The sequence below is a fragment of the Oceanobacillus sojae genome (genome assembly GCF_007991515.1).
GTDB classification, from domain to species: domain Bacteria; phylum Bacillota; class Bacilli; order Bacillales; family Amphibacillaceae; genus Oceanobacillus; species Oceanobacillus sojae.
Genome location: NZ_BJYM01000027.1, coordinates 1 through 45,562, shown reverse-complemented (window position 1 = coordinate 45,562; position 45,562 = coordinate 1). Strand labels below are relative to the sequence as shown.

41 protein-coding genes and 1 other annotated feature are annotated in these 45,562 nt (G+C 37.1%); of the genes, 16 read left to right on the top strand and 25 right to left on the bottom strand.

Annotated elements, in window-relative coordinates; translation table 11 throughout:
• The first annotated feature begins 482 nt into the window (after nt 1–482).
• The 3 genes from OSO01_RS21990 (at nt 483) to OSO01_RS21980 (ending at nt 2,908) form a co-directional block, all read left to right on the top strand.
• Nucleotides 483–980, top strand: coding sequence for a hypothetical protein (locus OSO01_RS21990; RefSeq protein ID WP_147212606.1), 498 nt, complete (start codon nt 483–485; stop codon nt 978–980).
• Between the two features lie 82 nt (nt 981–1,062).
• Nucleotides 1,063–2,433: a CitMHS family transporter gene (locus OSO01_RS21985; RefSeq protein WP_147212605.1), complete on the top strand. Its 1,371-nt coding sequence runs from the start codon at nt 1,063–1,065 to the stop codon at nt 2,431–2,433.
• A gap of 280 nt (nt 2,434–2,713) precedes the next feature.
• On the top strand, nt 2,714–2,908 hold the full coding sequence (locus tag OSO01_RS21980; protein ID WP_147212604.1) for a BshB3 potential contributor to bacillithiol synthesis: 195 nt from the start codon (nt 2,714–2,716) through the stop codon (nt 2,906–2,908).
• A gap of 209 nt (nt 2,909–3,117) precedes the next feature.
• Here the strand turns inward: OSO01_RS21980 and rpsR are convergent, their stop codons facing one another.
• The 7 genes from rpsR to OSO01_RS21945 all read right to left on the bottom strand — a co-directional run bounded on the left by rpsR (nt 3,118) and on the right by OSO01_RS21945 (nt 8,193).
• A complete protein-coding gene (rpsR, locus tag OSO01_RS21975) occupies nt 3,118–3,348 on the bottom strand; it encodes a 30S ribosomal protein S18 (RefSeq protein ID WP_077602766.1) in 231 nt (76 codons plus the stop codon).
• Between the two features lie 41 nt (nt 3,349–3,389).
• Nucleotides 3,390–3,902, bottom strand: a complete 513-nt coding sequence (gene ssb, locus OSO01_RS21970; protein WP_147212603.1) for a single-stranded DNA-binding protein — start codon at nt 3,900–3,902, stop codon at nt 3,390–3,392.
• A gap of 15 nt (nt 3,903–3,917) precedes the next feature.
• Entirely contained in the window at nt 3,918–4,205 is a 288-nt protein-coding gene (gene rpsF / locus OSO01_RS21965; RefSeq protein WP_077602768.1) for a 30S ribosomal protein S6, read from the bottom strand.
• Nucleotides 4,206–4,439: 234 nt separating this feature from the next.
• Nucleotides 4,440–5,540, bottom strand: a complete 1,101-nt coding sequence (gene ychF / locus OSO01_RS21960) for a redox-regulated ATPase YchF (RefSeq protein WP_147212602.1) — start codon at nt 5,538–5,540, stop codon at nt 4,440–4,442.
• Between the two features lie 193 nt (nt 5,541–5,733).
• Nucleotides 5,734–5,928, bottom strand: coding sequence for a DUF951 domain-containing protein (locus OSO01_RS21955; RefSeq protein ID WP_147212601.1), 195 nt, complete (start codon nt 5,926–5,928; stop codon nt 5,734–5,736).
• A 102-nt stretch (nt 5,929–6,030) separates the two neighbouring features.
• On the bottom strand, nt 6,031–6,936 hold the full coding sequence (locus OSO01_RS21950; RefSeq protein WP_186813739.1) for a mechanosensitive ion channel family protein: 906 nt from the start codon (nt 6,934–6,936) through the stop codon (nt 6,031–6,033).
• A 237-nt stretch (nt 6,937–7,173) separates the two neighbouring features.
• A complete protein-coding gene (locus OSO01_RS21945) occupies nt 7,174–8,193 on the bottom strand; it encodes a YkvI family membrane protein (protein ID WP_147212600.1) in 1,020 nt (339 codons plus the stop codon).
• A gap of 78 nt (nt 8,194–8,271) precedes the next feature.
• Between OSO01_RS21945 and yyaC the strand changes: the two genes are divergently transcribed.
• Nucleotides 8,272–8,871 carry a spore protease YyaC gene (gene yyaC / locus OSO01_RS21940; protein WP_147212599.1) on the top strand — a complete coding sequence of 200 codons (600 nt, stop codon included), beginning with the start codon at nt 8,272–8,274 and terminating at the stop codon, nt 8,869–8,871.
• 43 nt (nt 8,872–8,914) lie between these two features.
• On the opposite strand, the gene OSO01_RS21935 is transcribed toward yyaC, so the two are convergent.
• Nucleotides 8,915–9,619, bottom strand: coding sequence for a DUF554 domain-containing protein (locus OSO01_RS21935; protein ID WP_147212598.1), 705 nt, complete (start codon nt 9,617–9,619; stop codon nt 8,915–8,917).
• Between the two features lie 530 nt (nt 9,620–10,149).
• On the opposite strand from OSO01_RS21935, the gene OSO01_RS21930 reads away from it, so the two are divergent.
• Both OSO01_RS21930 and OSO01_RS21925 read left to right on the top strand, forming a co-directional pair.
• Entirely contained in the window at nt 10,150–11,082 is a 933-nt protein-coding gene (locus OSO01_RS21930; RefSeq protein WP_147212597.1) for an ABC transporter ATP-binding protein, read from the top strand.
• A complete protein-coding gene (locus OSO01_RS21925) occupies nt 11,075–11,851 on the top strand; it encodes an ABC-2 transporter permease family protein (protein ID WP_147212596.1) in 777 nt (258 codons plus the stop codon). Before OSO01_RS21930 ends, OSO01_RS21925 begins: the two co-directional genes overlap by 8 nt.
• Before the next feature lie 97 nt (nt 11,852–11,948).
• Here the strand turns inward: OSO01_RS21925 and OSO01_RS21920 are convergent, their stop codons facing one another.
• The 16 genes from OSO01_RS21920 to rpmH all read right to left on the bottom strand — a co-directional run bounded on the left by OSO01_RS21920 (nt 11,949) and on the right by rpmH (nt 28,136).
• Entirely contained in the window at nt 11,949–12,833 is an 885-nt protein-coding gene (locus OSO01_RS21920) for a sensor histidine kinase (protein ID WP_147212595.1), read from the bottom strand.
• Complete coding sequence (locus OSO01_RS21915; RefSeq protein WP_147212594.1) at nt 12,830–13,513, bottom strand: response regulator transcription factor; 684 nt, start codon at nt 13,511–13,513, stop codon at nt 12,830–12,832. Before OSO01_RS21915 ends, OSO01_RS21920 begins: the two co-directional genes overlap by 4 nt.
• Before the next feature lie 106 nt (nt 13,514–13,619).
• On the bottom strand, nt 13,620–14,507 hold the full coding sequence (locus OSO01_RS21910; RefSeq protein WP_147212593.1) for a metal ABC transporter permease: 888 nt from the start codon (nt 14,505–14,507) through the stop codon (nt 13,620–13,622).
• A complete protein-coding gene (locus OSO01_RS21905) occupies nt 14,504–15,430 on the bottom strand; it encodes a metal ABC transporter permease (protein WP_147212592.1) in 927 nt (308 codons plus the stop codon). Before OSO01_RS21905 ends, OSO01_RS21910 begins: the two co-directional genes overlap by 4 nt.
• The gene (locus tag OSO01_RS21900) at nt 15,405–16,178 is read right to left on the bottom strand and encodes a metal ABC transporter ATP-binding protein (RefSeq protein ID WP_147212591.1); all 774 of its coding nucleotides are present in this window, start codon (nt 16,176–16,178) and stop codon (nt 15,405–15,407) included. The genes OSO01_RS21905 and OSO01_RS21900 overlap by 26 nt, the downstream gene beginning before the upstream one ends.
• Nucleotides 16,171–17,121 (bottom strand): metal ABC transporter solute-binding protein, Zn/Mn family, encoded by a 951-nt coding sequence (locus tag OSO01_RS21895; protein WP_147212590.1) that lies wholly within the window; start codon nt 17,119–17,121, stop codon nt 16,171–16,173. Before OSO01_RS21895 ends, OSO01_RS21900 begins: the two co-directional genes overlap by 8 nt.
• A 505-nt stretch (nt 17,122–17,626) precedes the next feature.
• Nucleotides 17,627–18,463 (bottom strand): ParB/RepB/Spo0J family partition protein, encoded by an 837-nt coding sequence (locus OSO01_RS21890; RefSeq protein ID WP_147212589.1) that lies wholly within the window; start codon nt 18,461–18,463, stop codon nt 17,627–17,629.
• Entirely contained in the window at nt 18,444–19,217 is a 774-nt protein-coding gene (locus tag OSO01_RS21885; protein ID WP_077602784.1) for a ParA family protein, read from the bottom strand. Before OSO01_RS21885 ends, OSO01_RS21890 begins: the two co-directional genes overlap by 20 nt.
• A gap of 478 nt (nt 19,218–19,695) precedes the next feature.
• Entirely contained in the window at nt 19,696–20,553 is an 858-nt protein-coding gene (noc, locus tag OSO01_RS21880; protein WP_147212588.1) for a nucleoid occlusion protein, read from the bottom strand.
• 587 nt (nt 20,554–21,140) lie between these two features.
• Nucleotides 21,141–21,857, bottom strand: a complete 717-nt coding sequence (gene rsmG, locus OSO01_RS21875) for a 16S rRNA (guanine(527)-N(7))-methyltransferase RsmG (protein ID WP_147212587.1) — start codon at nt 21,855–21,857, stop codon at nt 21,141–21,143.
• Nucleotides 21,858–22,045: 188 nt separating this feature from the next.
• Nucleotides 22,046–23,932, bottom strand: a complete 1,887-nt coding sequence (gene mnmG / locus OSO01_RS21870) for a tRNA uridine-5-carboxymethylaminomethyl(34) synthesis enzyme MnmG (RefSeq protein WP_147212586.1) — start codon at nt 23,930–23,932, stop codon at nt 22,046–22,048.
• A gap of 33 nt (nt 23,933–23,965) precedes the next feature.
• The gene (gene mnmE / locus OSO01_RS21865; protein ID WP_147212585.1) at nt 23,966–25,342 is read right to left on the bottom strand and encodes a tRNA uridine-5-carboxymethylaminomethyl(34) synthesis GTPase MnmE; all 1,377 of its coding nucleotides are present in this window, start codon (nt 25,340–25,342) and stop codon (nt 23,966–23,968) included.
• 494 nt (nt 25,343–25,836) lie between these two features.
• Complete coding sequence (jag, locus tag OSO01_RS21860; protein ID WP_147212584.1) at nt 25,837–26,448, bottom strand: RNA-binding cell elongation regulator Jag/EloR; 612 nt, start codon at nt 26,446–26,448, stop codon at nt 25,837–25,839.
• 205 nt (nt 26,449–26,653) lie between these two features.
• Entirely contained in the window at nt 26,654–27,412 is a 759-nt protein-coding gene (yidC, locus tag OSO01_RS21855; RefSeq protein ID WP_147212583.1) for a membrane protein insertase YidC, read from the bottom strand.
• An 82-nt stretch (nt 27,413–27,494) separates the two neighbouring features.
• Entirely contained in the window at nt 27,495–27,842 is a 348-nt protein-coding gene (gene rnpA, locus OSO01_RS21850; protein WP_147212582.1) for a ribonuclease P protein component, read from the bottom strand.
• Between the two features lie 159 nt (nt 27,843–28,001).
• Nucleotides 28,002–28,136, bottom strand: coding sequence for a 50S ribosomal protein L34 (rpmH, locus tag OSO01_RS21845; protein ID WP_080871878.1), 135 nt, complete (start codon nt 28,134–28,136; stop codon nt 28,002–28,004).
• Between the two features lie 1,139 nt (nt 28,137–29,275).
• Here rpmH and dnaA point away from each other — a divergent pair.
• The 7 genes from dnaA (at nt 29,276) to gyrA (ending at nt 39,435) form a co-directional block, all read left to right on the top strand.
• Nucleotides 29,276–30,619: a chromosomal replication initiator protein DnaA gene (gene dnaA, locus OSO01_RS21840; protein WP_147212581.1), complete on the top strand. Its 1,344-nt coding sequence runs from the start codon at nt 29,276–29,278 to the stop codon at nt 30,617–30,619.
• 245 nt (nt 30,620–30,864) lie between these two features.
• Nucleotides 30,865–32,001: a DNA polymerase III subunit beta gene (gene dnaN, locus OSO01_RS21835; protein ID WP_147212580.1), complete on the top strand. Its 1,137-nt coding sequence runs from the start codon at nt 30,865–30,867 to the stop codon at nt 31,999–32,001.
• A gap of 581 nt (nt 32,002–32,582) precedes the next feature.
• Nucleotides 32,583–32,804: a S4 domain-containing protein YaaA gene (yaaA, locus tag OSO01_RS21830; RefSeq protein WP_147212579.1), complete on the top strand. Its 222-nt coding sequence runs from the start codon at nt 32,583–32,585 to the stop codon at nt 32,802–32,804.
• 3 nt (nt 32,805–32,807) lie between these two features.
• A complete protein-coding gene (gene recF / locus OSO01_RS21825; protein ID WP_147212578.1) occupies nt 32,808–33,932 on the top strand; it encodes a DNA replication/repair protein RecF in 1,125 nt (374 codons plus the stop codon).
• Between the two features lie 79 nt (nt 33,933–34,011).
• Nucleotides 34,012–34,284 carry an extracellular matrix regulator RemB gene (remB, locus tag OSO01_RS21820; RefSeq protein ID WP_147212577.1) on the top strand — a complete coding sequence of 91 codons (273 nt, stop codon included), beginning with the start codon at nt 34,012–34,014 and terminating at the stop codon, nt 34,282–34,284.
• A 263-nt stretch (nt 34,285–34,547) separates the two neighbouring features.
• On the top strand, nt 34,548–36,473 hold the full coding sequence (gene gyrB, locus OSO01_RS21815; protein ID WP_147212608.1) for a DNA topoisomerase (ATP-hydrolyzing) subunit B: 1,926 nt from the start codon (nt 34,548–34,550) through the stop codon (nt 36,471–36,473).
• Nucleotides 36,474–36,918: 445 nt separating this feature from the next.
• Nucleotides 36,919–39,435, top strand: a complete 2,517-nt coding sequence (gyrA, locus tag OSO01_RS21810; RefSeq protein WP_147212576.1) for a DNA gyrase subunit A — start codon at nt 36,919–36,921, stop codon at nt 39,433–39,435.
• Between the two features lie 94 nt (nt 39,436–39,529).
• Here gyrA and OSO01_RS21805 read toward each other — a convergent pair whose 3' ends face one another.
• Nucleotides 39,530–40,483 carry a YaaC family protein gene (locus tag OSO01_RS21805; protein ID WP_147212575.1) on the bottom strand — a complete coding sequence of 318 codons (954 nt, stop codon included), beginning with the start codon at nt 40,481–40,483 and terminating at the stop codon, nt 39,530–39,532.
• A gap of 252 nt (nt 40,484–40,735) precedes the next feature.
• Between OSO01_RS21805 and guaB the strand changes: the two genes are divergently transcribed.
• From guaB to serS, 3 genes are all read left to right on the top strand, one after another.
• A complete protein-coding gene (gene guaB / locus OSO01_RS21800) occupies nt 40,736–42,208 on the top strand; it encodes an IMP dehydrogenase (RefSeq protein ID WP_147212574.1) in 1,473 nt (490 codons plus the stop codon).
• Nucleotides 42,209–42,479: 271 nt separating this feature from the next.
• Complete coding sequence (locus OSO01_RS21795; RefSeq protein ID WP_147212573.1) at nt 42,480–43,817, top strand: serine hydrolase; 1,338 nt, start codon at nt 42,480–42,482, stop codon at nt 43,815–43,817.
• Between the two features lie 67 nt (nt 43,818–43,884).
• Nucleotides 43,885–44,115: a binding site (T-box leader), on the top strand.
• A gap of 66 nt (nt 44,116–44,181) precedes the next feature.
• Nucleotides 44,182–45,459 carry a serine--tRNA ligase gene (serS, locus tag OSO01_RS21790; protein WP_147212607.1) on the top strand — a complete coding sequence of 426 codons (1,278 nt, stop codon included), beginning with the start codon at nt 44,182–44,184 and terminating at the stop codon, nt 45,457–45,459.
• Nucleotides 45,460–45,562 lie beyond the last annotated feature (103 nt).

Below are 45,562 nucleotides of genomic sequence, written 5' to 3'. Positions count from 1 at the left end.
AATTAGGCTTCTACAGCGAATGAAAGAAATCATATCCTAATGAAGTTGAGCGAAATAATCGCTTTTTGCTTGATGAAAAAATCATTTTAGTGTTTCATATGGTTGATTTGGCAATTTAAATGATGACACAACATGGGATAGTAAAATAGCTTTCATGAACAGAAAATAATCATGACGGGACATTTTTATATACACCACGAAAAATAATTCTTTGCTGGTCGAATTTCTATTTGCTCAGTTGTATTAAACAGTATAGAACATCCTGCTAGCGGTGACCTTACGCGTTATCTTCTTTCTAGATAGAGTTTATGCTTTGTCAAGAGATAGATGGAAGGAGCGATCAAAACCTATCACTACAATAAGTAAATTATTTTTTAAGGTGCGAAATTTGAGTTATTTATTAAAAGTTGGTAGAAATAATATTTCAAATGTTTAAAACTAGAGAAATGAAAGAAGCACAATTGAATTAAAGGATGAGAAAAATGCAGTTTACAAAAATATTAAAAGAAAGCCTCTTACTGCCACAAAAAAAAGCTATGTTTCAAATCAACCGAATTGGAATGGATAGTATTATGATCTATCTTTTCATTTTATTTATAGTCGCATCCTTACCTGAACTATTGTCACGGTTAACAGACTGGACTGGATCGGGTGGAGAAATGAATATTATTTTTCAGCTTATCTATTTCTTTATGTTCTATTATTTAATTTTATCTGTTTTATTACTGGGTGTTATTTCATTCATTGCTTATTTGGGCAGAGGGGTTGTCTATCTTGCAAACCGGAAACTCTACTACGGAACACTATGGAAATTAACTGCTTGCTCCATAACTATTCCCATCCTGGTATTTACTTTTATTTCGTTTATATGGCCGATTCCAGATTGGTTTTTATTTATCTTTTTTATTTACCCTTTTTTATTACTGATACGAATGGTTTTCTTGTATCCGCAAAAAAGAATTCGTAAAAGAAACTATTGAAATTCATCTGTAAACGTTTTATAGTGTTAATATGTATTTTTTAACAAGCATGTAAAGCGTTTACAGATGAAAGGAGTTTAGTATGGAAGAAATTTCTGTTTGGCTGACAATTGTCGGTCTTTTAATTATTTTTTCAATTGTTGGTCTGCTTATCTCGAATAAGATTAGCCCTATTGTTGGGATGACAATCATTCCTATTATCGGGGCTTTTATAGCAGGATTTAATTTTGAGGAACTATCTGGATTTTTAGCAGCTGGTTCTGAGCAAGTTATGGGCGTAGTGATTATGTTCATCTTTGCCATTGTTTATTTTGGAATTATGCAGGACAGTGGCTTATTTAATCCATTTATACGTTTTATGATTTTAGTAACTAAAGGAAATGTTATTATCGTTGCTATGGCAACGGCGGTTATTGGAATGATTGCACAGCTGGATGGTGCCGGAGCGTCTACTTTCCTTCTTTGTATCCCTGCATTACTTCCCCTATATAAGGAACTACATATGAGTCGTTATTTATTGCTATTATTAGTTGCTTTAAGTGCCAGTGTAATTAATATGATTCCCTGGGGCGGACCCGCAGCCCGTGCGGCGACAGTTATTAATATGGATCTAATTGAATTCTATCTGCCGCTTATTCCTGTACAAGCGATTGGTGCTGTACTCATTTTAATATTAGCAGCCTTTCTGGGACTTCGTGAAAAAAGAAAAATCAGTAAAAAGGTTGCTGCTGGAGAAATCGCAATAAGTGAAAGCGTTAATATTCTTGCAATCGCAGATAACTTTACCAAGAAACAAAATGAAGAAATGGCTGTAGCTAAAGAGCAGCCTCGAGATGTTGAATGGAGAAATATTGCAAACCTCGTTCTTACCATTCTAGTATTAGGAACTATGATGGCAGGTTTACTGGCACCTCAATATGCGTTTATGATTGGTGTTGCTATTGCCCTTCCATTGAACTACAAAGGTGTCGATCAGCAAATGAACCGTGTCAAAGAACACGCGCCAAACGCCTTAATGATGGCTGCTGTTATTTTAGCCGCTGGAGTATTCCTTGGTGTCCTGAATGAATCAGGGATGCTTGAACAAATAGCACTTACTGCCATTACTATTATGCCAGCTTTTGTTGTTCCAATTATACATATCATTGTTGGTATCTTCGGGGTTCCTTTAGATTTATTGACCAGCACAGATGCTTATTATTTCGCTTTACTGCCAATTGTTGATCAGATTGCAAGTACACAGGATATTGCGTCTGTATCCACTGCTTATTCCATGATGATTGGTAATATCATCGGAACATTTGTAAGTCCTTTCTCTCCTGCATTATGGTTGGGAATTGGACTTGCTTCAGCCAACATGGGTAAACATATCAAATACTCTTTCTTCTGGTTATGGGGATTCAGTATTGTACTATTAGGTTGTGCAATATTAATTGGTGTTGTAACAATCTAGCGTGAAAACAATACATTCTTTAGCTCTCTAAGTACAGGAAAATATTCTACTGTACTTAGAGAGCTTTTTTATTATTAGAAAGATATTTATAATTTGTCAAAATTAATATCCTTATTCTTTGATAATCTTAGTATATGACTAAAAGATAGAAAAAAATGCTGAAGAGCAGATATGATAAAATCAATTAAAATGATTACTTATCTGAGTCATATTAATCATTCTAATTGTATTATATTTTGAATATTTTTATAATAAACCCTATATGGAGGTGAAAAATAATATGGACATGCTGAATATCCTTATCGTTATTGTTATTGTCGTTTGTATTGCAGCTTTAGCCGGCACCATTTATGTAACAAAGCGATTAGATGATAATTACGAACGAAAGAAAAGCTTTTCAAGTCTTTCCTATATTTACTTCATCGGTCTTCCTGCAATTATTTTGGCCTCTGTACTGATATGGGCTTTCATTTAAAAGGATTTTGGGATGAGCTTTTTCTTCATAGTAAGTATACTGCTTTTTTATTGCTATTATTTTGATTTACATTTTTCATTATAAATATGATTCTCTTACCCTTAGGGACTAAAAAATATGTTTGTACTTAGTACATTAAAATTTAATATGCTTTTATCCTTTATCAATAATAAAACCCTTAAGTCCATCAGAACTTAAGGGTTTTATTATTACTCTGCTACGTAAGGCAATAAAGCCATTTGACGAGCACGTTTAATTGCAATTGTTAATTTACGTTGATATTTTGCAGAAGTTCCAGTTACACGACGAGGAAGAATTTTTCCACGTTCAGAAACGAAACGTCTTAGCAAGTCAACATCTTTATAATCGATGTGCGTAATTCCGTTTGCTGTGAAATAACACACCTTACGACGTTTTGCACGTCCGCGACGAGCTGCCATGTGAAACACTCCTTTTATATTATATTTGTTTAGATAACGACTTAAAACGGTAAATCATCATCTGATATATCAATCGGTTCTCCATTATTTTTAAATGGATCTTCCTGATTTTGGTTTTGGTTTTGATTAAAGCTTTGATTTTGATTTGATGAAAATGGATTTTGTTGATATTGGTTCTGATTATTTTGGTTACTCTGGTAGCCATCAGATTGATATTGCCCTCCGCCTTGAGAACCTTTTGTCTCCAGGAATTGAACACTATCTGCAACAATTTCTGTTACATAAACCCGTTTGCCATCTTGTCCATCGAAATTACGTGTTTGAACACGACCATCTACACCAATTAAGCTCCCTTTTTTCATATAGTTCGCCAGGTTTTCAGCTGGTCTACGCCAAACGACACAGTTTATAAAATCTGCTTCGCGATCTCCCTGTTGATTTGAAAAAGGTCTGTTAACAGCAATAGTAAAGTTGGCTACTGCCACACCATTTGGAGTATAGCGTAAATCAGGATCCCTCGTTAATCTGCCAACCAATACGACACGATTTAACATCAGAACCACTCCTTATTATTTTTCATCTCTAATTGTCATATGACGAATAATATCATCATTGAATTTCGCTAAACGATCAAACTCATTTACTGCAGCTTCATCACTTTGGAAATTGATAATAACATAATAGCCATCACGATAGTCATTGATTTCATATGCAAGACGCTTCTTGCCTTTTTCATCAACTTTTTCGATTTCCGCTCCGTTATCAGTAAGGATTTTGTTAAAACGCTCGATTAAAGCAGTTTGTGCTTCCTCTTCGATATCTGGGCGGATGATGTACATAGTTTCGTATTTTCTCATCCGTTACACCTCCTTTTGGTCTTAGCGGCCCTCATCTCTCATAATTCCACGTTGAATCATAGACATAAGAGCAAGGAATAATTATCTAATTACTCACAATGCAATATTATACCAAATAAATTATGTTATGACAAGTCTTCGAGAGAACCTGATTTACCTTTTTCAACTATTACGCTAACGTTCTTTTCATAGGGGTATTCTGAAAGCGAGATTGCAGCTAGTCAGAATACGCCATTATACATTAAAACGGAAATGAATAACGTCACCGTCCTGAACGATATATTCTTTTCCTTCCAGTCTTACTTTGCCTCTTTCTCTTGCAGTTGCCATATTGCCGGCATCCACTAAATCTTCATAAGATACGGTCTCTGCACGGATAAATCCACGCTCAAAATCAGTATGGATAATTCCCGCAGCCTGTGGTGCTTTTATCCCTTGACGGAAGGTCCATGCACGTACCTCCTGTTCACCGGCTGTGAAGTAAGTAGCCAGTCCAAGTAAGTTATAAGAAGCCTTAATTAATTTGTCTAAGCCTGATTCTGAAATACCTAAGTCTTCCAGAAATTCTTCTTTTTCTTCCGGCTCTAATTCTGCTATTTCTTCCTCAATCCGCGCGCAGACAACAATCACTTCTGCATTTTCATTCGCTGCATATTCTTTTACCTTTTGAACATTTTCATTTGAATCTGGATCTGCTACCTCATCTTCACTTACATTAGCTACATATAATGTTGGCTTACTCGTTAACAGATGAAGGCCCTTAACCGTTTTTTCCTGCTCTTCTGTAAACTCTAAAGCACGGACCGGCTGGTCATTCTCTAAACCTTCTTTAATCTTGTTCAGTAACTCATACTCCACCAGCGCTTCTTTATCCTTTTGACGTGCCAGCTTCTCCACACGATGGAATCGTTTATTTACAGATTCCAAATCTGCCAAAATCAGCTCCAAATTAATGATTTCAATATCATCTATCGGGTCTACCTTTCCAGAAACATGTGTAATATTCTCGTCTTCAAAACAACGGACAACCTGGCAAATCGCATCTACCTGTCTGATATGGGATAAGAATTGGTTTCCTAATCCTTCACCCTTGCTCGCACCCTTTACAATTCCTGCAATATCCGTAAATTCAAATGCTGTCGGGACTGTTTTTTTCGGTTTTACAAGCTCTGTTAATTTATTTAAACGTTCGTCTGGAACCTCCACAATCCCTACATTCGGATCAATCGTAGCAAATGGATAGTTTGCTGCTTCAGCTCCAGCCTGTGTGATTGCATTAAATAGTGTAGATTTCCCTACATTTGGAAGACCGACAATTCCTGCTGTTAATGCCATATTACCTTCTTCAACTCCTTAAGGATTCAATTCGTTCATGAACATTTTCGTAACTCCAATTATAGATAGTCCCTGATAAAAAGACAAGCATGAGAAAACTCAAAACAAGTGCATTCTTTAACACTGTTTTGAGTTTTCTTCTAAGAAAATATTTATTTTTCTCTTATCTTTTCATAAGCAAAATCTTTTTTTACTATTCTTCATGTTTTTCTAGAACTTTTTTAAGCTTCTTTGTAAAATCTCTTCTTGGGATAAGAACACTATGCCCGCAGCCGAGACATTTTATACGGATGTCCATCCCCATCCGAATAATTTTCCAGCGGTTTTCGCCACATGGATGGGGCTTTTTCATTTGGACAATGTCATTTAAACCAAAATCTTTATCCATACTCCCTGCTCCTTTTTGAAATAATGCTGTCTGGCTCTGAGCACCCGTTTAATCAGACGCTCAGAGGTTTCTTACATCCATTATAGCAAATTTAAGAGAGGTTTATCCTCGATTTTGCTGACGTTCTTGTGTTAATTGATCCATTTCCTGCTCGGAATAAGTGACAATCCGGGGAGAAGGAATTTTAATACCTGACTTATACAGCTTATCCTGAATCTCTTTACGGATATTCCGTTCTCCTGCCCATTGGAAGACCGGTTCTGTTTCAGCAATAACACGGACAACAAAGTGGGAAACATCCAAATTCTGAACACCGATAATCTCCGGAACACCTAAAATAAACTCATATTTATCAGGAAGTGTTTCTGCTACCTCCTGAATAATTTGTTCCACTTGTGCAACATCACTTTCATAAGGCACATTTACATCAACAACAGAAAGACCATTTCGAGCTGAATAATTGATCACCTGATCAATATTTCCGTTGGGAACAATGTTCAGCTCCCCTGTCCAGGAAACAATTTTTGATGTACGTAATCCAATTTCTTCCACAGTTCCTTCTATTCCAGCAGCTAACACATAATCTCCTACTGAAAATTGATCCTCAAAAATAATAAAGAAGCCTGTAATGATATCACGTACAAGGTTTTGTGCCCCAAAACCAATTGCCAGACCTGCAACACCAGCACCAGCTAGTAACGGTCCAATTTCAAAGTTAAAGACTTCCAATATCATAACAAGTGCCATAAAGTAAACAACATATGCTACGACACTCTTAATTAATTTCTTCAATGTATCTTCCCTGCGTTTTGGAATCCTTATCGGTCCGTGCTGCCTTTGTACAAATAACTTATCTACTATTTTCCGCACAATACCGACAACCAGCCAGGAAATAAGGAGAATCAAAACAATCCGGATCGCTCCTCCTAAAATAGCTAACCACAATTCAGGATCACTTAAATAATCCCATACCTTGTCAATTTGGTGGCTTATAAAATTCAAGTTCATGCGTATATAACTCCTTTCACTTCCCTATAAACAGCTCTTCCAGTGGATGTTAAAAAATACTACCATAATGTTTTTCCCATCTACAAAAAAATAAACATATAAAGCTAATATTTTGCATTTTTGATGCGTTGGCAGTTTGACCTTAGAACATCGGGATTATACTATTCTCCGATACCTTCATTTTTTTAACAGTCCTTTACTTAGAAGTTATATACATAATACCCATAAATGAAATGATTATTTTGTTTTTTTCCAAAATGGATAGGTTAACAGCCTCGCTAAAATATATAAATTAAGTATACCGTAAAGCGGATAGAGGAAGCTCACCAAATTCGCAAAACCAAATCCTGTCAATGGCAGCATGAGCAATACTGAAATAAGTACAATAAGATACATTGGCTTTTCTTCTTTTAAAAAAGACTGTACTCTCGTAGCAATCCCCAGCATTCCCGCCGCCGCAGTCGTAAAAATTGCCAGCCAGAGAAGAATAGACATAAATAGAATCATACCTAATGGAAATTCCTTTAAAATAGCGAATAAAGGAATCTCATACAGGATGATTTCATCTGCAATTTGAATCAGGCTGCTATTATAGATATACGAGACAACTCCTAAGCACAGCCCTGTCCCAATACAGCAAATAATGATTTCGCCCCTTCCTTTCACCTTATTTCCAATGGCCCCTAAAATAGCTATTAGAGGAAGGATATTTAGTGCTGTAAAAGGTAACGAAGCAAACCAGTTGCGCTGCTCGTGCCAATATGCAAACAGCTGTAAATTTTCTTTAGAGACATACACCACTAATACGTACAAAAGTCCACCAATCAAAATGGGCAATATAAGCTCATTAAAAGTCAATAAACCTTTTATCCCTTTAATAAATAACAACACGAGGACGATTCCGGTAATCCCAATGCCCATAGAATATGGTAAATGAAACACCTGCCCTGTTGCCCCGCTCCCGGCAATCATAATCATCGTTGTCGTAAAAAGATATAGAAGAATAAATCCGTCAAATGCTTTCGTCAGCTTTGTTCCCGCAATAATTTCTAATACAGGTAAATAATTAGCACTTTTCAATTGGTAGCTGATTACCATAATCACATAACAGGAAAACGAAAAAAGAAAAGAAAATATGACGATAGCCAGTCCACTTTCATGTCCAAAAAACTGCCACAGTTCTCTTCCTGACACATATCCGGCACCAATCGTTGCACCAAGAATTAACGCCGTCCATTGCAGGCCTCTTCTCCACATAGTACTTCCCCCAATTCATACGTATAGTTCTTCGTAATTTACCGTATACTGTAACAATATGATTTTGGAGGAACTGCTATGAATCTAAAAAATCGCCTGCGCATACAATCAAACCATTTCAGAGCAAATTATAAAGAACCCGACGTAGTTAAAACATTATCTGATCAAATATTTCCATGGTTTCCTTTGAAAGCAAATAATTATATTGCCATCTTTATTGGCACAGATCGTTCTACAGGAGACGCGTTAGGTCCGCTCGCCGGGACATATTTTGAGGAAATGCGTCCCAGGAATTTACATGTATATGGGACAGTTCACGACCCAGTACATGCTGTTAATTTACAAGAATCACTCTGCAATATTTATAAAAAATACGATAAACCTTATCTGATTGCAATTGATGCCTGCCTGGGCAAGAGCAGCTCTATCGGAAGTATTATTGCTGAAAATAAGCCTTTGAAGCCCGGCTTAGCATTAAATAAACAACTCCCACAGGTAGGAAATATGAATATTACAGGGGTTGTCAACGTCAGCGGTTTTATGGAGCACACTGTTTTACAAAACACCCGCCTGTCGCTCGTCATGGATATGGCTTTAGAAATAGCAGGTATACTCAAACAAGTTGATAACCAGCTAACCCATTCCCTGATTACACATACAGCTAAAAAGACGATTTAACACAGTAAAAAATCGGGCAATAAAAGCCCGATTTTTTTCATTTCTAAAATAATGTAAATACATAATAAACAATCACTACCGTCAAAATACTGGGTAATAAATTTCCGATACGAATTTTGGTGATATTTAATAAATTTAGACCGATCGCCAAAATAAGAAGTCCGCCAACTGCTGTCAGCTCTACAATTAAACCATCTAAAAAAGCGGTCGGCACCCACTTGTCAATTTGTGTTGCCAAAAGTGTAATCGAACCCTGATAAAGTACAACTGGAATTGCTGATAAGATAACACCAATACCTAATGTTGTTGTTAATACAAGTGCAGTAAATCCATCAATAATTCCTTTTGTAATCAAGATACCATGATCTCCTCGGATACCACTGTCTAAAGCTCCGATAATCGCCATTGCTCCGACACAAAATATAAGAGAAGCTGTAACAAACCCTTGAGAGATGCTTGTGTCATTTTCATTAGCGGCAAAACGGTAACCTATCCATTTCCCAAAACGGTTTAACCCCTCTTCTACCTTTAAGCCCTCCCCAATGATTGCTCCCGATAGCAGGCTTAGTAAGACAACAATGATTTGCTCCGTCTGCAAAGCCATTTGCAATCCAATCAAAACAATGGCAAGCCCTATTCCATTCATAACCGTCTCTTTAAACCGTTCGGGTATTTTTGTGAAAAATAATCCAATAATACTTCCAATAATAATAAATGCTAAATTAACAATTGTTCCAAATAAAGCCACTTTCAGACCTCCCGTTTAAAGAGGTTTTACCACACCGCAAAAGGTTTGCCTGAATGAGCAATCACATTCTCAGTCCCCCACCCAAAAATCTCTGTAAAACAACAATATCAAGCTTATTTTACAAAGTCCTCTCAAGAAATGTTCCACGTGAAACATTTCTGTTTAAATATGTTTTATATAATGATAAATAAGTCTATAAACACAATTCAGCTTTTTTATTATGCAGTCCGTAAAACTCCCAATAATTAAAGTTTCTTTTTATATACGATTAAAATTTATATAGTAATTTTATCTGTTTATACTCTTATATGTAGCAGTATTTTATCCTGTTTTCAAGCCTTCCTTTCGGATAAAGAGTTAAGGAGCATTATAATCAAATTTCAATTAATTTGCAATCCTTTTTCTTGATCATAAATCTATTAAAAATTACCCTGAGCTTATGATTTTTTAGAAACATTTGAGAATTGATTGAGCAAAATCTGAGAAACACCCTTTATGATATAAATTATAAAGAATGGGAGGCAAGCGAAATGGAGACTGTATTAGAAATTAAAAACTTAAATAAAAAATATAAAAGCCAATATGCTCTTAAAGATATTTCTTTGTCCATACAAAAAGGAGAAATCTATGGTTTAATCGGCAGAAATGGAGCGGGGAAAACAACATTATTAAAATCCATTGTGAAGTTAATTGATCCTACTAATGGACGGATTGCTTTATTCGGGTCTTCATCAGAAAAAACCTGGGTAAAGGCTTTACGCAGAACCGGCAGTGTTATTGAGATCCCAGTTGCCTATGAATCACTTTCCGGTTGGGAAAACCTTGCCTATTACTGCAAATTACGGGGAATTACCGACGAAAAAGCTATTATCCAGAAGACGCTGGATATCGTAGGATTGGATCCAAAAGATAAAAAGAAATTCAAAAATTATTCTTTAGGAATGAAACAGAAGCTGGGGATTGCCATCGCCATTTTGTCCCGGCCTGATTTTCTTATACTGGATGAACCGATTAACGGGTTAGATCCCCTCTCCATCATAGAATTCCGCCAATTGTTAAAAAGGCTGCAGCAGGAACAAGGTATGACCATCATTATTTCAAGTCATATTTTATCTGAACTTTATCATGTGGCTACCCGTTTTGGAATTATCCATCATGGTGAATTAGTGAAAGAAATCTCAAAAAATGAATTTGAGACACTGAGTCAAGAGTATATTGTATTACAGACTTCACAGATGGAGAATGCCAGTCGTGTATTGAAAGAAAAAAATCATTATCAAATTAAGATTATTGCCAAAGATACGATGCATATTTTCGATGACTCACATCAAATCAATCACATTGTTGTTTTGCTGGTGCAGCAGCAAATTCCTATCGATGCGATCTATTACCAAAAACAAGATTTAGAAAAATATTTCACAAGCTTAGTTCGTGACGAGATGGAGGAGATTACCTATGGTTAATGCGGTACGTGCAGATCTTTATCGTTTATTTCACACAAAAGGATTTTATATTACCCAGTTTTTATTAATCCTGTTTGTAGTCATTAGCGTCTCAGCAGAAGCTACAGGGAATGTTGGTGTAAATACTTTAGAGGAACCTACAGATATGCAAAGCCATTTGCAGGTTCATGATTGGGACAGCTATCAGACATTCATCGCTTTTTCCAGCATGGCCAGCTTCCTGATTTATTTCTGTCTGCCATTACTTGTTATGATTGCAGGCTATGATTTTGTCCATAAGAGTTATAAAAATCAACTGACTTCCGGTGTTTCCCGTCTTCAATACTTCGGGTCGAAGTATTTGATTTTCATCGTAGTCACAGCCCTGCAATTTCTTTTTTATTATACTTTTGCTTTTCTTACCGCTGCTGTTAAGAATGGAATTGGTACCGCTCCAAAGGATTTCTGGATGAATGCTTTACAAACAATAGGAATCCAATTTATAGCTTTCCAGGCCATTTTTATCATTGGCCTTTGCATTCTGGTTATCACATTTTCCAATGTAAGCAGTGTTATCATTATCATTGTAATCCCATTGATTATCAATGTTTTAAGCGCTTTTTTCAACATCGGCTGGCTCAAGTATTTCGACTTTCAATATGGGATTAATTTTGCTTGGATACGTGACTTACCAGATTTTTCCTGGCTGACTTTCCTGGGCTTCAGCTTAGGTGTTATTATTGTTATGAATTATATCGCTTATCAGGCTTTTCGCCATAAAAGCTTATAAGAACAATGTTTGTATTACAAAAGAAATAAGGTTCTATTACTTCTAACAAGCATAGAACCTTATTTCTTTTATTTAACCCGACACTCTCCCCTGCTTTTTATGCATGCGGCCAATCTAAGATCACCATAAATAAATCTTCTTTCTCTTGAATAATCAGGTAACCGCCTGTTAATTCGGCCAGTTCTCTTGCAATATATAAACCTAATCCAGAGGAATCCTCTGTTTTTGACATGTTTTCTGAATAAAAACGTGTCGTCAGCTTTTCTAAATTCTTAATGGGCTGCCTCTCCCGATTGACTACTTCTACCCGGACCCTCTCTTGTGTTTCACTTACACGAACCTGTAAACAATCTCTGCCATGTTTTAAAACATTTCCAAAAATATTTTGCATAATCCGCTTTAACAAATCGATATCATTTGTAATCATATACGCCTGTTCTAAATCAATATCAACGTCAAAATCCTTTTCCTGAAGAGCATCATAGTATTGTAATAATTCCTGCTTCACAAGCTCTGTAAGATTCACTGTCTGAAAGATAGGTTTAATAGATTGCTCTAAAAGGTTTTGGTATTCTAATAAAATATCTACACGCCCAGAAACTGTGCGTATATTATCTTGAATTTTCTCTAGTATTTCCTGTTCGTTTGTTTTCTTTCTCAAAAGCTGCTGCGTATAACCGCTGGCAACTGTCAACGGCGTACGAATATCATGGGTAATATTGTGAAGAGCTAATTTTAATGTCTCCTGTTCTTGCCGGCTTGTCACTTTCGTCTCTCTCAGCTCTTCAAAAAGCAGGTTAAACGCATTTATTACTTTTTCTACTTCCGTATTCTGTGTCTTACTTGTTAACAGCAAATTAGTTTCAGAGACTTTCTTCGCTTCTATATCAATCAATAATCTTTTTAGAGCGTTTTTTTGCTGAAAATAGAGAAAAGCAAAAAAACAGCATATACCGATTGATAAAATAACCAGGATGATCATCTCTTATCACCTGCCAGACGTACACCGATGCCCCAGATTGTCTCAATATATTCTTCTTCTGAATCTAACACAGCAATCTTTTTCCGCAAATTACTCAGCTGTGCATTTAAGGAATTATCTCCCGGCAAGTAGCTCTCCTTCCAAATGATTTCGTACAACTGCTCTTTCGTAAAAATCTGATTAGGATGCTCTAACAAATATGTTAGAATTTCAAATTCCTTCTTACCAAGCCGCACGCTTTCCTCATTACGTGAAATTTCAAAATTAGACATATCTACCATAATATTTTTAATGTACCGCAGACTATCTGTCTTGAGATCCTGTCTAAAATGACGTAACTGGACCGTGACCCTAGCAAATAATTCGTCATCATCAAAAGGCTTCGTAATATAATCATTAGCTCCATTCAGCAAATATTCACTGACAAGTCTTTTCTCTCCCAAAGCTGTCAGCATAATCACAGGTACTTGGCTGGCTTTGCGAATCTCTGATAATACCTGATCACCATTCTTTCCAGGCAGCATGATATCCAGCAATACTAGATCAGGAGATTCCTGTTGAAACAAAAGTAATCCTTCCGTTCCCGAATAGGCCCCTACTACATGATAGCTTTCTGATAATAGCTCTACTAACATTTGATTGATTTCGTTATTGTCTTCCACTACTAAGATTTTCGCCATACGTTGATTACTCCCACTATTTTTCTTTTATTAGTAGTATAGCAAAAGAAAAAGGAATTCCATATCCTATCTCAGATACGAAACTCCTTTATTTCACAAAAATATTTTATGCTTCCTGTTCCTCTCTTAACTCCGCCGGACGCACCAATCTTGAAATCAGACCGTGCTTTGGCGAAAGCAGAAAGGTTACAAAAAAGATACATCCTGTCGCAAGTGCCATGGAGCCGGAAATAGATGTATCCAGCCATGTTGCAATCCAATAACCGATAATGGCTGATAATACACCGAATCCGCCGCTAAGAAACAGCATTACGATTAACTTATCTGTCCATAGATAAGCTGCAGCTGCAGGCGTAATTAGCATCGCAACCACGAGTATCGCACCGACTGCATCAAAGGAAGCGACTGTTGTTACTGATACAAGCGTCATAAATAAATAGTGAAAGAATATCACCGGAATTCCTAAGCTCGCTGCCAGCGCTGCATCAAACGAAGTAATTTTCCATTCTTTATAAAAAGCAACGATGAAGAATATCACTACCAACAATACGAGTAAAAGTAATGCTGTCGCTTTGGGAATAGACCCAATCAAAGGAATATCCATCGTTGTAAATGGAATAAATGTAATCTCTCCCATCAGGGCGTGCTTTACATCTAAATGGACATTACCGACTGAAGTAGAGATTAGAATAACACCGATAGCAAACAGTGACGTAAAAACAATACCTAAGGAGGCATCATGCCGAACCTTCAAGCTCGATAATGTTTGAACCAGAAACGCAGTAAGAATTCCTGCAAAAATACCACCTATCAGCATCGCCGGCCCACTGACCTCCTGCGTCACCATATAAGCTAATACAATACCTAATAATACGGTATGGCTGATTCCATCTGCCATCATTGCCTGTTTTCTAAGAATAAGGAAGACCCCAATCAATCCGCAGGATAAACCGACCAGAGATGCTGTTAAAATAATCCACATGGAGTAGCTCATTGTGATCTTCCTCCTTTCTCTGTCATAACTTGCTGATGATCCAGACGTGAGGATCGCTGTTGCATTTTAAACTGGATATAGCGAATAACAATCCCATGCTCTTTTCCGAAAAATAATGATATAGTAAACACTGCTGCGGAAGTAAGTACGATAAATGGTCCAGTTGGCAGACCACTGCCAGTTGAACTTACCCATGTACCAAATGCACCCGATGCTCCCCCAATAACGGAGGAGAGTAATATCATCATTTTAAAAGAATGGGTCCAATACCTCGCGCTTACAGCTGGAATAATTAACATTGCCGCCATTAAAATAACACCGACAGCCTGTATGCCAATAACAATCGTTGTAACCAGTACAATGGTATAAAGCACATTCATACCACGTATGGATAATCCGATGCCTTTCGCAAAATCAGGATCAAATAAAAATAATTTCCATTCCTTAAAAGCAATGAATATGATAAAAATAACAATTGCTGCCAGTACAACCATAGTAATAACATCGGAACGTACCATTGCCGCAGCCTGCCCGTAAATAAAGTTATTTAACCCGCTCTGATTTCCCCCGGGAGAACGGTTGGCAATCGCCAAAAGCATCACTCCGACACCATAAAAGACAGATAATGTCATCCCCATGGCTGTGTCTTCAGTAATTCGGCTTGCACTTGTAAACCATTGAATAAAGAACGCTCCTAACAGAGCGCTAAGAGCAGCACCAATGACAAGCAATAACAGATTTTTTTCCTGAATAATCAAGAAAGCTACAACAACCCCGGGAAGAGCCGCATGGGACAAGGCGTCACTCATCAGATTTTGTCTCTTCCAATAAGCTAAACAGCCAATTCCGCCGGCAGCAATTCCCAGAATCATTGTACTCGCCATCACCCACAGCGTATTAATGTGAAGTAGATTGGATAACATATTGATCTCCCTTTCCAACCCATTGCATATCTCCACCATACGTTGTTGCAATATTATCCTTTGTAAATACTTCTTCTGTTTCACCATATGCATATACTGTTTTATTTAAAAATAAAACATGGTCAAAATATTCAGGGACGGTTTGTAAGTCATGATGGACGACTAAAACAGTTTTTCCATTGCTTTTTAATTCTTTCAAAATTGTCATAATCGCTTTTTCTGTGGATGCATCTACTCCTGCCAATGGTTCATCCATAAAGTATAGCTCCGCATCTTGGGCCAGCGCCCGCGCTAAAAATACACGCTGCTGCTGCCCTCCTGATAACTGGCTGATTTGCCGATGTGCGTATGCTTCCATTCCCATTTTCTTTAAGGCATTCATCGCTTTCTCTTTATCTTTTTTTGAAGGAATCCGAAACCAGCCAATCTTTCCATATAGACCCATCGTTACCACATCAAGCGCATCCGTAGGAAAATCCCAGTCTACAGATCCGCGCTGAGGAACATAACCGATTTTCTTCTTTGCGGTTTTAAAAGAACTGCCCCAAAAACTGACTTTTCCGGTCAGCTTAGGGTGAAGTCCTAACATAGTCTTAATTAATGTTGATTTACCGGCTCCATTAGGACCGACAATTGCTGTAATTGTTCCTTCCTTCACTTCAAAACCTACATCATTTAATACTTTATTTTTTTGGTAGGAAGCAGATAAATCATCCACATTTATAACAGATGATACCACTTTACTCATCTCCTCCAGATAATGCGTCATAAATTGTATTTATATTGTGTTCATACATTCCGATATAAGTACCTTCCGTTGTACCTTCTTCTCCCATTGCATCAGAGTATAATTCTCCTCCAATTTCAACATCAACACCTTGATTGGCAGCTCCTTCGATTACTGCATTTATCGTATCCTGATTAACGCTGCTTTCTACAAAGATAGCTGGAACATTATGTTCTACAATTGTAGTTATTGTATCATTGACGTCAGAAACTCCTGCTTCACTTTCTGTACTTATTCCTTGCAAGCCCACTACTTCAATGTCATTCATTCTTCCAAAATAACTAAATGCATCATGTGCAGTTACCAGGTAGCGCTGATCTTCAGGAATGTCTTGTAATTTTTCTGCTTCTGCCCCTAATTGGTCCAGCTTTTCGAAATATGCTTGTTTATTTTCTTCCAATTGATCAGCATATTCTGGTGCGTACTCTTTTAACTCTTCCACACCCGCATCCAATGCCTGCTGCCATAATTCGTAATCAAACCATACGTGCGGGTCAGTTGCCCCTTCTTCATCCGTTAGCAGTTCATCTTCCGGTAACGTATCAGCAATTGCTAATACTGGCTTTTCTTGACCAATAGACTCTAATGGTTCAACCATATTAGCTTCTAAATTTAAACCGCTATACAATACTACATCTGCTTCTTGCAATTTTGATATATCACTCTCTGTAGGATCATATAAATGCGGATCAATAGAAGGTCCCATCAAGCTTTCTACATTAACAAGATCACCGCCGATTTCAGATATCGGCTCTCCGATTTGTGCAATAGTTGTAACAACTTCAATCGGTTCACCATCTGCAGCTCCTTCTTCGCCTTCATCATTATCTGAGCCGCAAGCTGCTAATAATAATACCCCCATTAATATAGCAAAGCCCAATATCCTCTTCCAAGCTTCCTTCATCTTTCTTCCTCCCTCGTTTTTTGCGTAAGGTAAACTTTATTATCTACCACCTACTTTATGCATTGTATTTCGTTTTGTCAAGTAAATTTTATCTTGTCTATTATTTTTCGTTAGGGAAACTTTATTTCCATTATATTGAAGTTAGCGGTTACACCTTTGTTTTGAAAGCCTTATTGTCAGAACAATCAAGCTATAAATGAGACATTTTTAGTTTTATAAAAAATAAGACAGCAGCATTAATACTATTCTGTCTTACTGACTGCTTATTTATTTATCATTTTATGCTTTATTCAAATTTATAGTCACATGTCAAAAGTTTACGGATTATTAATGTTTTAGTTCATATTTGATTGATAGCTGCCGTAACACCGTCGTATTATTGATTGACATTTTTTGGCGGCTCATTCTCTTCCATATCCACCTACTATTATTCACATCTATAATCGTATAAAAATAGCCGATATATATTCTAATGAATGGTCACAGAATATATATCGGCTATTTTTTATTTTTCAAGATATTCCAGAATGCGATTTAAATCATCGTCATTATAAAATTCAATTTCAATTTTACCCTTCTTTTTTCCTTTATGAATATGAACCGCTGTTCCAAGAGCATCACGAAGTACAGTTTCTCTCTCCTGAATAAATATATCTTTTTTAGACTTCTTCTGTTTTTTCACCTGTTTTTCGTTCATTTCTATTATAAGCTTTTCTACTTGCCTTACATTTAACTTCTCTTTGCGTATTTTATCTGCTAAAACAACGATAGCTTCCGGATTCTTTAACCCAAGAAGTGCCCGTCCATGTCCCATCGACAGCTCGCCATTATTTATATAAGCAATAACTTCTTCAGGTAATGATAATAAACGAATCATATTCGCAATATGTGAACGGCTTTTTCCTAATCTTTCAGAGAGTACATGCTGGGTAATATTCAGCTTCTCTACTAAATTGGCGTAGGCTTGTGCTTCTTCAATTGGAGTCAGGTTTTCACGTTGGAGATTTTCTAACAACGCGATTTCCATCATTCGCTCATCCGTTAATTCCCGAATGATAGCAGGAATTGTCTTGAGTCCGGCTTCTTTCGCTGCCCGGTATCTTCTTTCTCCGACAACAATTTCATAGCCTTTAAGACTTTTTCTTACAATAATTGGTTGAATTACACCATATTCTTTGATAGAATCCTTTAACTCTTCAATGGAGTCTGCTTGAAAGCTCTTTCTCGGCTGATAAGGATTGGGACGGCATTTAGATAATTCAATCTCTTGAATATTATCTTTATTGTCTTTTTCTGCTTCTGGAAATAACGCATTAATCCCTTTACCTAACCCTCTCTGCATTTGTCATCACTTCCTTCGCTAAATCAAGATATACCTCTGCACCGCGGGATTTGGGGTCATAAGAGATAATTGGCTGACCATGGCTTGGTGCTTCACCTAAACGAACATTTCTTGGAATAATTGTTTCAAATACTTTATCCTGGAAATACTTTTTCACTTCTTCAATAACTTGAATTCCAAGATTAGTACGTGCATCCAGCATTGTTAAAAGAACACCTTCAATCATTAATTCTTTATTTAAATGCTTTTGCACCAGTCTTATCGTATTTAATAGCTGACTCAGCCCTTCTAATGCATAATACTCGCATTGTACCGGAATCATTACAGTATCTGATGCAGTTAATGCATTAATTGTCAGTAACCCTAATGATGGCGGACAATCAATAATAATGTAATCATACTGGTCTTTTATCTCACCTAATGCAGATTTTAAACGTATTTCTCTTGATATAATGGGAACAAGTTCAATTTCTGATCCTGCAAGCTGTATTGTAGCAGGAATAATATCTAAGTTCTCTAAATTTGAAGAAACAATGACATCTTCTGCTGGCGTATCCTCTACTAACACATTGTAGATACATTGATTAACATCTGCCTTATTAACGCCGACACCACTCGTTGCATTTCCTTGAGGATCTGTATCAACGAGCAGTACCTTATTCCCCAATGAAGCTAAACAAGCGCTGACATTCACAGACGATGTTGTTTTTCCAACGCCACCTTTTTGATTTGCGATGGATATAATTTTCCCCATGTTGACACCTACCTTACTCGGAGGTTGTTCAAATCTTTCTTGATAAAATGAAAGTTCATTCAGCAGAGTTCATCAAACTTTTGCCGCTAAATGATAGTACTTCAAAGGCGCCTCATAAAGGCCCTTGAACAAATCAGGCAGTATGTGTCCAGTCCATTATCTATTATCTTTTCTTCATCTTAGTTAAGAAATCAAATTTTTCACGGACACTTTTACCATGATAAATTGAATAAATCCAGCATTTTTCATTCTTTTTATCAAAAAAACTTGAGCAATCACTTCTCTATTCACTATCATAGCATTTATTTATAAATTACGATGCTTTCTAGCAAATTTTAATTTAATTTTAATATAGAATTATCCAAAGTACCACCTGCGAATTCTAATATCTCCTATTATATATTAATTCTCTTCAAAATAAATACCCATCTCAACTAAAGATGGGCAATAAAAAACATAAATGCCGATAATTCCGCAACTATTTTTGTTTAGGTATTTTAATAGTTATTTGATAATAATCTTCCAGTTCCTGTTCATCTGATTCCACGTCAACACCAGTATCTGATACCATATTAAGCGACTGCCTGATTGTATTCATGGCAATTCGGACATCTTTATTGATACCTTTCAATTTAGGTCTTGGCTTCCGCTTCTCTTCTTTTGGCTCATTGATTTTAGCAATTCGCTCTTCTGTTTGTTTCACATTCCATTCTTTTTCAAGAACTTCTTTTAAAACAAGAAGCTGCTGCTCTTCGTCTTTTAACTTAATTAAAGCACGGGCATGTCTTTCTGTAATTAATTTCTTTAATAAAGCATCCTGTACCTCTTTTGGCAGCTTTAATAACCGCAGCTTATTCGCAATCGTAGACTGATTTTTACCAAGACGCTGTGCTAATGCTTCCTGTGTCAAATCATGCAGCTCAAGCAGCTTGTTATATGCGATAGCTTCTTCAATGACAGTCAGTTCTTCACGTTGTAAATTTTCAATCAGCGCAACAGAGGCCGTTTCTGTATCGCTCATTTCACGAATAATTGCGGACACTTTCTTCCAGCCTAAATGCTGAACTGCCCGCCATCTTCTTTCCCCTGCAATTAATTCGAAAGAATCATCATCTATTTTACGAACGACAATTGGCTGGATCATACCATGTGTGTGTATGGTTTGAGCTAACTCTTTAATCTTTTCTTCCTGAAAAATCGTTCGTGGCTGGTAGCGATTGGCCTGAATTTTATCGATATCGAGTTGAATCACTTCATCTGAAGAATAGGAAACCTTGTCCGTATCAATTGGATCCTTATCGCTTTTTCCAAATATCCGATTAAAAGGACTCACCACTTGCTGACACCACCTTCTAAAATTAACAAACTATTTCTTTATTCCATCTATATAAAATAAAAGCTCGAGGCTTTACGCAATAATTATTTTAACTGAGCCCATTCATGTTAATTTCATACCTGATCTTCACTTAAAAGATAATGTTTCACGTGAAACATTATCTTTATTGGTTCGTTATCCTGTCATTTTTTCTATATTAAAAATAAATAACGCCTATCATCAAGCCTTTACATTTTTTATAGAAGCACTATACATTCCCAAATAAATATCTGATGAATTCATCTATTATAAGCACATGTTCAAATGGGTCTGAATTCATTCTTGAAGATAAAGACGATATAATCTGTTACCTCCTGCTTCCCCCACTCAACATGGACAGTTTTAGTAGAAGGTCATTACCTCGCCGCTTATCATTTAGAGACTTTTAAAGTATCTCTATATACATCATAAATCCACACCTATAATATTCCTATAATAGCATCTATGCTTCACAAAATACAACAACGAACAATCGATATGTATAGTTTTATTTTACCATACCTGCCGCTGAAAAAATATAAAATGAGTTTAAATAATCTAAAGAGTATTTATTCAATTGGTTCTTTATTTGGCAATCCTGCTTTTCTTGGATATTTTTTTGGTGTCTTACGCTTTTTAACCACTTTAATAATAGAGCGTTCACCTGCATCCTGAGGAAGTGTAAAAGTATCAATAGATTCTACTTCTCCGCCAAGCAATTCAATTGCTGCTTTTCCTGCCTCCAGTTCTTCTTTTGCCTGTGAACCTTTCATTGCAATAAAATAACCGCCTTTTTTTACAAACGGGAGACATAATTCACTTAATACGGACATTCTGGCTACTGCTCTTGCAGTTACCAAATCATACTTTTCACGAAAAGCCTCATTCTTTCCGGCAATTTCAGCACGGTCATGGTAAAATGCTACATCTGTCAATTCCAGCTTATTCGCTAAATGATTCAAGAAAGTAATCCGTTTTTTCAAGGAATCAATGATTGTTACTTTTAGATGCGGAAAGCATATTTTCAATGGAATACTGGGAAATCCTGCACCTGCACCAATATCACAAATAGATAATTCCTGCGTCATATCTGTGTAGAAAGCCGCAGTAATACAATCATAGAAATGCTTTTCATACACTTCCTCTTCTTCTGTAATTGCTGTCAAATTTATTTTTTCATTCCATTCGACCAGCTCTTTGAAATAAATGTCAAATGCTTTTTGCTGTGCTTCATTTAATATTATCCCTTTTTCTTCCAAATATTGTACAAATATTTCTGGTTTCATAACAGTCTCCTTTATCACGCCATTATTTTTTCAGAGGTTGTAAGCTTATTATATAATTTCTTTTATTCAGGAAGAAGATAATTCCCTCCCCTAAAGTATTATGTTCTTATATGTATATATCAAAATAGAGAGCACTATACAATTTAGAAAAATAGCGACGTATCTATAACGCCGCTATTTTCTTCATTTTAATTTGCAATTCGGGCAATATTTCCTTGTTCAATGTAAACAAGAAGGATGGAAATGTCTGCAGGGTTTACTCCTGAAATTCTGGATGCTTGGCCAACAGACAGCGGACGGACTTTTTTCAGCTTCTCAATCGCTTCTGTTGCAATCCCGTTGATAGCAGTATAATCAATATCTGCAGGGATTTTCTTATCCTCCATTTTAAGCATTCTTGCTACTTGCTCTCTTGCTTTTTTAATGTAACCTTCATACTTAATTTGAATTGCTACCTGTTCTTTTACATCCTCACTAATATTCTCTCCATTTTCAATCATTTTTTCTACATGCTCATACGTTAATTCCGGGCGTTTTAATAAATCATATGCTTTTACTGCTTCTTTCATTGGCGCAGCGCCGGCAGATTTCATTACGTTCTGTACTTCTTCTGTCGGTTTGACAACAATTTTATTTAAACGTTTTTTCTCAGCTTCCACCTGCTCTTTCTTCGCGGTGAAAGCTGCATATCTTTCCTCAGAAATTAACCCGTAGTCATATCCAATATCAGTAAGACGCAAATCTGCATTATCATGACGAAGTAATAAACGATATTCTGCACGTGATGTCAGTAAACGATAAGGCTCGTTTGTCCCTTTTGTTACTAGATCATCTATCATTACACCGATATAAGCTTGTGAACGGTCTAAGATAATCGGCTCTTTTCCTGTTACTTTTGCCGCTGCGTTCATTCCAGCCATCAATCCTTGACCAGCTGCTTCTTCATAACCAGATGTTCCGTTAATTTGACCAGCGGTAAATAAACCTGGTAAACGTTTAGTTTCCAATGTCGGCCAAAGCTGTGTCGGCACGACAGCATCATATTCAATGGCATAGCCTGCCCGCATAATTTCGGCATTTTCCAGACCAGGAACAGATTTTACCATTTCATGCTGAACAGATTCCGGTAAAGATGTCGACAGTCCCTGTACATAGACCTCTTCTGTATTTCTTCCTTCCGGTTCTAAGAAAATCTGGTGTCGCGGTTTATCATTAAAACGGACAATTTTATCTTCAATAGATGGACAGTATCTTGGACCTGTTCCACGTTTCATACCGGAATACATCGCAGACAATGTCAGGTTTTCATTAATTACCTGATGTGTAAATTCATTTGTATACGTTAACCAGCAAGGAATTTGATTTTCAATAACTTCCGTTGTTTCATAAGAGAAGCTTTTCGGATTCTCGTCCCCCGGCTGAATTTCTGTTTTTGAATAATCAATTGTATGACTGTTTACCCGCGGCGGTGTACCAGTTTTAAAACGTGTCAGGTTAAAACCAAGCTCTTCCAGGTTTTCAGATAATTTAATGGATACACGCTGGTTATTTGGACCACTTTCATACTCTAAATCACCCATCAACACTTTCCCGCGCATAAATGTTCCAGTAGTGACAATGACAGATTTTGCATAGTAAGCAGCCTTTGTTTCTGTAATAACTCCTTTACAAATACCATCCTCTACAATAAGAGAATTAACCATTCCCTGGCGCACAGTTAAGTTTTTTTCATTTTCAACGAGATTCTTAACTTCCTGCATATATACCGGTTTATCTGCCTGGGCACGCAATGCTTGTACAGCTGGCCCTTTCCCGGTATTCAGCATACGCATTTGAATATAGCTTTTATCAATGATTTTCCCCATAATTCCGCCGAGTGCATCAATTTCACGTACAACAATACCCTTTGCAGGTCCACCGATGGATGGGTTACAAGGCATAAAGGCTATCATATCTAAGTTCAATGTCAGCATTAATGTTTTTGCTCCCATACGGGCAGAAGCATACGCAGCTTCTACTCCAGCATGGCCGGCTCCAACAACAATGACATCATAATTTCCTGCATTGTAAGTCATTTTATTCTTCCTTTCCTTTATTAAACATATCCCTTATTTTCCTAAGCAGAATTGAGAGAACAATTGATCAATTAAACTGTCGCTTGCTGTATCGCCAATAATTTCTCCCATAAACTCCCATGAGCGTGTCACGTCAATTTGGACAATATCCATAGGCATCCCCAGTTCGATTGCTTCACGGGCATCATCTAATGCCTGCTTTGCCTGCTTCAGCAGCTGGATATGGCGTACATTGGATACATAAGTTAAATCTCCTGCATCTACTTCACCAGAAAAGAAGGTATTGGCAATTGCCTGCTCCAGCTCATCAACACCCTGCTCTTCAATTAAGGAAGTTGTTACGACAGACTTCCCTTCAGCAAATGCCTTTACCTCTTCCAAATCTAATTTCTGTTCTAAATCTGTCTTATTAATAATAACAATATATTCTAATCCTTGAACGGCTTCAAATAATTTTTTATCTTCCTCGCTCAAAGCTTCATTATAATTTAATACAAATAAAATTAAATCTGATTCCTTCAATACCTGTCTGGAACGATCCACACCGATGCGCTCTACAATATCCTCTGTTTCCCGGATGCCGGCTGTATCGACTAAACGTAATGGAACGCCGCGGACATTCACATATTCTTCAATAATATCTCTTGTTGTTCCTGGAATTTCCGTTACAATTGCTTTATTTTCCTGGACTAATGTATTCATTAAGGAAGATTTCCCGACATTTGGCCGGCCAATAATGGCTGTTGCCAGTCCTTCACGCAGAATTTTCCCCTGCGCAGCAACCTCCAGCAGCTTCTCTATTTCGAGCCCTACCTCTTTGGTCTTTTCTTCCATTAAGGTATGCGTCATTTCCTCTACATCATCATACTCTGGATAATCGATATTTACCTCTACATGAGCAACTGTTTCCAGTAATTCCTGTCTTAACGTCTGAATAAGCTTCGATAAACGTCCATCCATTTGCTTTAATGCCACATTCATCGCCTTATCTGTCTTTGCACGAATTAAATCCATAACAGCTTCCGCCTGTGATAAATCAATACGCCCGTTTAAAAAGGCACGTTTTGTAAATTCACCCGGCTCAGCCAGTCGAGCTCCTTTTGCCAGCATAATCTCTAACACACGGTTCACAGATACTAAACCGCCATGACAATTAATCTCAACAATATCTTCACGCGTAAACGTTTTGGGAGCACGCATCACAGATACCATGACCTCTTCTGCTAATTCCCTCGTTACCGGATCAACAACTTTTCCATAATGAATCGTATGAGAATCTACCTCTTTCAGACTCTTTCCTTCAAACACATCAGAGACAAACGAGACTGCTTCTGGCCCGCTTAGACGCACAATTGCAATAGCTCCCTCGCCAATTGGAGTAGATATTGCCGCTATTGTATCTGTATCCATTTTATTCACCTGCCTTACCTTCATTCTATATCTATAATTAAATCGTTAATTTTTATTATCACTAACAATCAAGAATAACATAGATTTTAAAAAAAAGAAACTTATCCACATGAATACTTTTAAATCCTTAACACTCTTGTTATCCACATGTGTATAACGTATTTCTTTGTTTTTTCTGTTAGTGGATAAGTGAAATGATAAATAGAAAACTATTTAATTTGCTTCTAGCTTATAGAACTGAGGCTGAGATTATTTTTTCGAGACGTGCTATTTATGATATATTACAATGGAATAATTCATTTTAAACCATAGAGGTGGATGCGATGAATAAACCTTATATAATTGTTGTTGGAGGAGTTTCAGGAAGTGGAAAAACAACGGTATTAAAAATCACTAATACAATTTTAAATACATTGTTAAAATCTTCTTCTTAATGGTGGATGAATATAAAAAACCAAAACCTGAGAGATCTGACGCATTCTCAGGCTTTGGTTTTAAGGTTTAATAACAATATGACGATGAGGCTCGACACCATCAGAATAAGTAGAAACCTGCTTATCCTGCAGAACACTATGGATAATTTTACGTTCAAATGCCGGCATCGGCTCCAGTACAACTCGTTTCTTTGTTTTCTGTGCTTTATCTCCCATTTTCAACGCAAGTGATTCCAAGGTTTCCTTTCTTCTCGCACGGTAACCTTCCGCATCCAATGTTACTGTATAATACGTATCATTATGCTTATTAATGACTAAATGCACTAAATATTGCAACGCATTTAGGGTCTGACCCCTTTTTCCGATAAGCTTTGCAATATTTTCATGATGCATTGTATACGTTACATGATTTTCTTTCACTTCTGTATCTATTTTTACTGAGAGATTCATGTTGCTAGTAACTTCTTTGATAAATTGAGCTGTCTCTTCAATCGGGTCCTTTGCTACTGTTACTTTTACAAAAGCTCGTTTAGATCCAAAAATTCCAAATACTCCTTTTTTACCTTCATCAATGACCTCAACATCTACTTGGCTCTTCTCTACTCCTAATTGCTCCAGAGCTGATTGAACCGCTTCTTCAACTGTTTGACCACTTGCAGTTACTTCTCTCAATCGTTTCCCCTCCATTTTTCAGCATAAGCGTCCGTAATTTCCTTTATTTAATAAAGAAATATAACCATAAATTATGCGGAAAATAGACGCTATATTTAATTTCTGAAGAGCTTCATAATTGCTATGAGTATTTTCATAAAACTTAAAACTGTTTAACTATTTCACTTATTAATAATGAGGGAATTTCTTCCCTCATTATAACATTTTATTTTTTTGACATCATTGGCTTATTAATAAGAAGCGTTTGGAACACCATAAAAATGTTACCTGTTACCCAGTATAATGCTAATGCTGCCGGGAAGAAGAATGCCATTACACCAATCATAATCGGCATCACATAAAGCATAATCTGCAGCTGTAATCTCATTTGCGGATTACTGTTTGCAGCTGAATTCGTAGACATCATTAATTTCTGCTGTAAGAAAGTAAACAGTCCTGTCAGAATCGGCAAAATGTAATCCGGTGTTCCAAGCTGGAACCAAAGAAAATCATGTGTAGCAATTTCTGTCGTACGTCTAATTGCATGATACATCGCAATAAATATTGGCATTTGTACAAGAATTGGTAAACACCCAGCTAATGGATTAACTCCATTTTTTTGGAATAATTGCATGGTTTCCTGCTGTAATTTCTGCTGTGTATTTGCATCCTTAGAAGCATATTTTTTCTGAAGCTCCTGTAATTGCGGCTGAACTTCCTGCATTGCTTTCGTACTTTTAATTTGTTTGACGTTTAATGGCACTAATATTAAACGGATAACTACTGTTACTAAAATAATTGCCAAGCCATAGTTTTCATTTAAAAACACTGCAATCTTTGTTATAACCCAAGATAATGGATAAACGAAGACTGTATTCCAAAACCCTTCACTTTCAGGTGTAATCGGTTCATCAATTTGGGTACACCCAGCTAAAAAAACCGCTAACACGAGAAAAGTGATTAATATCCCGTATTTTTTGCGCAAAGCTTTTCCTCCTTAATATTCCCAATGCTTCTACTTGTTATTTTAGCTTATTTACATTGTGAATTCTATCTTAAACTTGTCCTTACTTCGAGTGCTTAAATAGTTTTTCTTTATATAATAAATGCGAGAGACTTTTTTTCATCATTTCGTAACTCATTGTTTTCGTTGGGTTTCTGGCAATGATTACAATATCATAACAAGGTTTAATATCCTTCTCTAACTCTTGAAAAGACACCCGCAGCAACCTTTTTATACGATTTCTGACAACGGCATTGCCTATTTTTTTCCCAACAGACAAACCGATCCGGATATGATCCTGATCTTCTTTCTTTCTATAATAAATAACCAGCTGTTTATTTGCGAATGAATTCCCATGCTTAAAAGCTGCCTGAAATTCTTCATTTTTTTTAATCCGAAATTGTTTTTTCACCGTCATCACCTTTTAATTTAACCCACATACATCTTCTTCTATTCATTATATTCCAGCAAAAGCCTGTCCATCCTTAAACGCATAAAGTATGTAATTCGATACAGGAATCACAATATCCTTTAAATAACAGAAAAAAAACCACTGATAGTTGTCAGTGGCTTATGCAGATAAAACTTTACGTCCTTTACGACGACGACGAGCCAATACATGACGACCATTTTTTGTGCTCATACGCGCGCGAAAACCGTGAACTTTTTTACGTTTGCGATTATTTGGTTGAAACGTTCTTTTCATGAGTGTGCACCTCCTTGGAAAATCCAAGTTTCATATTTAAACTATAAATAGCTTATAACTTATCCATTAGACAGTCCTTGATATTATACGAAAAATGTATTCATTTTGTCAACCGGCTATTTAATAAAATTCCGCTTCATTTCTTTCTCACACATTTTTCAATGCTTTCTTTTAAATTTTTCCCGGAGAATCTTTCTTACTAATTTTTATCAAATGAAGCTCCGCTTTATTTACCCTTTCTTAATTAATGATATCTCTATTTCATCTACAATAGTTTTTGAAGATACTGCACTCTTCTTCTAAATAAACAGTATTTCCATCCATCCCTCTTTATATTCTAAAGTGACACAGCTATTAGTACAGATATTATTAAATTTCTATTTCAGCAATTCTCTTTATTATCCACAGTCCGCAGCGAATAATTTTCTTCTCCTTTTTTCTATCCACACAAAAAATAAACAATTTAACCACAAAATATAGCGTTGTTTACAAATGAAACACACAACAGATAGAATATGTGGATAACTATTTGAAAGCCATTGATTTATTCGGTTTTATTTGGTATTATATTTATGTTTTAGTTTGTGGAAATAATTAATGCTAATAAAACTTATACACAGAATGTGGATAATGTGTGGATAGTTTTTCCACTGATTTTTGATAAAGTTTTCTACATGGCTGTGGATAGCGTTTATAATTTTAGATTTTCTTTAAAATTATCTTCATTGAATGTAAAAACATTCCTTGGTAAATCTTGAATTGCGTATGTAAGTTATTATTTTTCTGTTTATCCACAGGCCTTTTTTCATTTTTTATACATTTGCCTTTCCATCTAACCCCTGAGATAGATTGAGAGAGGCTTTTTTCTTCTAAATAGAGCTTCATAAAAAGGGTATACAAGCAAACTGTATCGAGCTTTGCTTTAGCATAATGTGTATGAAATAGCTATCAATAATATCTATTTTTATTCTCTTTAGTCCTGAGCGGCGAATATCCCGCTCGGTTCTTTAGCATCCTTTTTTAACATGAACTTCTATTATCTATAGCAATGAGACAAATGATTTTTAAAAGTCACCCTTTACTATGTCCATCCTTACAACTATATTTCCTAACTTAGGTCGAAAGGAGTGAAAGTAACTTTGGAAAATATTGAAGAACTTTGGGATGCAACATTGAACACCATCCAGGATAAATTAAGTAAACCGAGCTTTGACACTTGGCTGAAAAACACAAAAGCCCTTCATCTAGAAAAAAATACATTGGTTATCACCGCTCCAAATGAATTTACAAAGGATTGGCTGGAAACACAGTATACAGATTTAATTACCCAGACTTTAGAAGAAATCACTGGTACTAATCTGAATGCCAAATTTATTATTCCTGATTCTGTGGAAGAACCGTCAGATCAAAAACCAATGCCAAAACCGAATATTGACGCTAAAACGACAGATTCTCCAAAATCAATGCTGAATGATAAATATACATTCGATACTTTTGTGATTGGCGCCGGGAACCGCTTTGCGCACGCAGCATCTTTAGCTGTTGCCGAAGCTCCTGCCAAAGCATACAATCCATTATTCATTTACGGAGGAGTTGGTTTAGGGAAAACACATTTAATGCATGCAATCGGTCATTATGTAAGAGAGCATAATAAAAATGCCAAAGTGGTTTACCTGACCTCTGAAAAATTTACGAATGAATTTATTAATGCCATTATGGATAACAAATCGAATCATTTCCGCAATAAATACCGCAATATTGATGTCCTTCTTATTGATGATATTCAATTTATTGCTGGAAAAGAATCAACTCAGGAGGAATTTTTCCATACTTTTAATGCGCTGCATGAGGAAAGTAAGCAAATTATTATTTCCAGTGACCGGCCGCCAAAAGAAATTCCTACATTAGAGGATCGCTTGCGTTCACGCTTTGAATGGGGACTGATTACGGATATTACACCTCCTGATTTAGAAACGAGAATTGCTATTTTAAATAAAAAAGCAAAAGCAGAGGGATTAGATATTCCAAATGAAGTCATGCTGTATATTGCTAATCAGATTAATACAAATATCCGTGAGCTGGAGGGTGCGCTGATTCGTGTTGTTGCTTACTCTTCTTTAGTAAACCAGGACATCGATGCTTCTTTAGCGGCAAATGCTTTGAAGGATATTATTCCTAGTAATAAGCCAAAAGAAATTACTATTCCAGCTATCCAAGAGGTTGTAGCGGATAGATATCATATCCGGCTGGAGGATTTTCCTGCTAAAAAGCGTACCAAGTCTATTGCATTCCCAAGGCAGATTGCTATGTATTTATCAAGAGAGCTGACGGATGCTTCTTTGCCTAAAATTGGCCAGGAATTTGGCGGGAGAGACCATACAACAGTGATTCACGCACACGAAAAAATTTCAAAGCTGCTTGAAACGGATACAGAATTAGATCGGGATATTGAAGAATTAAAAGAAAAGCTTAAATCCTTATAAGCTGCACGGCTGTGTATGTTGTGTAAAGATGGAACAACATATAAACAGGTTATACACATGTGGAAAACTTTGATATTTTTAACTTGATTCTACTTATCCACAGTAACCACAGCCCTTATTACTATTATTACTGTTTTTTATATTATAATTAATAAATATATAGAACCCTTTTTCATGAATTTAGGAAAGAATTTAAGAAACAGCTGCTGCAAAGCTTTTCTTTAAAAATCAAGGAGGATAAATACATGCGTTTTACAATACAAAGAGATAAATTGATTGCTGGTGTTCAGGATGTAATGAAAGCAATCTCTGCCAGAACTGTTATTCCGATATTAACTGGAATGAAAATTGAAGTGAAGCAACATGGAGTCACTTTAACGGGTAGTGATTCTGATATTTCGATTGAATCTTATATTCCAGCTGAAGATGAAGACAAAGTATATATTGAAAATATTGAAGAAGGAAGTATTGTGTTGCAGGCTAAATACTTTCCTGAAATTGTCCGGAAGCTTCCTGAATCACAGGTTGATATTGTAGTTGACGATCAATTTAATGTAAAAATTACTTCAGGGAAATCAGAGTTTAATTTAAATGGCCAAAGTGCGGATGAATATCCGATGCTTCCTAAGCTGCAAACAGAAAACAGCTTTGAAATGCCAATTGATTTATTAAAAAGCATGATTAAGCAAACTGTTTTTGCTGTATCTACGATGGAAACAAGACCGATTCTAACCGGAGTAAATATTAAGTTAGAAGATCAAAAGCTTGTATTTACTGCAACAGACAGCCATCGTCTGGCAAAAAGAGATGTGCCGGTAACAGGTACAAATGTGACTATTGAACAGGTAGTTGTACCTGGAAAAAGCTTGAACGAACTATATAAAATTTTAAATGATTCTGAGGAAACTGTGGAAATCAGTGTAACGAACAACCAGATTCTTTTCCGTACGAAGCATTTGAATTTCTTATCCAGATTATTAGATGGAAATTATCCCGAAACCTCGAGATTAATTCCAGATCATAGTAAAACTACTATTCAAATTAAAACAACACCACTTTTAAGATCAATTGAACGTGCTTCTTTATTGGCAAAAGAAGAAAGAAATAATGTTGTTAAGTTTACAAGCAATGATAATGCTTTGATTGAGATCTCAAGTAATTCTCCGGAAATTGGAAATGTAGAAGAAGAAGTAACTGCTGATAAGATTGATGGGGAAAATCTAAAAATATCCTTCAGTTCAAAATATATGATCGATGCATTAAAGGCGATTGAATATGACGAAGTAGTGATCGAATTTACTGGAGCTATGCGTCCATTTGTCATTCGTCCAGTAGAAAACGATTCTATTCTTCAACTGATTTTACCAGTAAGAACATACTAGGAGATATTTATCTTTTTACGCACAACGCGTAAAAAATGTATCAAGTTCAGGGGATAAGTAAAAGTTATACTTTGTAAACTAAAAGGCTCTTTTAATAAAAAAGGGCTTTTTAGTTTTTTTAGAGTAAAAGAAGCAGATAAAACATATTTAATTTTAAAAGCAGGTAAGGGAAATCAACTTAACGGGGACAGAAAGCTCCATTGAAGAATGATCGAGCATACAGCCTTTTAGGAAAATCGCAGTATTCAGCTTTAAAATCCAAAATTTAGAGCGGATACGACTGAAAAATGGCCAGTTTCAACACAGATATATTTAAATCCATCCCTATATTATTTTATTTTTTACAATCCCTTTTAAAAAACAACATAAAACGCGCTCTAAGAAGAGAAGAGAGAAATAAGAATGCCCCCATTAAAAAAGTCTAAAAAACGCTAAGACATATCTTTTTGTAATTATTTGAGGCCTTTCCTTCCTTTTTTAATCAATTTTTAGTAAAATAGAAAATAGAAGAAATAATATACGTGTCTGTTTTCACTTTTTTATAAGGCAGACAAAACAAATAGAAAGTATTTGGTGATATCATGCATGAGCAGATAAAAATAGATACGGAATATATTACGCTTGGCCAATGTGTCAAGCTGCTTAATTTTTTGGATTCTGGTGGAATGGTCAAAGCATATCTTCAAGATATAGGTGCTGTGGTAAATGGAGAACGTGAACATCGCCGCGGAAGAAAATTATATCCGGAAGATGTCCTTGAAATAGATGAGATAGGATCCTTTGTCATTTTCAAAGAGGAATAAAGAATGCATATTGAACAATTGAAATTAACCAATTACCGCAATTATGAAGCGTTGGATATTACATTTGATGATAAGGTTAATGTCATCATTGGAGAAAATGCTCAAGGAAAAACCAATCTGATGGAAGCTATTTATGTGCTCTCATTTACCCGTTCTCATCGGACGATGCGGGAAAAAGAGCTCATACGCTGGGATTCAGATTATGCTACAATAGAGGGCAGGATTACGAAAAGGAATCAGTCCATCCCCCTGCAAATCTCCATTTCATCTAAAGGAAAAAAAGCAAAAATAAATCATTTGGAGCAGCACCGGTTAAGTGACTATATTGGTGCGGTTAATGTGGTTATGTTTGCGCCGGAGGATTTGACCATTGTAAAAGGAGCTCCGCAGATTCGCCGTCGTTTTATGGATATGGAATTAGGTCAAATCCAGCCAACCTATATCTACCATTTATCTCAATATCAAAAAATACTGAAGCAAAGAAACCATTTATTAAAGCAGCTGCAACGTCAGAGCAGTGCTGATGAAACTATGTTGGATGTATTGACTGACCAACTGGTTGAGCATGCTTCTTTTTTGCTGGAGAGACGATTTGTTTACCTTGATCTGCTGAGGAAATGGGCAGGACCTATTCACGAAGGGATCAGTCGTAATCTAGAAAACTTAGAAATTCAATATGATGCGACAATAAAGGTATCAGAAGGCGCAAATAAGGAAAAAATAACTACTAACTATGAAAATTCCTTTAAGGAGGTCCGTAAAAAAGAAATCGAACGCGGTACAACATTGATTGGTCCGCACAGAGATGACCTTATTTTTTTCGTGAATGGCAAAGATGTCCAAACGTATGGCTCGCAAGGACAGCAAAGAACGACTGCATTGTCCATTAAATTGGCTGAGATAGAACTGATCTATCAGGAGGTGGGTGAATATCCGATTCTTTTACTTGATGATGTATTAAGTGAACTGGATGATTACCGCCAGTCTCACCTTTTAAATACGATTCAGGGAAAAGTACAGACATTTGTTTCAACAACGAATGTAGATGGTATTCATCATGAAACTTTGAAAAATGCAGAGTTATTTTATGTTCAAGAAGGTATCGCAACAAATAATAAAGAGTCGTAATCTGCTGCTTTTTTTAAGGTAAATGAGCAGCGTAAGAATGGAAGAAGTCTGATTAAACGAAGAAAGGAAGCGATTGATCGTGTTCATCCACATTGGCAATGATAATGTTATCCGGTCCCGGGAGGTCATTGCGATAATTGATTACGATTTATATGCAAATGCATCAGGAATGTATCAGATGATACAGGAATGGAAGCAGAAGGATAGAGTTTCCGGTCCCGAAAAAAAGGCAAAATCCATTATGATTACAGAAAATCGTATTTTTTTCAGTACCTTATCGGTGGCTACTTTAAGAAAGCGGTCAGGTATTTTAACAACAATCAGTAATTTAGAAGATTATTATGAAGAATGAGTCTGAAAAGCGCAGCCGTATCTGTAAATCAGCTTATTAAAAAATTAGAGCCGGAGATAGCTGTTTTTCTATAAATAATTATCTCTGCACAGACAAACTAATAATATTCTAAACAGCAAAAAATCAAGAGATTCCAGCTGCACAATAATGCAGAATACTCTCTTTTTAAATATAAAAAGAAACTTCATTCAGTGGGAGTTTTACAGACGGTTATCCGTGATAAATTGATGAAGCGTAATTCATATAGAAATGAGTGTGAGAAGATGTCAATGGAAGACAAAGTAACAGAAAACCAAGCCTATGATGCTGACCAGATACAAGTACTCGAAGGTCTTGAAGCCGTTCGTAAAAGACCAGGAATGTACATCGGTTCCACCAGTGAAAAAGGATTACACCACCTTGTTTGGGAGATTGTCGATAACAGTATCGATGAAGCACTGGCAGGTTATTGTGATCATATTGAAGTCATTATCGAAGAAGATAACAGTATTACTGTAAAAGATAATGGCCGGGGAATTCCTGTTGGTATCCAAAAGAAAACAGGCCGCCCAGCTTTAGAAGTTATTATGACAGTGCTTCACGCCGGCGGTAAATTTGGCGGCGGCGGATATAAAGTTTCCGGTGGACTTCATGGTGTAGGTGCGTCTGTTGTAAATGCTCTTTCCAGTAAATTAGAGGTAACTGTTCACCTCGATGGAAAAATTCATTACCTTTCTTTTCATAAAGGGGTTCCTGATGGAGAAATTGAGATTATCGGTGATACAGATATTACAGGAACAGTAACACACTTTATACCAGATCCAGAAATTTTCACAGAAACTACCGAGTACGATTATGGAACATTAGAACAACGTCTGAGAGAGCTTGCTTTCTTAAACAAAGGATTGCGTATATCCATTGAAGATAAGCGTACGGAGAAAGAGCCGGCAACGTATTATTATGAGGGCGGAATCAGTTCTTATGTAGAATTCATTAATAAAAATAAAGAAGTATTGCACGAACCATTCTATGCTGAAGGTGAAGATCAGGGAATAGCTGTTGAAATTGCTATCCAATATAACGATGGGTTTGCAACCAGCTTATATTCTTTTGCTAATAATATTCATACCTATGAGGGTGGAACACATGAAGTTGGTTTCCGTTCAGGGTTGACGCGTGCAATCAATGATTATGCGAAAAAGAACAGCTTATTGAAAGATAATGAATCGAACCTGTCTGGAGAGGACGTCCGGGAAGGTTTGACAGCAATTGTTTCCGTGAAGCATCCAGATCCACAATTTGAAGGGCAGACGAAAACAAAACTGGGAAACAGCGAAGTACGTGCAATTACAGATGGCGTATTTTCAGAGACCTTCTCTAAATTTCTTTATGAAAATCCAACGATTGCTAAAATTATTGTTGAAAAAGGGTTAATGGCGTCCAGAGCACGTTTGGCTGCTAAAAAAGCAAGAGAGCTGACACGTCGTAAAAGTGCGCTTGATGTAACAAGTCTGCCAGGAAAATTAGCTGATTGTTCTTCAAAAGACGCATCAAAAAGTGAGCTGTACATTGTAGAGGGTGACTCTGCCGGCGGTTCTGCAAAATCAGGAAGAGACCGTCACTACCAGGCAATTCTTCCTTTACGGGGGAAAATCTTAAATGTCGAAAAAGCACGTCTGGATCGAATTTTATCAAATAATGAAGTACGTGCCATGATTACGGCGTTAGGAACTGGTATTGCTGAAGATTTTGATATATCTAAGGCACGCTATCATAAGGTTGTTATTATGACAGATGCTGATGTGGATGGAGCTCATATCAGAACGTTATTATTAACATTTTTCTACCGATATATGCGTCCATTAATTGAGCATGGCTATATTTATATTGCACAGCCGCCGCTTTATCAAATCAAGCAGGGCAAAGCGGTCCATTATGTTTATTCCGATAAAGGTCTGGATGCACTCCTTGCTGAGCTTCCAAAAGCACCAAAACCAGGTATTCAGCGCTATAAAGGACTGGGAGAAATGAACGCGGACCAGCTTTGGGATACAACAATGAACCCAGACTCACGTACACTGCTGCAGGTTGAGCTTAACGATGCAATTGATGCAGACCAGGTTTTTGATATGTTAATGGGCGATAAAGTAGAACCACGACGCAACTTTATCGAAGAAAACGCCCAGTACGTACAAAACTTAGATATTTAATTGTTACATCATTTTGATAAAGGCAATTAAGCGGATAGAAAATCTCTATTCCTTTGTGTCAGGTGTTAAAAATATAATAGTTATATAAGTTTAATTATTAATATACATGCTTCCGTTTTCTTTATTAATAAGAATGAATAGTGATAGTACTCTACAACTAGCGGAAGAAATACACGTAGACTCCCGTGGGAAAGCGCAAATGTCTTCGGTGGGGCGAGTAATCGCAGTCCCAGTAGGAAGACCCCGCAGAAAAAGCGATCTTCTTTTTCGCGGAGGCTGAGCGCAAGCCCACAGGAAAGCGTAGTGTATTTCTGGAGCGGCCATTCTAAAGGCTATTCTTAGACTCCATGTATATTCAAAAAGCTCAAATATTATAATCCAGCTTATCCAATGGAAAGATTCGAGGAAATCACTGAAATAATAGTGATTGGGAGGTTATTAGACTATGGCAGAGGAAAATCGTCCGAGTGTCCAGGAAATAAATATAAGTAAAGAGATGCGCACATCCTTCTTGGATTATGCGATGAGCGTAATTGTAGCAAGGGCATTACCAGATGTCCGAGATGGAATGAAGCCCGTACATCGCCGTATTCTTTATGCAATGAATGATCTGGGAATGCACTCTGACAAAGCATTTAAAAAATCGGCACGTATCGTTGGAGAGGTTATTGGTAAGTACCATCCACATGGTGATTCGGCTGTTTATGAAACAATGGTAAGAATGGCGCAGGATTTCAGTTATCGATATATGCTCGTGGACGGGCATGGGAACTTCGGTTCTGTCGATGGTGATTCGGCAGCGGCAATGCGTTATACAGAAGCACGTATGTCTAAGATTTCCATGGAGCTTCTTCGTGACATTAATAAAGACACAATTGACTATCAGGATAACTATGACGGCGCTGAACGTGAACCAATCGTGTTCCCGGCTCGATTCCCTAATTTACTTGTTAATGGAACATCAGGGATTGCTGTCGGGATGGCAACGAATATTCCGCCGCATCATTTGGGAGAAACAATTGATGCTGTACTTGCAGTAAGTAAAAATCCGGATATAACAGTAGATGAAATTATGGAAAGCTATCTTCCAGGTCCAGACTTCCCTACAGCTGGTCAAATCTTAGGAAGAAGCGGTATCCGCAAAGCCTATGAAACAGGAAAAGGATCTATTACGATCCGTGCAAAAAGCAATATTGAGCAGGGGAAAAATGATAAAGAAACAATTATTGTGACAGAGCTTCCTTATCAGGTGAACAAAGCTAAGCTTATTGAGAAAATAGCTGAACTTGTCCGTGATAAAAAAATTGATGGTATCACAGATCTTCGTGATGAATCTGACCGTAATGGGATGAGGATTGTAATCGAGCTCAGAAGAGATGCAAATGCGAATGTTGTATTGAATAATTTATATAAGCATACTTCTTTGCAGACAACTTTTGGTATTAATATGCTTGCCCTTGTTGACGGGCGTCCAAAAGTATTAACTATTAAACAATGCTTAGAATATTATTTAGAGCATCAAAAAGAAATTATCAAGCGCCGTACAGCTTTTGAGTTAAATAAAGCAGAAGCACGCGCACATATTTTAGAAGGCTTGCGTATTGCACTTGATCACTTGGATGAGGTTATTTCCTTAATCCGTAACTCCAAAACGGCCGATATAGCAAGAGAAGGCTTAATCGAACGTTTCCAACTGTCTGAAAAACAAGCTCAGGCAATTCTTGATATGCGTCTGCAGCGTTTAACAGGCTTGGAACGTGAAAAGATTGAAGAAGAATATAAAGAGCTGCAGGCATTAATTGCTGAATTAAAAGCAATTTTAGCTGACGAAGAAAAAGTATTAGAAATCATTCGTGAAGAGCTGATTGAAATCAAAGAGAAGTTCCGTGATGACCGCCGTACAGAAATTGTTGCCGGCGGAGCAGGTTTCTTTGAGGATGAAGATCTTATCCCGGAAGAAAATATTGTTATCACGCTGACACATCAGGGTTATATTAAACGATTACCGGCGTCTACGTACCGTACACAGCGCCGCGGCGGCCGTGGTATCCAGGGAATGGGCACGAACGAGGATGACTTTGTAGAGCATCTTGTATCAACTTCAACACATGATACAGTTCTATTCTTTACGAACAAAGGGAAGGTTTATAAAACCAAAGGATACGAAGTTCCTGAGTTTAGCCGTACTGCCAAAGGAATCCCAATCATTAATTTGCTTCAGGTGGAAAAAGGGGAATGGGTCAATGCAGTTATTTCTGTATCTGAGTTTGATGAAGACCACTTCTTGTTCTTTACAACGAAGTATGGGGTTGCGAAACGTACCTCCCTTGAAAAATTTAAAAATATCCGCAAAGGCGGCCTCATTGCTGTAAATCTGCGGGAAGAGGACGAATTAATTTCTGTCCGTATGACCGATGGCGAAAAAGAAATTATGATTGCTACGAAAAATGGCTATTTAATCCGTTTTGAGGAAGAGCAGATGCGTCCAATGGGAAGAACAGCAGCAGGAGTAAAAGGAATTTCCCTGCGCGAGGACGATGAAGTAGTTTCGATGGAAATCATGGAAGAAGGTTCTAAAATTCTCCATGTAACAAGTAAAGGATTTGGAAAGCAGACACCAGAAGATGAATATCGCCGTATTAACCGTGGCGGTAAAGGTGTATTTACCTGTAAGCTTGATGAAAAAACAGGACATGTTGTTGCTGTGAAGGCTATCCATGGTGATGAAGATTTAATGGTTATCACTGTTGGCGGTGTGCTTATTCGTATTCAAGTATCCGATATTTCTCAAACTGGCAGAAATACTAAAGGAGTGCACTTGATTCGTCTGCAGGATGATGAAGAAGTTGCAACTGTAGCCCGAATTGAGAAAGAAGAAGAGGTAGTGGAAGAAGAAGCAGAACAAGCTGAGCAAACGGAAGTGTCTGAGAAGAATAACGAAGCGGATGATAACAACGAGTAACAGATAAGATTTTTTAGTTCGTATTGTTATCCAATGATAATATTAAGAAAATCAGCTGCCTGGCTATGGGAAATACAGCTTGGCGGCTGATTTTTTATTTAGTTTCACCCTGAAAATTTTGCAATAAACACTGGCTGATAAGGGCTGGTGTTTTTTGCTGTGTTATTTTTAAAAATTGTTGAATCAGCGGATATTCCCGATTTGTCTTCATTTGGATAAGCTCTCCCCACCATTCTGTTTCATACCTGCAAATCATGCTTAAATTAAACAGAAGCAGATAATGCACCAGGATCTCAGAATAAGGGAAATAATCTGCTCTTGCTGCCGGAAAATAAATACATTCATTATACAGATGATAACGGAAAGGTCCATTCCAATCTGTGACGGATCCTGTCAGATAAAGCTCTAATCCTCCTTCTTTCTGCTGAATATCCTCGATTGGGGGAAGAAAGGGACGAATTCGCTCTACAAATGTAGTTTCTTTTAAATGAAATCCATCTAAAATACTGTCTGGAAAGTAAAGCTGTTTACTTCCTTTTTCTCCAATAATAACCATCGGATTTTCTTTGTTAAAATTCCAGATAGTACTTAATTCTGGAATAGAACGCAGCAGCAGCTGCATCGAAACACGATTTAAAGGGAAGGGATGGTGAGAAAATAAATAACGGCTGACATATGGAAATAAACCCTGCTGCTGAATTTTGACTTCATCCTCAATAAAACGATAATCTTTGCGTTTTCTTTTCCGGGCTGTCAAACCGTGTGCAAGTACAGCTGTTGTTTCAGGATAATCAGGGCGTTTTGTTAACAGCCAGCCTTTTAAAAGATGCATCATCCCATAAAAAGACAAAACAGGCTGAACCAGAATATTGCTGCTTTGGCTGGATTCCATAAAACTGATTCCATTATTTATATAGTGTATAAACGCGGAACTATTTTGATAGCTTTTTGTTTTCGTATCATCCTGAGATTGATAACTTTTTTCTAAATATTTTTGCGCATTTTCTTCTGCAGTTAAAAACGAGTAGATATCTTCATAAGGAATCATCACTCCAGCTCCATAACTATTTAAATATTTTGAATCTATCCTCTATTTGTACTTATATGTAGGGTGCTTGAAAAAGCTTAAAAGATAGAGTAATGTAAGTAAAAATAGATATTTGCTACTACTTTCACAAAGGCGGTATTTTTTAAGCAGTTTCTCCGATATCGTATGAAGATATACCTTGAAAACTGTATAGCATCTGCAAAATGAAGTGAAACTATGTTGTAAATTCAATGATTGGAGGATGAGCTAGCAATGAGAGAAGACAAATTTGCAAAAGAAGGTTTAACGTTTGATGATGTACTACTTGTTCCGGCTGAATCAGAGGTTTTACCAAATCAGGTGGATTTAAGTGTTGATTTAACATCAAACTTAAAGTTGAAATCACCTTTTATCAGTGCTGGAATGGATACAGTAACAGAAGCAGAAATGGCAATTGCTATGGCAAGACAGGGCGGATTTGGTGTTATTCATAAGAATATGTCTATTGAACAGCAGGCAGAGGAAGTAGACCGTGTAAAACGCTCTGAAAGTGGAGTTATCACGAACCCTTTCTTCTTGACTCCTGAGCATCAGGTATACGATGCGGAGCATTTAATGGGGAAATACCGCATTTCAGGAGTTCCAATTGTTAATAATATTGAGGAACAAAAGCTTGTCGGTATTTTAACCAATCGTGATTTACGCTTTATTGAGGATTATTCAATTCTGATTTCAGAAGTGATGACAACTGAGGAATTGGTAACAGCGCCAGTTGGCACAACATTGGATGAAGCAGAAAAGCTTCTGCAGAAATATAAAATTGAAAAGCTGCCTCTCGTTGACGATCAAGGGATTCTAAAAGGGCTGATTACGATTAAAGATATTGAAAAGGTCATTGAATTTCCGAATGCAGCAAAGGATTCACAAGGACGGTTAATTGTAGCGGCTGCTGTCGGTGTTACTGGCGATGCGATGAAGCGGATTGAAAAATTAGTTGATGCTGGAGTAGATGGCATTGTTATTGATACTGCACATGGCCACTCTAAAGGTGTTCTTGATCAATTAAAATATATCCGTGAGGCCTATCCCGATTTAGCGATTATTGCAGGAAACGTAGCAACAGAAGATGGGACAAGGGCTTTAATTGAAGCAGGAGCTTCTGTTGTAAAAGTAGGTATTGGACCAGGATCAATCTGTACAACTCGTGTTGTTGCAGGTGTTGGTGTACCGCAAATCACCGCTGTTTATGATTGTGCCCGGGCAGCAAAGGAGTATGGTGTTCCTGTCATTGCAGACGGCGGCATTAAATACTCTGGTGACATTGTAAAAGCTTTAGCAGCAGGTGCACATGCAGTAATGCTGGGAAGTATTTTTGCAGGGACATCGGAAAGTCCGGGGGAAACAGAAATTTTCCAGGGACGCCAATATAAAGTATATCGTGGTATGGGATCTGTCGGAGCGATGCAGGCGGGATCCAAAGATCGTTATTTCCAAAGTGATTCAGAGAATAAGAAACTCGTGCCAGAAGGTATTGAAGGACGTATTGCTTATAAAGGATCACTTGGAGATACCTTCCATCAGCTGGCAGGCGGTCTGCGCTCTGGTATGGGTTATTGTGGTACAAAAACATTAGAGAGCCTAAGAAATGACTCTCGATTTATCCGCATTACAGGTGCCGGATTAAAGGAAAGTCATCCACATGATGTACAAATTACGAAAGAAGCTCCAAACTATTTTGTGCAGTAATGAAATGAATTTTATATGATGACAAATTTGTGTCATACGGTCGTAAAAAAAATAGATAGAGGATGTTGCTCTATCTATTTTTTTATGAATTTTTATGGTAAAATGTGAAGCGTGCTTAGCAGAATACATAGAACTTATCACAGTGCTGCGCTTTTGGGTGAAACAGGTAATTTACAAGCCCTATTTAGTGGAAAAAGAGCGAAAAAAATGTCACTGAATGAAGTTTCGTTTTATGTAAACAAGCTATATTATTAAACGGAGGTACGGAAATGTGAGAAAGTCTATGAATAAATTATTTCTTTTGGTGGCTGCAGCAGCGCTTGTCTTAACATCTTTAGGAACACCAGCCATGTCTGTTTATGCAGATGAATTAGAATTAGAGGCAGAATCGGTTATTTTAGTGGATGCAGAAACGGGTAAAATTTTATATGCGAAAGACCCGGACGTGGCATTGCCTCCTGCTAGCATGACGAAAATAATGACAGAATATCTTGTTTGGGAAGCAATTGAAAATGGGGATATTTCTTGGGATACAACAACACAGATTAGTGATTATGCATATAGTATATCCGCAAATGGCGATTTTTCAGGTGTTGGATTAACACAGCAAAAAGACTATACAGTAAAAGAATTATATGAAGCAATGGCAATCAACTCAGATAATGCTACATCCATTGCATTGGCTGAATTAATTGCAGGATCTGAAAGTGAATTTGTTAAATTGATGAATGAGAAGGGCGAAGAATTAGGTCTTCAGGAATATAAATTTGTCAATTCAACGGGATTAGATAACGAGAGTTTAGGAGATAATTATCCTGAAGGGACCAGCCCTAATGATACAAACTTATTATCATCCCGTGCAGCTGCAATTCTGGCGACAGCTTTGGTGAATGACTACCCGGAAGCTTTGGAAATATCAAGTATACCGAGTACAGAATTTGATGGACAGGAAATTGACAACTGGAATTACATGCTCGATCATGATTCAGTGAACTTAGAACAATACTATTATGAAGGTGTAGACGGCTTGAAAACAGGTCATACTGATCTTGCCGGTTATGCTTTTACAGGAACAGCAGAACGTGATGGAAAACGGCTTATCACGGTTGTTATGAAAACACCGAGTATGGAAAAACGCTTTGAAGAAACGGCAAAGCTGTTAGATTATGGATTTGACCAGTTTGAAACAAAAGAATTGTTTCCTGCAGGATATCAAGAAGAAGGCGAAGAAACAATTCCTGTCGCAAAAGGAAAAGACAAAGAAGTAAATATTGGTATTAATAATGCTATTCAGGTTCCTGTGAAATCAGGTGAGGAAGAGCTTTATCATTTAGAATATACGTTAGATGAAGATAAATTAAATAGTAACGGTGAGCTGGAAGCTCCAATAGAAGCGGATGAAGTAATTGGAACAGTTAACGTTGTCTATGATGGGGAAGAAGAAGATTATGGCTATATTTCAGATGAAGCAAGCCAGGAAAGTTACGAATTAGTTGCTATGGACTCTGTTGAAAAGGCTAATTGGTTTATGCTCACTTTACAATCTATAGGTGATTTCTTCGTAAATATGTTCCAGGGAGCATACAACTGGGTTAAAGGACTTTTTTAATTAATTTCTCCAGAAACCTTGCAACCTGATATGAAATAGCTTATGATATACAATAATTCAAAAAAAACATAATGTGTTGATAGGAACTAGTAGCTGTTTTTCTATCTGTAGAGAGCTAATGGCTGGTGTAAATTAGCGTTAGAATACAGTGAATCCATCCTGGAGCATGCTTATCGAAGTGAGTCAGTCATTGTAAGTAAGCACGGAGATACGACGTTATTCGTATACAAAGCCGAAAGAGTCCATTTGGATTTTTTAACTAGGGTGGCAACGCGGGAAATATACTCTCGTCCCTTTCTATATAAGGGACGGGAGTTTTTTAATGGTTTAAAGAGGAAGTCAAATATACAAGGAGGTAACAATGATGTTAGATATGAAGTATGTACGAAATAACTTTGATGAGGTAAAGAGAAGGCTCGCGCACCGTGGAGAAGATCTCAGTGAATTAGATAAATTTGGTGAGCTGGATGTAAGAAGACGTGAATTAATCGCAGAGACGGAACAGTTAAAGGCAAAGCGTAATGAAGTGTCTAAGGAGATTTCTGTTCTAAAGCGTGAAAAGAAGGATGCTGAAGCAGCTATTGCTTCCATGCGTGAAGTTGGAGATGAAATATCTAAGCTTGATAAAGAATTAAAAGAAATTGAAGAAACCTTAGACCAGATCATGCTTTCTATTCCTAATCTGCCGCATGCGAGCGTTCCTGTCGGAGAAGATGAAGATGATAACGTAGAAGCACGTAAATGGGGCACTGTTCCAGAATTTTCATTTGAAGCACAGCCGCACTGGGATGTTGCTACAAATTTAGATATTTTAGACTTTGAGCGCGCTGCAAAGGTAACAGGAAGCCGTTTTGTTTTCTATAAAGGGTTAGGAGCGAGATTAGAGCGTGCATTATTGAACTTTATGATGGATCTGCATGCGGATAAGCATGGATATCAGGAAATGCTTCCTCCATATATTGTGAACCGGATGAGCATGACCGGCACCGGACAGCTTCCTAAGTTTGAAGAGGACGCATTTAAGCTGGAGGGCTGGGATTATTTTCTGGTACCGACAGCTGAAGTTCCTGTAACGAACTATCATCGTGATGAAATTTTAACAGTAGATGATCTGCCGAAAAAATATGTCGCATTCAGTGCCAGCTTCCGTTCTGAAGCAGGTTCTGCCGGAAGAGATACACGCGGTTTAATCCGTCAGCATCAATTTAATAAAGTCGAGCTCGTGAATTTTGTAAAACCGGAAGATTCTTATGAAACATTAGAAAAGCTGACTGGTGAAGCAGAGAAGGTGTTACAGCTGTTAGAATTACCTTACCGCGTAATGAGCATGTGTACAGGTGATTTAGGCTTTACAGCAGCGAAAAAATACGATATTGAAGTATGGATCCCAAGCCAGGATACGTATCGTGAGATCTCTTCCTGCTCTAATTTTGAAGATTTCCAGGCGCGCCGTGCCGGTATCAGATTCCGCCGTGAAGCAAACGGGAAACCTGAATTTGTTCATACTTTAAATGGTTCTGGTCTTGCATTAGGACGTACAGTAGCAGCAATTTTAGAGAATTATCAACAGGAAGATGGAAGTGTTGTTGTACCGGAAGTACTACGTGCCTATATGGGCGGCGTAGAAGTGATTGGCAAGTAATATTCAAGTGAAAGACACTCTAATTTCGGAGTGCCTTTCACTTTTTTTTTGAAAAATGTTGACAAGTAATATTGGTGGGTGGTATAGTAGTTTTTGTGTTCAC

Excerpts from the sequence above, each read along its gene's own strand:
- OSO01_RS21990 (WP_147212606.1), top strand. The coding sequence starts at position 483 with ATGCAGTTTACAAAAATATTAAAAGAAAGCCTCTTACTGCCACAAAAA.
- OSO01_RS21985 (WP_147212605.1), top strand. The coding sequence starts at position 1,063 with ATGGAAGAAATTTCTGTTTGGCTGACAATTGTCGGTCTTTTAATTATT.
- OSO01_RS21980 (WP_147212604.1), top strand. The coding sequence starts at position 2,714 with ATGGACATGCTGAATATCCTTATCGTTATTGTTATTGTCGTTTGTATT.
- rpsR (WP_077602766.1), bottom strand. The coding sequence starts at position 3,348 with ATGGCAGCTCGTCGCGGACGTGCAAAACGTCGTAAGGTGTGTTATTTC.
- ssb (WP_147212603.1), bottom strand. The coding sequence starts at position 3,902 with ATGTTAAATCGTGTCGTATTGGTTGGCAGATTAACGAGGGATCCTGAT.
- rpsF (WP_077602768.1), bottom strand. The coding sequence starts at position 4,205 with ATGAGAAAATACGAAACTATGTACATCATCCGCCCAGATATCGAAGAG.
- ychF (WP_147212602.1), bottom strand. The coding sequence starts at position 5,540 with ATGGCATTAACAGCAGGAATTGTCGGTCTTCCAAATGTAGGGAAATCT.
- OSO01_RS21955 (WP_147212601.1), bottom strand. The coding sequence starts at position 5,928 with ATGGATAAAGATTTTGGTTTAAATGACATTGTCCAAATGAAAAAGCCC.
- OSO01_RS21950 (WP_186813739.1), bottom strand. The coding sequence starts at position 6,936 with ATGAACTTGAATTTTATAAGCCACCAAATTGACAAGGTATGGGATTAT.
- OSO01_RS21945 (WP_147212600.1), bottom strand. The coding sequence starts at position 8,193 with ATGTGGAGAAGAGGCCTGCAATGGACGGCGTTAATTCTTGGTGCAACG.
- yyaC (WP_147212599.1), top strand. The coding sequence starts at position 8,272 with ATGAATCTAAAAAATCGCCTGCGCATACAATCAAACCATTTCAGAGCA.
- OSO01_RS21930 (WP_147212597.1), top strand. The coding sequence starts at position 10,150 with ATGGAGACTGTATTAGAAATTAAAAACTTAAATAAAAAATATAAAAGC.
- OSO01_RS21925 (WP_147212596.1), top strand. The coding sequence starts at position 11,075 with ATGGTTAATGCGGTACGTGCAGATCTTTATCGTTTATTTCACACAAAA.
- OSO01_RS21920 (WP_147212595.1), bottom strand. The coding sequence starts at position 12,833 with ATGATCATCCTGGTTATTTTATCAATCGGTATATGCTGTTTTTTTGCT.
- OSO01_RS21915 (WP_147212594.1), bottom strand. The coding sequence starts at position 13,513 with ATGGCGAAAATCTTAGTAGTGGAAGACAATAACGAAATCAATCAAATG.
- OSO01_RS21910 (WP_147212593.1), bottom strand. The coding sequence starts at position 14,507 with ATGAGCTACTCCATGTGGATTATTTTAACAGCATCTCTGGTCGGTTTA.
- OSO01_RS21905 (WP_147212592.1), bottom strand. The coding sequence starts at position 15,430 with ATGTTATCCAATCTACTTCACATTAATACGCTGTGGGTGATGGCGAGT.
- OSO01_RS21900 (WP_147212591.1), bottom strand. The coding sequence starts at position 16,178 with ATGAGTAAAGTGGTATCATCTGTTATAAATGTGGATGATTTATCTGCT.
- OSO01_RS21895 (WP_147212590.1), bottom strand. The coding sequence starts at position 17,121 with ATGAAGGAAGCTTGGAAGAGGATATTGGGCTTTGCTATATTAATGGGG.
- OSO01_RS21890 (WP_147212589.1), bottom strand. The coding sequence starts at position 18,463 with ATGCAGAGAGGGTTAGGTAAAGGGATTAATGCGTTATTTCCAGAAGCA.
- OSO01_RS21885 (WP_077602784.1), bottom strand. The coding sequence starts at position 19,217 with ATGGGGAAAATTATATCCATCGCAAATCAAAAAGGTGGCGTTGGAAAA.
- rsmG (WP_147212587.1), bottom strand. The coding sequence starts at position 21,857 with ATGAAACCAGAAATATTTGTACAATATTTGGAAGAAAAAGGGATAATA.
- mnmG (WP_147212586.1), bottom strand. The coding sequence starts at position 23,932 with ATGACTTACAATGCAGGAAATTATGATGTCATTGTTGTTGGAGCCGGC.
- mnmE (WP_147212585.1), bottom strand. The coding sequence starts at position 25,342 with ATGGATACAGATACAATAGCGGCAATATCTACTCCAATTGGCGAGGGA.
- rpmH (WP_080871878.1), bottom strand. The coding sequence starts at position 28,136 with ATGAAAAGAACGTTTCAACCAAATAATCGCAAACGTAAAAAAGTTCAC.
- dnaN (WP_147212580.1), top strand. The coding sequence starts at position 30,865 with ATGCGTTTTACAATACAAAGAGATAAATTGATTGCTGGTGTTCAGGAT.
- yaaA (WP_147212579.1), top strand. The coding sequence starts at position 32,583 with ATGCATGAGCAGATAAAAATAGATACGGAATATATTACGCTTGGCCAA.
- recF (WP_147212578.1), top strand. The coding sequence starts at position 32,808 with ATGCATATTGAACAATTGAAATTAACCAATTACCGCAATTATGAAGCG.
- gyrB (WP_147212608.1), top strand. The coding sequence starts at position 34,548 with ATGTCAATGGAAGACAAAGTAACAGAAAACCAAGCCTATGATGCTGAC.
- gyrA (WP_147212576.1), top strand. The coding sequence starts at position 36,919 with ATGGCAGAGGAAAATCGTCCGAGTGTCCAGGAAATAAATATAAGTAAA.
- OSO01_RS21805 (WP_147212575.1), bottom strand. The coding sequence starts at position 40,483 with ATGATTCCTTATGAAGATATCTACTCGTTTTTAACTGCAGAAGAAAAT.
- guaB (WP_147212574.1), top strand. The coding sequence starts at position 40,736 with ATGAGAGAAGACAAATTTGCAAAAGAAGGTTTAACGTTTGATGATGTA.
- serS (WP_147212607.1), top strand. The coding sequence starts at position 44,182 with ATGTTAGATATGAAGTATGTACGAAATAACTTTGATGAGGTAAAGAGA.